The organism is Mesorhizobium album (assembly GCF_033977205.1).
GTDB classification, from domain to species: domain Bacteria; phylum Pseudomonadota; class Alphaproteobacteria; order Rhizobiales; family Rhizobiaceae; genus Mesorhizobium; species Mesorhizobium album.
Genome location: NZ_JAVIIW010000008.1, coordinates 110,765 through 163,433, shown reverse-complemented (window position 1 = coordinate 163,433; position 52,669 = coordinate 110,765). Strand labels below are relative to the sequence as shown.

Here is a 52,669-nt window from a genome sequence, read left to right as displayed (position 1 = left end):
ACGGGTAGGCGAGCAGGATCGAGATCACGGTGACGATCGCCGTGACCTCCAGCGAGTTCACCATCGCCCGCCAGTAGGACGGATCGGTGAAGAACTGGCTGTAATTGGCTAAAGTGAAGCCGCCGCCTTCATGCGCCGTCAGGCTCGACAGCCCCATGGCGATGAAGGGCAGCACGAAGAAGAGCAGCGTCCACGCCAGCGCCGGCGTGACCAGCGCCCAGGGCAGGGCACGCGTGTTTCCCGCAGCGTTCATCGGCCGATCACTGCGCCTGCAGCATCTCGGTCCACATGTCCTGCATCTTCTTGTCGAGATCGGCGTTCGGAGCCGGATAGGCCTGGGCGCGGGCGAGGAAGCCGGGCTGCTCGTCGAAGCGCAGGATCTTCTTCTGCTCGTCGGTCAGCGCCGCCTTTTTGTTCGCCGGCATGCCCCAGTAGCAGGACGAGGTGGCAAGGCGCGCCTGGCCTTCCGGGCTCAGAATGTACTGGATGAACTTCAGCGCCATGTCCTTGTTCTTTGAATCCTTGAACATGGCGAGCGACTGCGACCACAGCACCGCGCCTTCCTTCGGGATCGAGAAGTCGAGCGCCGGGTTTTCCTTGGCGAGACCCGCCGTCACCCACTCGCCGCCGCCGACTAGGACGTCCACCTCGCCGGTGGCCAAAGCGGTCTGGCTGGCGGTGACTTCGCCGACTAGCTTGGCATTGGCCTTCATCTTGAGCAGTTCTTGTTTGAGGGAGGGCAGGTCAGCCTCGGTGAGGTCGGCGGTCTTCTTGCCGATGGCCAAGGCCGCCATGCCGATGACCGGCAGGTAGTAGTCGTAGATGGCGATCTTGCCCTTGTATTTGTCGCTGGTGAGTGACGCCAGCGACTGCATGTCGGCCGGATCGACCTTGGTCTTGTTGAAGCCGATGGTGTTGTAGCCGAATTTTTCGGTGATGCCGTAGCGCTTGCCGTCGACGATGGTCGACTTGTCCATCTTCACTTCCGGGAAGAGGTCGGCGAAGGGGAGCTTGTCCTCGGGCAACGGCTCGAACAGGCCCTTCTCGACGCCACGCGGCACGTCGATGGAATCGATCACCATCACATCCCAGTCGCCCGGCTGCGACTGGTCGACGATGGCCAGCCCCGCGCCTGTGCCCTCGAATTCCTTGACGTTGACCTTGACGTTGTTGGCCTCCTCGAAGGGCTGCAGCAGCGCCGGATCGGAATGGTCGCACCAGATCAGCGCATTGAGATTGGCAGCCTGGGCCCCGCCGGCAGCGAGCAGGACTGCGGCTGTCGCGCAGGCGGCTCCGAGATGGGACTTCAGGGTGGAAAGCGGATTCCGGACATTGACGGTCATCGAGTGTTCTCCCTGCCTTGCTGGCTTGTTAGGGAAAAGTTGAACCAATTCTAAAATTGAGTCAATTATGATTTTGTGGCAGAGAGGCCGATATGAGCGGATTGCGCGAAAGGCAGAAGGCGGACAGGCACCGGCGCATCATCGATGCGGCGACTGCGCTTTTCCGCGATGCCGGCTATGAAGGCGCCAAGATCGAGGCGATCGCCGCGCAGGCGGAAGTCTCGATAGGCACCATCTACAATTACTACCAGAACAAGGGCGACATCCTCGGCGCCATCGTCGCCATGGAGGTCAACGAGGTGCTCAACGCCGGGCGAGGCGTGGTCGCCCGCCCGCCCGCCAATGTCGGTGATGCACTGGATACGCTGATCGGCATCTATATCGAGCACTCGCTCAATTATCTCAGCAAGGAGATGTGGCGGCAGGCGATGGCGATCTCGACGCAATTGCCTGACAGCCCGTTCGGCCAGGCCTACACGGCGCTTGATCGCGCGCTGACCGATCAGATCCGTGCCCTGATCGCCCGCCTGCAGGAGATCGGCCTGGTGCGCGCCGACATCGACGGGCCGGCGGTGGGCGAGCTGATCTTCAACAACATGAACATGATGTTTATCGAGTTCGTAAAGCGCGACGAGGCGATGATATCGGAATTGCGTGCGGCTATCAGGCGGCAGAACCGGATTCTCGTGACGGCGATCGGGGTGTGAGAAAGATCAAGGGCGCGGGGAAGAACGGCTCACTGCAGCCGCAGCATCCCTAACGGTTGATCAGCCATAGGATCGCCGAGAGCACGACGCTGATCAGTATTCCTGTGGTGATTGGAACGTAGAGCCTGAAATTCTCACGCTCGATCACGATATCACCAGGCAGCCTGCCAAGGCCGATCCGGGTCACCCACGGCCACAGCAGGCCCACGGCAACTATGCTGAGACCAATGATGATCAGTGTTCGCGACATGGCGGCGTCCTGCCGGAAATAGCATCCTTCCAGAGATATAGTGACGGCGGTCTTACAGGCTGGCTTTTCCCCGACGTTTCCTATTGAGTTGAAAGTTATATCTTATACAACCTAAAGGAGTATCGAGGGAGAGTCAGTGCAGTTTCCTATCTGGCATTGGGCAATCGTGCTGCCGTTGATCGGCGTGCCTGTTTTCTTCGCCGTTCGCTCCGCGACCAAGCCGTCACAGAATCCGGACGACTTGGTGGGATTTGGAGGCTGGTTGATGCTTTTGGCGATCGGCCAGTGCTTGGCACCGTTCCCTACGCTGGCTGACCTATACTCGTCGAGCGAGGGTTACCAGCAGCTCATGCCGCTGCCAAACGGTCCATTGGCCGTCTGCGGTGAAGTCATGTTGTCGCTGGCATTTACACTGCTGCAGTTGATTGTTCTCGGCGGAGCCCTCGTTTCAAACAGCTATTCCCGTACCAGTGGATCGCGATCCCATTTGCGTTCGCGCTCGCTGTTTGGACCTCCACGATTCTAGGCGCGCCAATCAGCCAAATTCTCTCGGGAGAAGCGCTGGTCGCACCTGTTGGCGGATTTGTTCTGACCGGAATCTGGGTGGCTTATGTCTACAAGTCCGTCAGGGTGAGGAACACCTTCGGCACTGCGGCAACCAGCGAGGTTGCTGCTGCCTAGTAGTGGGCTGTTCCGGCTGTTTGCGGGTAAGCTTGTGCGACCCCGCAGCGCTGAAATCGGACCGTCCTCAAGTGTCGGACAGGTTCATCACTTTCGTTCGCGACACCTACCTCTATTGAAGGAGACGAGGGGACGATCGGAGGTTCGCCTCGGGAGCTACAATGCCGCTCGGGCATTCGCGGTCACCCGAGAGGGAGGAGATTATGAAGTACCTGGTAAATTGGAACGAGCGGCCACAGGGCTCGCCGATTGAATATGAGAACGTCCAAAAGCGTATCCTGAAAATCTTTCAACACTGGGAAATACCCAGCGAAGTCAAGGTGCATGCCTTCGTGGCGCGGGTGGGCGAATGGGGTGGTAGCATGCTGCTCGAGGCGGATGACCCGCTGGTAATCCACAAAATGTGCTCGACCTTCCCGGCGTTCCAATTCGACGTCCATCAGGTCATCGACGTTCCGGACGCGGTCCGCGTCGAGATGGAAGCCATCAAATGGCGGGATGAACTTCCCGCGTGAGCGGCCGCCGACGAAGCAGAGGGCCGAACTTGAATCTGCCGCGATGACCTCGGCGCGAGGCCATGCCGAATGCTCGACCGTTAGTGTGTGGGGCCCTCGAATCCGCCGACCTCGCGTTCGCCGGGGTGCAGTTGGCGAAGCCGCGCGCACAAGCGTTTCCATCTGGACAGATTTGCGCGGTGCATAGGGGGATATATCGTTTTACACAATTCCCAATAGGTGGACTCTTGCGCCGTATCAGCGGTTAACTTCGTCATCGTGATCAAAAGGGAGAGGGACGCACATCGAATCAGGAGGAAACGATGTCGTCTGCACCGAAGGAAGATTATCGAACCAACAAAGCCGACTATGTGATTGCCGCGATGCGAGGCCGGGCGACCGCCGATGACGATCGCGGCGAAGCACAAGAGAAGTCCCTATGGCTGAGAGATTCTCGGCTGGCCAAACTGGCCGCAAATCCGTGTGAAAGCCTGCCAGGACCGAGGAGGCCAAACCGCGCGTTCAGGTAGCGGAGCGAGCGCTGGCAAAAGCGAACGGCGCTACCGATGAGGAACTGATGGCGATCTTCAGTTGGACGACGAAGTCGCAGACCACCGTCTACACCAAGAAAGCCAGCCGGAAGAAGCTCGCCGGGAACGCAGCATACAAGCTGATCCCGGAACAAACGAGCACAGAAAATGTCCCACCGGCCGAAGTGGTGGAGAATAGTGGGACAAAACAGCGGAAAAGATGAGCAATATCGACGGCTGAAAAAGCGGTTGGTGCCCCCGGCAGGGATCGAACCCGCGACCTTCGGTTTACAAAACCGCTGCTCTACCAGCTGAGCTACAAGGGCACGGCGCTCCGGTAGCACATTTCGTGCGCCAGTAAAGACAAAACTCCGTTTTAGGTTGCTAATGGACCGCGCGGCCGTGCCTGGGGCGGCATGCTGAAAATCGCCGATAGGCTTACCATATCGTGTCCAGGTGCAATTGCATCGAACGGGTGTCGCATGATCAGATTCGTCATCATCCTGCCGATCATCGTGGTGACCTGGCTTCTGCTGGTGAAGGCAATCAGCGATTTGAAGAAGGCCAATATCGACTGGACCGGCGTCGCCACCATTATCGGCTTCATCGCGCTCGCCTTCTGGCTTCGCCACATCACCGGCATGGGATGAAGGTTGCGAATAGGGAAGCTGCAATTCGCGGATTGCGACTTGTCACTTTTCGCTATTCGCTAGAAGCCTTCGAACCCTCCGCAGCGCCGCGCGGAATGAAAGCGAATGGTTCGCCTCGATCAAGGGTCCGGCGAGCCATTTCCCGGCTGCTCGAAAAATCTGAAAAAATCTTCGAACCTTTTTGCAGGCCGCCGCGACAGACGATCAAGAGGCGGATGGATCGCCTCGGTCAACGAAACCAAGGAGATCGTCATGTTCAAGCGCACACTCGTTTCCGGCCTGATCGCCACCACCGTCGCTGCCGGCTCTCTCGTCGGCACCGTCCAGCCCTCGGCCGCCTCTGACCATCATCACCGCCGCGAACTCGGCATCGGCATCGCCGCCGGCGTCGGCGGTTTCGTCCTCGGCAGCCTGCTTGCCCAGCAGCAGCCGCAGCCGGTCTATGTCGACGAATATGGCGGTGGCTCGTGGCATGTCCGCCGCTGCATGGCCCGGTACCCCAGCTACGATCCGGACTCCAACACCTTTATCGGCTACGATGGCTATCCGCACTATTGCCGCCTCTAAAAGGGCGACCGTCTCTCAGCACCCGGAAGAGGGGCCTTCGCGGCCCCTTTTTCGTTGAACGTTACGGAGTCCTGGGCTCGATCGGCAATCCGGCGGCGCGGCAGGCGCTGCTAACGACAAGTCCCCCGTTTGGCGTGTCATCGCCCATCGCGACCAGTTCGAAGCTGCTTCCAGCATCCGGGTAAATCTTGGCAAGGAAGGGCTTGTCGCCGCCGTTGGCGCCGGAAGCGTTCCTGCGAGTGACGTAGCCGCAGACAACGATCTCCTGGCGGCCGTTCAGCGTCCGCTCGCCGGCCAGCATCGTCCCGAACTTGGCCGAGGCAGGATTCGGCAGGCGCTGGCGGATACCCGTGGTGACGATCTCCTCCAGGGCGAGCGAGATCGGCATGGGATTGGCGCGCTGGGCGCCAGCGTCAGGTTGAGGTGCCGCCGCCACGCATCCGCAAAGTGAAGCGGCGAGCAAAAGCTGAACCGTTTTCCGCATCCATGTCCTTTTTGTATGCGTCGCCTGTCGTCAGCCCTTGGCGGAGCAACCAACGATGTACAGCAATTTTGTGAGCGTCTAGTCTTACCCCTTGATCGCCGACGGAGGGAGGGTGGCTTGGACAAGCAGGATCCGAAAGAAGACCGGATCGAGCCGGTTTTTCGCAACGGCACCGTCACCATCGTCGGCATCCTGCTGGCGTTTTCGTTGGGCTTCATCACTCATTGGGCGGCCAACCCGATCCCCTGGCAGACCTATCATCTAGTTACCGTCTACCGATCCTGGTCGGCATTGCCCTGCAGATGCGAGCGCTCGCCATTCTGCTCGACATCAAATCCCTGCAGCGCATCATTCATGAGCGCGCCAGCCGGATATTCATCGCCGGCCTCATCTTCACAGCCAGCGGCGTCGGGCTGGCGATCCTGCTCGATTTCTTCGACATCTCGACCAAGAGCGCGCTGCCTGGCGCGTCCTAATCAGTACGCTTTCACGCCGCCGATCATCTTCGTCACCTCCGCCGCGGCGTCACGTACCAGCGGGCCGATCTCGGCAAGGCGCTCCGGAGTCACGCGCACCGTCGGGCCGGATACCGAAACGCCGCCGATCGGCTCGCCGAACTCGTTGAAGATGGCAGCCGCCACGCAGCGCATGCCGGGATGGCGCTCCTCGTCGTCGACCGACCAGCCGCGATGCTTGATGGTCGCGAGATCATGGGCCAGCGCCGAGATATCGGAAAGCGTCCTGTCGGTGTAGCGCTGCAGGCCCGACTTGCGCAGGATGGCCGCGACCCGCTCCGGCTCGAGATGCGCCAGCACCGCCTTGCCGATGCCCGAAGCATGGAAGGAACTGCGCGTTCCCGGGCGGAAGAAGGCGCGGATCGCCTGATGCGTCTCCACCTGGCTGACAAAGACCACGCAGTCGTCCTCGGCGACGCCGAGATTGGCGGTCTCGCCAGTCTTCTCCATCAGTTCCTGCATGACGATGCGGGCGCGGTCGACCAGTTTTCTACGGCGCAGGAAGGCCGCGCCCATACGATAGGTCTCGACGCCGATCGACCAGAGCTGGTCGGTCGAGTCGAATTCGACCATGCCGTGGTTCTCCAGCGTCGTCAGCATGCGGTAGGCGGTGGAGGCCGCAATGTCGCTGCGCGCCGCGATCTCGCTCAAGGACAGGCCGCTGGCGTCGGCGACGATCGCCAGGATGCGCAGCGCCCGGTCGAGCGACTGCACCGAGGCCGCTTCCGACGGGCCATTGAAAGCGCGCGGGCGACCGCGCTGGCGTTTTTCCGTGGTTTCCATGCGCGCATTCTCGCCGACTTCGCGCAGCCTGCAATGAAAAAGTTTTTCACTGATTCCCCGGAGTGATTTTCTGGAAAACGAAAAGTGAAGCAAAATCAGTCGATAAGCGCCGTTTTCTAGAAATGAAAAAATATTCTGAAAAAATTGAAAAATCGAAAGAGCGCTGGCATTCTCAAGTCGACCAACGAAGTGGAGGCTGGAATGGCCAGGATGCGCGCTGTCGACGCCGCGGTTCTCGTTCTCGAAAAGGAAGGCATCACCAATGCCTTCGGCGTGCCGGGCGCCGCGATCAACCCGCTTTATTCGGCGCTGAAGGCACGGGGCAGCATCCGCCACATCCTTGCCCGCCATGTCGAGGGCGCCTCGCACATGGCCGAAGGATTTACCCGCGCCAAGGCCGGCAATATCGGCCTCTGCATCGGCACATCCGGCCCGGCCGGCACCGACATGATCACCGGACTCTACTCAGCCTCGGCCGATTCCATTCCGATCCTCTGCATCACCGGGCAGGCGCCGCGCGCCCGCCTCAACAAGGAGGATTTCCAGGCCGTCGACATTGCCGCGATCGCCTCGCCGGTCGCCAAATGGGCGGTCACCGTCATGGAGCCTTATCTGGTGCCGATGGCGCTGCAGAAGGCGTTCCACCTGATGCGCTCCTCGCGGCCGGGCCCGGTGCTGATCGACCTGCCGATCGACGTGCAGCTTGCCGAGATCGAGTTCGACATCGACGCCTATGAGCCGCTTGCCGTCTTCAAGCCGGCGATGACGCGCGCCCAGGCCGAGAAGGCGATGGCGATGCTCAACCAGGCGGAAAAGCCGCTGATCGTCGCCGGCGGCGGCATCATCAATGCCGATGCTTCCGATTTGCTGATCGAGTTCGCCGAAGTCACCGGCGTGCCGGTCATCCCGACGCTGATGGGCTGGGGCTCGATCCCCGACGACCACCGGCTGATGGCCGGCATGTGCGGCCTGCAGACCTCGCACCGCTATGGCAATGCGACAATGCTTGAAGCCGACTTCGTCTTCGGCATCGGCAACCGCTGGGCCAACCGCCACACCGGCTCGGTCGACGTCTACACCAAGGGCAAGAAATTCATCCATGTCGACATCGAGCCGACGCAGATCGGCCGCGTCTTCGCGCCGGACCTCGGCATCGTCTCGGATGCCGGTGCTGCGCTGAAGATCTTGCTCGACGTCGCCACCGAATGGCGCACGGCCGGCAAGCTGCGCGACTGGTCGGGCTGGGCGAAGGAATGCCAGCAGCGCAAGAAGACCATGAAGCGCAAGACGCATTTCGAGCAGGTGCCGCTGAAGCCGCAGCGCGTCTATGAGGAGATGAACAAGGCTTTCGCCCGCGACACCACCTATGTCACCACGATCGGCCTGTCGCAGATCGCCGGCGCGCAGTTCCTGCATGTCTACAAGCCGCGCAACTGGATCAATTGCGGCCAGGCCGGCCCGCTCGGCTGGACGCTGCCGGCGGCCCTTGGCGTGCGCGCCGCGGACCCCGATCGCGCGATTGTCGCGCTCTCCGGCGATTACGACTTCCAGTTCATGATCGAGGAGCTGGCGGTCGGCGCGCAGCACAAGCTGCCCTACATCCACGTCGTCGTGAACAACGCCTATCTCGGCCTGATCCGGCAATCGCAGCGCGGCTTCGGGATGGACTATGAGGTGAGCCTCGCCTTCGAGAACGTCAACCGGGCGAACGATCCCGAGGCGGGTTACGGCGTCGACCATGTCGCGGTCGCCGAGGCGATGGGCTGCAAGGCGGTGAGGGTGCGCAAGCCCGAAGAGTTCGCCGGCGCCTTCAAGGAGGCCGAGCGGCTGATGAAGGAGCATCAGGTTCCGGTCGTTCTCGAATTCATCCTCGAGCGCGTCACCAACGTTTCCATGGGCACCGAAATCGACAAGATCACCGAATTCGAGGAGCTTGCCGAACGCAATGAGGATGCTCCGACGGCCATCATGATGTTGGATTGAGTTCGGCGGGACAGAAGGAGAAGAAGAATGCCGCGTTTTTCAGCCAATCTCTCGATGCTCTTCGCCGAGCATGACTTCCTCGACCGCTTCGATGCGGCAGCCCGCGCCGGCTTCAAAGGCGTCGAATATATCGGGCCGTACGACCATGCGCCCGATGTCGTCGCCGCGCGGCTCAAGAAGAACGGCCTGACCCAGGTTCTATTCAACCTGCCGGTTGGCGACTGGGCCAAGGGCGAGCGCGGCATCGCCGTGCTGCCCGACCGCGTGCCGGAATTCCGCCAGGGCGTCGCCAAGGCCATCTCTTATGCCCACGCGCTGGGTTGCGAGCAGATCAACTGCCTTGCCGGCATCGCGCCGCAGGGCGCCGATCGCGCGGTGCTGGAGAACGTCTTTGCCGAGAACCTCGCCTTCGCGGCTGAGAAGCTGGAGCAGGCAGGCATCAAGCTTTTGATCGAGCCGATCAACACCCGCGATATTCCAGGCTTCTTCCTGAACTACACTGACCAGGCGCTGGCGCTGATCGACCGCATCGGCTCGAGAAATGTGTTCCTGCAATACGACATCTATCACATGCAGATCATGGAGGGGGATCTCGCCCGTACTATCGAGGCAAACCTCGGCCGCATCGCGCACATCCAGCAGGCGGACAATCCCGGCCGGCACGAGCCGGGGACGGGCGAGATCAACTATCCCTTCCTCTACGAGCTTATCGACCGCCTCGGCTATTCCGGCTGGATCGGCGCCGAATACAAGCCGAAGGGGGGCACAGAGGCAGGGCTCGGCTGGTTTAGGGAATTTGCCGGGCAGGGGAGCGCGGCGGCTTAAGGGGCCGGCGCTGAAGCTGCCGATCTCCCCCCAGGTGGGGGAGATGGCCGCTCGAAGGAACGAGGCCTCGAAAAGATTGTGACGGAGCAAATCATGGAAATCATCGGCTTCATCGGACTGGGCATCATGGGCGCGCCGATGGCGGGACATCTGCTCGATGCCGGCTATACGGTGGTCGCCAGCGACCATCGCTCCAAGCCGCCGGCCGATCTCGTCGCTAAAGGGCTGAAGACCGTCTCCGGCCACAGCGCGGTGGCAGAGGCCGCCGATATCATCATCACCATGGTGCCCGACACGCCTCAGGTGGCCGACGTGCTGTTCGGCGAGAACGGCGCCGCATCCGGCCTGACCAAGGGCAAGCTCGTCATCGACATGAGCTCAATCTCGCCGATCGCCACCAAGGAATTCGCCAGGAAGATCAACGAGCTCGGCTGCGACTATCTCGACGCGCCGGTGTCGGGCGGCGAGGTCGGCGCCAAGGCGGCCTCGCTCACCATCATGGTCGGCGGCGAGGAAAAGGCCTTCGAGCGCGCCAAGCCGGTGTTCGAGAAGATGGGCAAGAACATCACGCTGGTCGGCCCGAACGGCGTCGGCCAGACCACCAAGGTCGCCAACCAGATCGTCGTGGCGCTCACCATCGAGGCCGTGGGCGAAGCGCTGGTCTTCGCCTCGAAGGCCGGCGCCGATCCGGCGAAGGTGAGGCAGGCGTTGATGGGCGGGCTCGCCGCCTCGCGCATCCTCGAAGTGCATGGCGAACGCATGATCAAGCGTACCTTCGCGCCGGGTTTCCGCATCGAGCTGCACCAGAAGGACCTCAACCTGGCGCTGGAGGGAGCGAAGGCGCTCGGTGTGTCCCTGCCGAACACCTCGACCACACAGCAGCTCTTCAACTCCTGCGCGGCCAATGGCGGAGCCAAGGAGGATCATTCGGCGCTGGTCAGGGCGCTGGAGCGGATGGCGGGCCACGAAGTGGCCTAGAAGCGAATAGCGAATAGGGAGTAGCGAATAGAGCTTGCAGGCCAGCAGTCCGCAGTGTTCCGGCTATTCGCTATTCGCTATTCGCTAAATACTTCCTCGCCGCATAAAGGCTCACCGCCGCCGCGTTCGAGACATTGAGCGAGCGGATAGCTCCCGGCATGTCGAGGCGGGCAAGCGCCGTCACAGTCTCGCGCGTCTTCTGGCGCAGGCCCTTGCCTTCGGCGCCCAGCACCAGGGCGATCTTGTCGCCGGCGAATGTTTTCTCCAGCTCGGCCGGCCCCTCGGAGTCCAGGCCGATCGTCTGGAAGCCGGCCTCTTGCAACTGGCCGAGCGCGTCGGCCAGGTTCTTCACTTCGATCTGGTCGATATGCTCTAGCGCGCCGGAGGCGGACTTTGCCAGTACGCCCGATTCCTGCGGGCTGTGGCGCGCCGTGGTGATCAGCGCGCCACAGCCGAAGGCGACCGCCGAACGCAGGATCGCGCCGACATTGTGCGGATCGGTGACCTGGTCGAGCACGAGCACCAGCGTCGTGTCGCCGAGCGCATCGAGGCGCTTGGGCTTCAACGGCTCGGCCTCGATCAGCACGCCCTGGTGGACGGCGTCCGACCCGGTGATCCTGTCGATGTCCTTCGGCTCGACCATCTCCGCCTTGAAGGGCAGGGCGGCAAGATCGGCGATCGCCAGCCGCTCGGCGGCGTTGCGCGTCACCAGCATCTTTCCGATCTTGCGCCGGGGGTTGTCGAGGGCGGCGCGCACCGTGTGCAGGCCGTAAAGCCGCACCAGCCCGTCGGCGGGGCCTTCGCCCGGCGGCACCGGCTGGCGCGGCCGGAAAGCGGGCGCGCCGCCCGCCTTCTGGTCGCGATGCGCGCGCCTAAGCTTGGCGTAGTGAGTATCTTTCGGGGTGCCCGGCTTGTTGCTTTTGTTGTCGCTCATGCCGGCCTCTATAGCCGTCCCGCCCGGCTAAGGATACCGGCTGCGAAAACATCCTCGAAAAACCCTGGCCACGCCGGTTGACACCCACCGGCCTTGCCGCCATAAGGCGCATCGCTGATTTCGGAGAAAATCCTTACTCGGGCTCCGGATCAGCGCGAATGCCTCGTTGCATGGCTCCGGCGGCAGACTGGAGAGGTGCCCGAGTGGTTAAAGGGGACGGACTGTAAATCCGTTGGCTTAGCCTACGTTGGTTCGAATCCAACCCTCTCCACCACTGCCGGCCCGGAAGCCCTGAAACGAAAAGCATCGGAAGTGTTTAGCTGTTTTCCGGATGCTTCCGCCGGCGGGTATAGCTCAGTGGTAGAGCAGCAGCCTTCCAAGCTGAATATGCGGGTTCGATTCCCGCTACCCGCTCCAGCTGGGCCCTAACACCAGAAGGGACAGGGCCATTCCCGCTTTATAAAAACCGTGACAAAGCCCTACGGTGCACCCCCCAACAATTAGGAGCAATCCGATGACTGCCAGCCAGCTGTTAGCTTGCTTTGGCGTCGGGATGGGCGGATACTTCGCCCGTATCTTTAGAATCTCTTCACGCAGTTGTGGATTCAAAGGCAAATCATCGTATTGAATGCGAAACTTCAGTCTCCTCATACCTGCAAGGATCACGGCAAAGGCCAGCCAGCTCAGCCCGGCAAGCCAAAAGCTGATGAAATAGGGTTGCGGGTATAGGACGCGGGGACTGTTTGAGCACGCTTCTGGAAAAGTTGTTCCGCGGTTGAATGAACGCCTACCCAAGTTCGTGAGCCACCATCCATGATCAGTCGTCGCAAGGCCGATTAGGTACCCACCTAAGAGCATTGCGCCGCCGGCAATCCATAGAAATGATTTCCGGTTTTCTTTATCTGCAATCGCTTCGAACAGGCATTTACCTGCAACAGACGTCAGCAGGGCGGCGAAAACGATGGAATAAACCATCTGCGACATCACAATCGCGGAAAATGATGTCGAGCATTTTCCGAGATCGGCCGTGAGTTGGAACGACCGAGAAAACAGCGTTGCGAATTCAGAATTCGCTTGGAGGAAAAACGAGTAGATGAAGGCGTGCAATAACAGGACCGTGCTGCCGGAAATGACGGAAGCTCGATGATTATCTCTGCCTTTTAGCTCCCAAGCCGACTTCATAATTCACCGCCATTTAAGCTGCTCAAATGGGTGGCACATGACAGGTTAACTCAGACTTGCACGACTGGCGGTTGCAGCGGCCAACCCAACCTAGCCGCCGCAGACTAATCCTCCGTATGGTGCTCCTAACTGCCGTCCGTCTCAAACGCGTCGAAGCCCATCTCCAAGCCGGATTTCCGGGTTCGATTCCTACCACTCAGATTACCAGCCTTACGATGATACACACGAAAACGCCGCGCACCGTGGCGCGGCGGTTCGCTATGCCATGCCGCCTAGCTGTTGAAAGCCGAGGCCACCTGATGATGCTGCGGGATCTGGCCGTTCGGCGTCAGCTTGTCGACAATACCGGGCAGCGCCGTGGAGAGTTGCTGCAGCAGCTCCTGTTCGTCGAGCCCGGTTCGTTGCGCGATCTCGCGGATCACCTGCGGCCCGAGCACTGAGCCGAGGTCGTTGGCATTGATCGGCTGGTTCTGGCCAGTGCCGACCCAGGAATCGGCGACATTGCCGTGACCGGCGTCCCTGAGCTTGTCGAGCAGGCCGCCCAGTCCGCCGAGCAGACCGCCGTCAGCTGAGGCTCCGGCGGGAGTAGGGGCAGGGGCTTGAGGTGCGGCCGGCTGTTCCTCGCTCCTGCCGCTCAGCATCTTGCCGACCAGCAGCGCGCCGAGCGCGATCATCAGGGGTTTGGTGATGTTGCCGCCGGGGACGGCGTTGTCAAAAAGGCCCATCGTGGATCTCCATCTCAACCAGGCCCGCCCCGGCACCAGAATGGCCCAACCGGGCGGAATTTCAAGCTGTCTTGAGCTTTTGACAATCATATGAAAATGATTGGCGCGGCGGGGGATCGGAGGGAAAGATGGGCATCATCAGCTGGATCATCCTCGGCGTCATCGCCGGCTTCATCGGCAGCAAGATCGTCAACAAGACCGGCCAGGGCATGATCATGGATATCGTGCTCGGCATCGTCGGCGCCATCGTCGGCGGGGTGATCTTCAGCGCCTTCGGCGCATCGGGCGTCACCGGCCTCAACATCTACAGCCTGATCGTCGCCGTGATCGGCTCGGTCGTCGTGCTCTGGGCCTATCACCAGATTTCCGGCAAGCGGACGCTGTAGGCGGATTGGCTCACAGCCCTTTCGGCTGCGAGCGATCATCACGTTTTGGACCGGTCGCAGCGCGCGATCGTGCGGCGACACTTTGGCAGGTGATCCTGCCCGGCGCTCGCCTGCAGAGCGTGCAGGACAACCAAAGCGCGTGTCGCGGACCGGCCGTCTCAGGCCACCACCGTCAGGCGCCGCCTTCTTTCATCGAGCGAAACGATGGCGAGGCCGCTGCCGATCACCAAGAGGATGCCGCAGACGGCGAGTGCATTCGGGAACTGGCCGAACACAAGCAGGCCGGAAATCACCGCCCATACGGTGAAGCAGTAATAGAAGGGCGCCACCGCGCTCGTCGGTCCGACACGATAGGCCATGAAGATGAAGAAATGGCCGAAGATCAGGAACAGGCCGGCCCCGGCGATCAAAAGCAGATGACGGCCCTCCGGCATCACCCATTCCTCCGAGACGAGATGCGCGATGCCCGAGCCGATCAGCACGACCACGACGGCGGAGATGGCGACGATCATGCCGGGCACCTCGGCGGCCACCTTGCGTCCGGCGAGGTCGCGCGCCGCGGCGAGAGCCGCATTGCCGAGCGCCAGCAGGGCGTAGACGGAAATGCCCTGCATCGTCGGCTGTGCCACCATGAGGGCACCGACAAAGCCGAGGCCGATCAGCGCCATGCGCGCGGCGCCGATCTTTTCGCCGAAGAGGATCGAGGAGCCGACCAGCACGATGAGCGGCGTGATCTGCCCGAGCGCCGTCGAATCGGCGATCTGCATGTTGGCCAAAGCCACGACATAGCAAAGGATCGCCGAGAGCTCGAACAGGTTGCGCCGCAGCACCTTGCGCTCGAACAGCAGCGGGATCTGCCGGCCGTAGCCCAGCATCAGGAGCAGCGGCATGCCCCAGAGCGTCGCGGCTGCGCCGCGCAGCAGAAGCACCTCATAAGGCGGCAGCCCGGCGGTCGCGAGCTTCATCATCGTGTCGTTGACGAGGTAGGATCCCGTCGAGACGATCATGAACAGCGGGCCGCGGATATTTGCCGGAATGAACTGCATTTGCCGAAGAAATCAGAGGCGCGTCGCGGCGGCAATGGGCCAGCTCCGGCCGATTGGGCGTCAGTTCGCGCGAAGCTGTCGATGAGGTCGCGGAGGCGTCAAGCCGTGTCGATTTGATTTCCCCTGTCGCGATCCTATATCCGCGCTACATCCCTGAAATCGGATCGTTGGTTCGGGTCGAGCGCGGGAACGCTCAACCAGAAGGCACTTGTGTTTTTTGGTCGTTATCGCTAATCGCCGCGCATTCGACTGAACTGAAGGTCAAGGCCGCCCAAGGAAAGAGACTATGGCAAAAGGTAAATTCGAGCGCACCAAGCCGCATGTGAACATTGGCACGATCGGTCACGTCGATCATGGCAAGACGTCGCTGACGGCGGCGATCACGAAGTATTTTGGCGAATACAAGCGCTATGACCAGATCGACGCGGCGCCGGAAGAGAAGGCGCGCGGCATCACGATCTCGACGGCGCATGTCGAGTACGAGACGGCCAACCGTCACTATGCCCACGTCGACTGCCCCGGCCACGCCGACTATGTGAAGAACATGATCACCGGTGCCGCCCAGATGGACGGCGCGATCCTGGTGGTTTCGGCCGCCGACGGCCCGATGCCGCAGACGCGCGAGCACATCCTGCTCGCCCGCCAGGTCGGCGTGCCCTCGATCGTGGTGTTCTTGAACAAGGTCGACCAGGTCGACGACGCCGAGCTGCTCGAGCTGGTCGAGCTCGAGGTTCGCGAGTTGCTGACCAAGAACGAGTTCCCCGGCGACGAGATCCCGATCGTCAAGGGTTCGGCGCTGGCCGCGTTGGAAGACTCCAACAAGACCATCGGCGAGGACGCCATCCGCGAGCTGATGGCCCAGGTCGATGCCTACATCCCGACGCCGGTGCGTCCGCTGGACAAGCCGTTCCTGATGCCGATCGAGGACGTGTTCTCGATCTCGGGCCGTGGCACGGTGGTGACCGGCCGCGTCGAGCGCGGCGTGGTCAAGGTCGGCGAGGAGCTGGAGATCGTCGGCATCCGTCCGACGGCCAAGACGACCTGCACGGGCGTTGAGATGTTCCGCAAGCTGCTCGACCAGGGCCAGGCCGGCGACAACATCGGCGCGCTGTTGCGCGGCATCGACCGTGACGGCGTCGAGCGCGGCCAGGTTCTGGCCAAGCCCGGTTCGGTCAAGCCGCACAAGAAGTTCGTGGCCGAGGCCTACATCCTGACCAAGGACGAGGGCGGCCGTCACACGCCGTTCTTCACCAACTACCGTCCGCAGTTCTATTTCCGCACCACCGACGTGACGGGCATCGTGACGCTGCCGGCCGGCACCGAGATGGTGATGCCTGGCGACAACATCACCGTCGATGTCGAGCTGATCGTGCCGATCGCGATGGAAGAGAAGCTGCGCTTCGCCATCCGTGAAGGCGGCCGCACCGTCGGCGCCGGCATCGTCGTCACCATCAAAGAGTAATCGATCCGGCTCTGCCGGTTTGACAAGGAAAGGGCGGTCTTCGGGCCGCCCTTTTTCGATTCCGGCGCCTAAGAACCCCAGGTATTGCGCCACGTCCGTCAAAGCTGTTGCAAGCACCGCCGCCGAAATTAGTATGAGTTGTACCCGAGGGGCTTTGCGAGCTTGGTTCCGAAACGCCGTTCAGACAGCAGTGGGTGGTGGCGCGGGCTGTTCCGCCTCGGACTGGTCGCCGCAATCGGCCTGGTCAGCTTTTCTGCGAATGCCGGAGAAGAGGCGCCCGAACTCGGACCGACGATGCGCTTTGCCGTCGTGCGCGGCAGCGCCCAGGGCTGCGAGCCCAATTGCCCGGAATGGATTTCGGCGGAAGGCACCATCGAGGCCGGCACGCCGACGCTGCTCAAGCGGTTGCTGAAGACGCTTGGCGGCCGGCAGTTGCCGATCGTCGTCAATTCGCCGGGCGGCAATGTCGATGCCGCCTTGCAGCTCGGCCGCCTGATCCGCAAGAACAAGCTCGATATCGCCGTCGGCGTCACGGAGTTTTCCGGCTGCGCGCCGGGGATGAAGAACTGCCGCGACGATGACGGCAAGGGCGCGCTCTATTTCGGCATCGCCTATGACAACGGCGCCATGTGCAACTCGGCCTGCCCGCTGATGTTTGCCGGGGGTATCCGCCGCGTGGTCGGCGAATGGGCCTTTCTCGGCGTTCATCAGATCACCACGACATACCACAGGGAAAAGCTGCTCTACCGCACGACCTACCAGATCGTGAACGGCAAGAAGAGGGTCATCAGCACCAGGATCGTCAGCCGCAAGAATGCCGGCAGCTACAAGACCTACGAGATGAGCAAGGCGGTCGAGAAGCGGCTTTCGGCCTATCTGAACGAGATGGGCGTCGAACAGGGCGTTCTGGAAGCGATCAAGGCGACGCCGGCGAGCGACATCCGGCAGATCGAACCCGACGACATGCTGGAGATGAAGCTCGTCACCAGCCTCGATTCCCTTGACCTGCTGACCGGGAAAAGCATCTGCCGCCAAAATCCCTCGCCGGCGAATTGCCGCGAGATACCGACGAACGCCAAGCCGGCCGAAGTTGCAGCCGTCGAGGTGAAGCCTGCTTCACCTCAATCCGCGGAGGCAGCGCCGCCGCAAAAGCAGGAACAGGAGATGCGCTTCGTCCTGGTTCGCGGCAGCAATCCACTCTGCAATCCCGATTGCCCGGAATGGATTTCGGCGCAAGGCACCATTGTCGCCGGCACGCCAGACCGGCTGCGCGAGCTGCTAGACACGGTCGGCGGGCGCAGGCTGCCCATCGTGGTCAGTTCGCCGGGCGGCGATGTGCAGGGCGCGCTAGCCGCCGGCCGGCTCATCCGCGAGCGCAGATTGGATGTCGCCGTCGCCCGCACGGATTTTCTCGATTGCGATCCAGGCGCCGCAGGATGCGTCGCCAAGGACGGCCTTTATGCCGGCCTCACCGTCGACGCCGGCGCCGAATGCAACTCGGCTTGCGCGGTATTGATCGCAGGCGGCGCCAGGCGCCTTGTCGGCGCCAGCGCGCATCTCAGCCTGCACTCCCTGGGGATGGCGGACAAGGTCAAGGCATATCTCGACGAGATGGCCGTCGGCCCAGGCCTGTTCCCGGCGATGCAGTCGGTGCCCTATGCCAGCCATAGAGATCTCAGCCAGGACGAGATGGAGAAATTCGGGCTGACGACCGGACGCCAGTCCGTGGATGAACTGACCGGCGCCACCATCTGCAAATCCTCGCCCAGGCCCGACAACTGCCGGGTTCTGCCGTCCGCCAACGCCGAGGTGGAGACGCCGGCGAAGCTTTAGCGCCATTTCCGGCACTGGCCATGGGGGCAGGTTGAGCCGGGGAGGGCTTGCGTTATCCTCTGCGGCCTGCCGAAGGAGGGTCGGCCGAGAGGCTCGGCTCAAGGAGAACCGCCCAAGGAGGATCGGCGATGAGCGAGGATATCCCGACTTTGTTCGAATGGGCCGGCGGTGCCGAGGCGCTCAACTGGCTGACGCGGACCTTCTACGACAAGGTGGCCCTGGATCCGATCGTTGGTCCGGTGTTCAGGCACATGTCGCCGGACCATCCGGCGCATGTCGCCGCCTTCATCGGCGAGGTTTTTGGCGGACCGAAGATCTACAGCGAAAAACATGGCGGCCACCGCGAGATGGTCATGCACCATCTCGGCAAGCATCTGACCGAGGAGCAGCGCCGGCGCTGGATCAATCTTCTCGCCGACGCAGCGGACGAGGTGGGCGTGCCCGACGATCCCGAGTTCCGTTCCGCCTTCATGGGCTATGTCGAATGGGGATCGCGGCTGGCGAAGATGAATTCCAATCTCGGCGAGACCTGCGACCCGGAGACCGAGCCGATGCCAGCGTGGGGCTGGGGCGTGCCGGGCGGACCGTACAAGCCAAAAGCCGGGAAATCGTGAGCGTAGCAGACCGGCCCGCAGGCGCGATCCAATGCCCAACTGGCCAATGGAATCCGGATTTTAGGCAAAGCATGCGAAACTGCATATGACCGCTCTTTACAGAGCGCGCGGAAGCTTTTAGGAAGCGCCTGCGCTGAAGCGCGTATACGGGCATAGCTCAGTTGGTAGAGCGGCGGTCTCCAAAACCGCAGGTCGTAGGTTCGAGCCCTGCTGCCCGTGCCATTCCTTCAAGGGATCAGGCATCTAGCGATCACCTTGATCGCCGAGTTGCCGAAATCAGCCTCACACATCTCTTGCACAAGCCGCGCGCATTGCCGCCCTTGATGTTATCCACCTGCCAACCCGTGTCGCAGGCTTGAACCCTGTGCCGCCTGCCCAGCGAATTCGCGCTCGCGGGGCGCCTCACGCCAAAGCAGGCCTTTAGCCTTTGGAAAGGAGATGCGAGGTTTGCTCCGAAGCCAAGCGCGGGCTGAGCGCCGGCGAAAGACAGGCGATAGAGGCGGGCGAATGGATATTTTCGGCATCAGGGTGCTGTTGATCTGCGCGCTGATCTTCGTTCCCTTCGAGCATCTGTTTGCCGAGCGGTCTCAAAAAGATTTTCCGCAAGGGGTTGGTTGTCGATCTCAACAACTCCATCATGTGGGCGGCGGGAAGCTAGCCGCACGCCGAGTTTGTTCGCGTCCGGTTGCCGGCGAACGGCGATTCAAGCGACCCGTTGCGGTAGCAGTGTGAACGGCACCCACGAGCACGTCATGATTTTTGCATGAGTGGTTCATGTGTGAGTGGGTTGCGGCGATAGTACCCAATCGTTGCCGGTTCACGTCGACTTGAATCGCATCAGACTCCCTTGCCACACCCTCAGCGGCCCAACGCGCGAAGGCGTCGATGGCTGACAGCACGTTTCTCAGCCCGAAGTAGTTTCGGCCCGGCTGGCACTGTCCATTGCGCACACTTGAGAATTGAATATACGCTATGGCATATTCGAAACTGATTTATGGCAGCTAAACATATAAGTACGATGGATATCAAGGGAATCGACCTCAACCTCCTCGTATCGCTTGACGTATTGCTGAAAGAGCGAAATGTCACCCATGCGGCCGCACGGCTTAATTTGAGCCAGCCAGCGCTATCCGCCCAACTCAGCCGGCTCCGACAGGCATTCGAGGATCCGCTTCTTATCCCTGCAGATAACGGACGCGGAATGGATCCGACAGCTCTAGCGCTCGAACTAGTCGAGCCTCTCCACGCCGCCCTTAAGGACCTGGAGGTTTTGGTCCGGCGTCGGCCTCGCTTCGACGCGCTAAATGATATCCGCGATTTTCGGATCGCAACGACAGACAATGGCGTCGTGGTAATCGGCTTGCCGCTGTTGCGGCGACTACAAACCGAGGCTGGCTCAGGGATTCGGCTGGCCTTTCGCCTGCTTGATAGCACCGGATCGACGGAACAGGTCGACCGAGACGAGATCGATCTCCTCATCGCACCTCCGAGCATGGTTCCATCGATGCTGAAAAGCCGTCGCCTTTATGACGAAACCTATTCGATGGTGCAGCGCAAATTCCATCCTCGAGGTGATCGGCGGCCGGACCTCGATGCCTACTGTGCGTTGGATCATATTCTAGTTTCCCTGGATGGAGGCGGGTTCGAGGGGAGAGTCGATAAAGTTCTGGCTGAAACCGATCGTAGCCGGCGTGTCGTCTTATCTATGCCCAGTTTTACCCTAGTGCCGCCCGTGCTTCGCACCACGGATTATGTCTGCACAATGCCGACCCGGTTCGTCCGCACTCTCGACGACGACTGTGAATGCTTTGAGCTACCGTTTCTTGTTCCGGGTTTCGCCATGCATATGGCTTGGCACGCGCGGCATCACCACGACCCGGCCAATCTCTGGCTCCGCCAACAAGTGCTGGGAACGGCACAACGCGCTGAAGCATCCTAAGAGACCGTTCGAAGCCATTGCGGAGAGCGGGCGATCTGCGGTTCTCGACGAAACGCTGGCACATTTAAATGTGTCAGCGTTATTAAGACCGGGACTTGGGGCAAGGAAGCGACGGATGTGATGTCGAGCACGGCGCTTCAACGAAGGTGCTGCTTGAGATGCAATCGCCGTCGCGCAGACGGGTCGGGGCGTAAACGGTCCCCCCTTTCCTCTCGCGATCGTTGCCGGCTAAAATCGCTGCGACCGGCAACAATCATTACGAATAGTCCTCACTTCACACGCGTTTGCGCAAGAGCCGTGATCTCCGAAGCGCGAGGTGCAAAGGCATTGAGAAGCGGGGTTACCGTCACGGTCGTCTCTCGCTGCAACCCCAACGCCTGCGCTGAGGGAAGCATACGTTCTTGGATAAAGGACTCGAAGCCGTCCTTGCTGCTCCACAGTTCGATGACGCGAAGGCCTGCTCCGCCGTCGAGAGGGGCTGCAATGTGCAAGTAGATGTCCGGTGCCGGCGTGTGTTCCACACCCATCTTGCGAAGGATGGCGTCGTATTCTTCCGGGGTTAAGGCGATTATGTCAAGGACTGCGACCCAGGTCTGCGTGTTGATACTCATACGTGTCCCCTTGGCTGAGTGCGGATTGCTGAGTTTAATTTACAGATGATTTAGCGCTTGAGTTGGAGTCGAGTGCAGCACACCGACCATGCCTGCAGGGACCGTTTTGGCCAGTTGATGTCGCTCCGATTAATTCGGCGACCAATCCTCGGGCGCGGTGCTGCTACCCAAGAACGCTTCAATAATGTGGTACAGGGCTTCGGGCCGTTCGTCGGGGATGAAGTGACCCGTATTCTCCATCAAAACCGGCGCTACCGAGCGCGCCACTTGTCGCATGCTTTCCGCCACCATAGATCCCAGTCCATACTTGGCTCCAATGGCTAAAACTGGAATAGTTAGCGGCGTTCGCGACAATTCGGTGTTGTCAGCGATATCGCGATCAATCGTCCGATAGAGTTGAAGACTTGTCGCCAGCCGGCCGGGCCGTGCGTAGCTGTTTTCATAATAGGTGATGACTGCTTCTGAGAAGCTGCCAGGAACGATGTGGAATCCTCTATTGCGGTAGAACCATTCTAAGAATTCTTTCTCGTGTCCCACGAGAACCTTTTCAGCAAAGTCGGGGATCTCAAAGAAACCAAAGAACCACAATGGGTTGTGAAGAAGGGGAGCGAACTGTTTCGTGGTCCAGGGGCCGTCGGGCGCACCCTCCACGATTATAAGTTTGTCAACAGCATCGCGGTGGATAGCGGCGTAGGCATAGGCTACGGGACCACCCCAATCATGGCCGACTACAGTTGCTCGTAAATAGTCAAGCCTCGTCATCAACTGGAAAAGATCTTCGGCAAGCGTCTTGCGGTCATATCCCGATGATGCGATTTGTGATTCTCCGAATCCGCGTAAGTCGACGGCAATAACGGTGTGCTTCGTTGCAAGGAGAGGCATCATTTTACGCCACTCGTGCCAATCCTCCGGCCACCCATGGATGAGCAGAATCGGCGATCCTTTCCCGCCGATCACGTAGTGAATGCGCACGCCATTAACGTCAGCGAATTGGGATTGAAAGCCGGCGGGGATACCGATCATACCGTCAGCTTGAATTGAGCCTTGGCCCTTGCCTTGGACGCCAGCGTTCGTTGGTCCCGCAAGAAATAGCATCGCGGTTGCAGTTGCCGAGAGAATGAGAGTTTGCATCGCGCGCATTACGTCGCCCTTCCGGAAGTTTTTCGGGGCAACATTCAGTACCGCCCCGCTTGCAAACGGATATGCAGCTCCTACTCATCAGCAAAATCGATTGTCGCTATACGACCTATAACGGGAATGGATAGACGCCCGTGCCCGGCGATTGAGCGGCTAGTTCAAGAGCGACTGTTCCTCCATAGGACAGCCGACGATATGTGCGTTTTCTATGCGAAGCGCATCAAGCAGGCAGAGCGCCCGTTCAATATCGCGGATGAGAGCGTTTAGCCTCGAGCAATGCCGAGCACCGGAGCCCGACGTCCGCTATCGACGGATTTGACATCGGGGCGCTCGTCAACTCGGGAACCCGGGAGCGCGGAGGCGCTGCGCTCGTCACCATGAGCTGCCGTCGCAGGTCGTAGGTTCGAGCCCTGCTGCCCGTGCCATCTCCTAAGTGGCGGACTGAAAACGAGGGTGCTCTGCCGTTGAAAACCGGCGGGTGGCTTGCCATATGGGACAAATTGGGGCATAAGGCCCCGCATAGCCGGGACGGAACGACTGGATGGTTCCGATGCGGCGCTCGAACATAAAGCGGAACACTTGCCACTTGCGTGGACCAAGAATCGGTTTTATGTAGACTGAACAGACACGCGACGCGTGGAGCTGGGAAGCCGGCTTTACGCGTCTGATTTGCGTGGGCGAAATGGAGGCGCTGATTCGGCGCCCGCACGAAGCCCAGGCGGCACGTCCCGGCCAGCGGGATCATCCAGGAGGCCCGGCCAACGGGTCTCGAAGACAGGCGGCACATGGCTTCGAAAACCACTAATCCTTTCACCTTTCTCCAGCAGGTTCGCGGGGAAACGGCCAAGGTGACATGGCCCTCGCGCCGCGAGACCATGATCTCGACGGTGATGGTCCTGGTGTTCGCGGTGATCGCGATGATCTTCTTTTTCGCCGCCGACATAGCCATGGGCTATGCGATCGAGTGGATTCTGGGCCTCGGACACTAACTTCGGCGATTACGGAGACGTCGTGAAATGACTGCGCGGTGGTACATCGTCCACGCCTATTCGAACTTCGAGAAGAAGGTCGCCGAGGACATCGAGAACAAGGCCAAGCAGAAGGGCCTGTCCGGCGATATCGAGCAGATCGTGGTGCCGACCGAGAAGGTCGTCGAGATCCGGCGCGGCCGCAAAGTCGATGCCGAGCGCAAGTTCTTTCCGGGCTACGTGCTCTTGAAGGCCAACCTGACGGACGCCGTCTTCTCGCTGGTCAAGAACACGCCGAAGGTCACTGGCTTCCTCGGCGACTCCAAGCCGGTGCCGATCACGGAAGCCGAGGCGCAGCGCATCCTGAACCAGGTGCAGGAAGGCGTGGAGCGTCCGAAGCCGTCGGTCACCTTCGAGATCGGTGAGGCGATCCGCGTTTCGGACGGTCCGTTCGCCTCGTTCAACGGCTTCGTCCAGGAGGTGGACGAGGAGCGGGCGCGGCTCAAGGTGGAAGTTTCGATCTTCGGGCGCGCAGTGCCCGTCGATCTCGAATTCGGACAGGTCGAGAAGGGCTGATCCGAAGATCCCTCAGTCGACAGGCGAGAGGGGTCGGCGGCGCGAAGGATCGCGCGGCTATGAACGGGTGGGAGGCGAAAGCGGCTTAGCCGGCCGCTGGAACCGCACCACCAGACTGCAACCGCCGGTATTTCCCCGATAGTGGGGCCGGCATGAGAAAAGGCAGGAATAGAGATGGCTAAGAAAGTTGCAGGCCAGCTCAAGCTCCAGGTTGCCGCGGGCTCGGCCACGCCGTCGCCCCCGATCGGCCCGGCGCTTGGTCAGCGCGGCATCAACATCATGGAGTTCTGCAAGGCTTTCAACGCGCAGACCCAGGAGCTGGAGAAGGGATCGCCGATTCCGGTCGTCATCACCTACTACCAGGACAAGTCGTTCACCTTCGTCATGAAGACGCCGCCGGTGAGCTACTTCCTGAAGAAGGCCGCCAACCTGAAGTCGGGCTCGAAGGAGCCGGGCAAGAGCAAGGTCGGCACGATCTCGCGCGACAAGGTGCGCCAGATCGCTGAGCAGAAGATGAAGGACCTGAACGCAAACGACGTCGAGGCGGCCATGCGCATGGTCGAGGGCTCCGCCCGCTCGATGGGCCTGGAAGTGGTGGGCTAAGATCATGGCAAAGATTGCAAAGCGAATTGCCAAGAGCCGTGAAGGCATCGATCCGAACAAGGCCTATGCGCTCGCCGAGGCGCTGCAACTGCTCAAGGATCGGTCTTCGGTGAAGTTCGACGAGACGGTCGAGATCGCCATGAACCTTGGCGTTGATCCGCGCCATGCCGACCAGATGGTCCGCGGCGTGGTCAACCTGCCGAACGGCACCGGCCGCTCGGTTCGCGTCGCCGTGTTCGCGCGTGGCGACAAGGCCGAGGAAGCCAAGGCCGCCGGCGCCGATGTCGTTGGCGCCGAGGACCTTGTCGACATCGTCCAGAAGGGCACGATCGATTTCGATCGCTGCATCGCTACCCCGGACATGATGCCGCTGGTCGGCCGCCTGGGTAAGGTGCTCGGCCCGCGCGGCATGATGCCGAACCCGAAGGTCGGCACCGTGACCACCGATGTCGCGGCCGCCGTCAAGGCTTCGAAGGGCGGCGCCGTCGAGTTCCGCGTCGAGAAGGCCGGCATCGTCCAGGCCGGCGTCGGCAAGGTCTCGTTCGACGTCAAGGCGCTGGAAGAGAATGTGCGAGCCTTCGCCGATGCGGTGAACAAGGCCAAGCCAGCCGGCGCCAAGGGCAACTACGTCAAGAAGGTGTCGGTCACCTCGACGATGGGCCCCGGCCTCAAGCTCGACATCGCGACGCTCGCCGCGTCGTGATTGTCGCCTGACCGGCTTCGGCCGGTCGTTAAGAAGAATTCCGGACCTCCGATCCGTCGGCGGCCCGGTAACCCGGAGGCCGAAAGGCTTCCGGATATCCTGTCCGAGATTGCAGGCGGCCCAAAAGCCTTAATTCGCATGGGCCTGCATGAGACGGGTGAAGACCCGACAAAGGAGCGGAAGCTCCAATGAAAGGTTCGAACCGTGTTTGCCTTTTGTCAGCGCGCTCGCCGGCCAGTCCGTCGGGTGTGGCGAAAGGGGGCAGGATCCTCGAGCGCCGTTCGGGAGATCCGTTAGTGGATGTCCCGGCCGGCAAAAGGCAACCCGACCTCTGACCTCGTTAATGGGGCAGGGGTCAACTGGAGATAGGCAGTGGACAGAGCGGAAAAACGCGAACTCGTCACGGGCCTGAACGAAGCGTTCACGAGCGCGGGTTCAGTCGTCGTGGCCCACTACGCCGGTATCACCGTCGCGCAAATGAACGACCTGAGGTCGAAGATGCGCGCCGCCGGTGGCACCGTCAAAGTCGCGAAGAACCGTCTCGCCAAGATCGCTCTTCAGGGCACGGACTCCGCATCGATCGTCGATCTGTTCAAGGGACAGACGCTGATCGCTTATTCGGAGGATCCGGTTGCGGCGCCGAAGGTCGCGTCCGAATTCGCCAAGGGGAATGACAAGTTGATCATTCTCGGCGGCGCCATGGGCTCGACCTCGCTCAACGCCGACGGTGTGAAGGCACTCGCCACACTGCCGTCGCTCGACGAGCTGCGCGCCAAGCTGGTTGGCATGATCGCCACGCCGGCAACCCGGATCGCCCAGATCGTCAATGCGCCTGCGGCTTCGGTCGCGCGCGTCATCGGCGCTTACGCCCGGAAGGACGAGGCGGCATGAGGCCGTTCCTCGCTGTCAACAACACACGTTCGAACCTAGTGAAGGAATACACAAATGGCTGATCTCGCGAAGATCGTAGACGACCTTTCGAAGCTGACCGTCCTCGAGGCGGCCGAGCTCTCGAAGCTCCTGGAAGAAAAGTGGGGCGTTTCGGCCGCTGCTCCGGTGGCAGTTGCCGCTGCCGCTGGCGGCGCTGCCGCTGCTGCCGCCCCGGCTGAAGAGAAGACGGAATTCGACGTCGTTCTCGCAGACGCCGGCGCCCAGAAGATCAACGTCATCAAGGAAGTCCGCGCCATCACCGGCCTTGGCCTCAAGGAAGCCAAGGACCTGGTCGAGGCGGCTCCGAAGACCGTCAAGGAAGGCGTTTCCAAGGCCGACGCCGACAAGTTCAAGGCTCAGCTGGAAGCAGCTGGCGCCAAGGTCGACCTGAAGTAAGCCTCATGGCTGAGGGCGGGCGGCCTCGCGCCGTCCGCCCCCTCCCTTGACGAAGGGAGGCTTCGTAAGCGCGAGACGTTTGAAAACCTCTTTCCTGAGGGCCGGAAGCGGCTTTCAGGAAACGGGTTTTCTCCCGTTTTAGCCGGTAGCCGCCAAGCAATTGGAAGGACGGCCGGAGAACAGAATTGGGGCAGCCCGCCAAGGCGGCCCGTAGGTGCAAGGCGAACCGCGGCGAGGTTCGCCCCGAGTTTAGAGCTAAGGAGCGACGATGGCCCAGACCCAGACTTTCAATGGCCGCAGACGCGTACGCAAGTTCTTCGGAAAGATCCCGGAAGTTGCGGAGATGCCGAACCTGATCGAGGTTCAGAAGGCATCCTATGACCAGTTCCTGATGGTGGACGAGCCCAAGGGCGGGCGTCCGGACGAGGGACTGCAGGCCGTTTTCAAGTCGGTCTTCCCGATCTCCGATTTTTCCGGCTCTTCGATGCTGGAATTCGTGAAGTATGAGTTCGAAGGACCGAAATTCGACGTTGACGAATGCCGTCAGCGCGACCTGACCTATGCCGCGCCGCTGAAGGTGACGCTGCGCCTCATCGTGTTCGATATCGACGAGGATACCGGCGCGAAGTCGATCAAGGACATCAAGGAGCAGGACGTCTACATGGGCGACATGCCGCTCATGACGTCGAACGGCACCTTCATCGTCAACGGCACCGAGCGCGTCATCGTCTCGCAGATGCACCGTTCGCCGGGCGTCTTCTTCGACCACGACAAGGGCAAGTCGCATTCGTCGGGCAAGCTTCTGTTTGCCGCGCGCGTCATCCCCTATCGCGGTTCCTGGCTCGATATCGAGTTCGACTCCAAGGACATCGTGCACGCCCGCATCGACCGCCGCCGCAAGATTCCGGTGACGTCGCTCCTGATGGCGCTCGGCATGGACGGCGAGGAGATCCTGTCGACCTTCTACAACAAGATCGCCTACAAGCGCGCCGGCGACCACTGGCGCATCCCGTTCAACGTCGAGCGTTTCCGCGGCCTCAAGGCCGTCAGCGACATGGTCGATGCGGACACCGGCGAGATCGTGGTCGAGGCCGGCAAGAAGATCACCGCCCGCCAGGCCCGCCAGCTCGCCGAAAAGGGCCTCAAGGCCATTAAGGCGACCGACGAGGACTTGCTCGGCAATTATCTGGCCGAGGATATCGTCAACTACGCAACCGGCGAGATCTTCCTCGAGGCCGGCGACGAGATCGACGACAAGACGCTGAAGGTGCTGCTCGGCACCGGCGAGGATGAGATCCAGATCCTCGACATCGACCACGTCAATGTCGGCGCCTACATCCGCAACACGCTCGCGGTCGACAAGAACGAGAGCCGCCAAGACGCGCTGTTCGACATCTACCGCGTCATGCGTCCGGGCGAGCCGCCGACGCTCGAGACCGCCGAAGCCATGTTCAACTCGCTGTTCTTCGACAGCGAGCGCTATGACCTGTCGGCCGTCGGCCGCGTCAAGATGAACATGCGCCTCGAGCTCAAGGCCGAGGATACCGTGCGCGTGCTGCGCAAGGAAGACATCCTTGCCGTGGTCAAGACGCTGGTTGAGCTGCGCGACGGCAAGGGCGAGATCGACGACATCGACAATCTCGGCAACCGCCGCGTGCGTTCGGTCGGCGAGCTGATGGAGAACCAGTACCGTGTCGGCCTCCTGCGCATGGAGCGCGCGATCAAGGAGCGCATGTCCTCGATCGAGATCGACACGGTCATGCCGCAGGACCTGATCAACGCCAAGCCGGCGGCCGCCGCCGTGCGTGAGTTCTTCGGCTCCTCGCAGCTGTCGCAGTTCATGGACCAGACCAACCCGCTGTCCGAAATCACCCATAAGCGCCGCCTGTCGGCGCTCGGACCGGGCGGTCTGACCCGCGAGCGCGCCGGCTTCGAGGTGCGCGACGTGCACCCGACCCATTACGGCCGCATCTGCCCGATCGAGACGCCGGAAGGCCCGAATATCGGCCTGATCAACTCGCTCGCCACCTTCGCGCGGGTCAACAAGTACGGCTTCATCGAGAGCCCGTACCGCAAGATCGTCAACGGCAAGCTGACCAATGAAGTCGTCTATCTGTCGGCGATGGAAGAGGCCAAGCACCATGTCGCGCAGGCCAACGCCGAGCTCGACAAGAACGGCAGCTTCGTTGACGAGTTCGTCATCTGCCGCAACGCCGGCGAGGTGATGATGGCGCCGCGCGAGAACGTCGACCTGATGGACGTGTCGCCGAAGCAGATGGTGTCGGTGGCGGCCGCCCTCATTCCGTTCCTCGAGAACGACGACGCCAACCGCGCGCTGATGGGTTCGAACATGCAGCGTCAGGCCGTGCCGCTGGTGCGCGCCGAGGCGCCGTTCGTCGGCACCGGCATGGAGCCGGTGGTCGCCCGTGACTCGGGCGCCGCCATCGGCGCCCGCCGCGGCGGCGTGGTCGACCAGGTGGACGCCACCCGTATCGTCATCCGCGCCACGGAAGAGCTCGATCCGGCCAAGTCCGGCGTCGACATCTACCGGCTGATGAAGTTCCAACGTTCGAACCAGAACACCTGCATCAACCAGCGTCCGCTGGTGCGTGTGGGCGACCGGGTGAACAAGGGCGACATCATTGCCGACGGCCCGTCGACCGAGCTCGGCGATCTGGCGCTCGGCCGCAACGTGCTGGTCGCGTTCATGCCGTGGAACGGCTACAACTACGAGGACTCGATCCTGCTCTCCGAGCGCATCGTGGCCGACGACGTCTTCACCTCGATCCACATCGAGGAGTTCGAGGTCATGGCCCGCGACACCAAGCTTGGTCCGGAGGAAATCACGCGCGACATTCCGAACGTCTCGGAAGAAGCGCTGAAGAACCTCGACGAGGCCGGCATCGTTTATATCGGCGCGGAAGTGCAGCCGGGTGACATCCTGGTCGGCAAGATCACGCCGAAGGGCGAAAGCCCGATGACGCCGGAAGAAAAGCTGCTGCGCGCCATCTTCGGCGAGAAGGCCTCGGACGTTCGCGACACCTCAATGCGCATGCCTCCGGGCACCTTCGGCACGGTTGTCGAAGTGCGCGTCTTCAACCGCCACGGCGTGGAGAAGGACGAGCGCGCCATGGCGATCGAGCGCGAGGAGATCGAGCGCCTGGCCAAGGACCGCGACGACGAGCAGGCGATCCTCGACCGCAACGTCTACGCACGCCTTTCCGACGTGCTGGTCGGCAAGGATGCGATCGCCGGACCGAAGGGCTTCAAAAAGGGCTCGAAGCTGTCGAAGGACACGCTCGACGAGTATCCGCGCTCGCAGTGGTGGCAGTTCGCGGTGGAGAACGAAAAGCTCCAGAGCGAGCTCGAAGCCCTGCGCGGCCAATACGACGACTCCAAGAAGGCGCTCGAGCAGCGCTTCATGGACAAGGTCGAGAAGGTGCAGCGCGGCGACGAGATGCCTCCGGGCGTCATGAAGATGGTCAAGGTCTTCGTGGCGGTGAAGCGCAAGATGCAGCCGGGCGACAAGATGGCCGGCCGTCACGGCAACAAGGGTGTCGTGTCGCGCATCGTTCCGGTCGAGGACATGCCTTTCCTCGAGGACGGCACGCATGCCGATATCGTGCTCAACCCGCTGGGTGTGCCGAGCCGCATGAATGTCGGCCAGATCCTGGAGACGCATCTGGGCTGGGCCTGCGCCGGCATGGGCAGGAAGATCGGCGAGCTGATCGATGCGTACAAGGCGGGCGGCGACATCAAGCCGCTGCGCAAGACGCTGGAAAGCTTCATGCCTTCCAACGACCGCAACGAGCCGATCCGCGACTATGACGACGAGAGCATCATTCGCCTGAGCGAACAGATGCGGCGCGGCGTCTCGATCGCGACCCCGGTGTTCGACGGCGCGCACGAGGCCGACATCAACACCATGCTGGAGCAGGCTGGCCTGCACACCAGCGGTCAGTCGCAGCTCTATGACGGCCGCACTGGCGAGCCGTTCGATCGCAAGGTGACGATGGGCTACATCTATATGCTCAAGCTGCATCACCTGGTGGACGACAAGATCCACGCGCGCTCGATCGGTCCGTACTCGCTCGTCACCCAGCAGCCGCTGGGCGGCAAGGCGCAGTTCGGCGGCCAGCGCTTCGGCGAAATGGAGGTCTGGGCGCTCGAAGCCTACGGCGCCGCCTACACGCTGCAGGAAATGCTGACGGTGAAGTCCGACGACGTTGCCGGCCGCACCAAGGTCTACGAGGCGATCGTGCGCGGCGACGATACGTTCGAGGCGGGCATCCCCGAGAGCTTCAACGTTCTCGTCAAGGAAATGCGCTCGCTCGGCCTCAATGTCGAACTGGAGAACACCAAGTTCGACGAGGGACCCGTGCGGCTGCCGGACGCGGCCGAATAAGCGCGGCCGGATAAGGCCATGGCGCGCCGCAGCCCAAGACGCGGCGCGCCCCTCAAATTCTTCGGCCGGCAAGGCCGGCCAGTCTGCGGGCATTTGGCCCGCGCTCGATGCAAGGGGTTTTCGAGGACCCCGAAAAGGAGAACGGCATGAACCAAGAGGTCATGAATCTCTTCAACCCCCAGGCGCCTGCGCAGGTGTTCGATTCCATCCGGATCTCGCTTGCCAGCCCTGAGAAGATTCTGTCCTGGTCGTTCGGCGAGATCAAAAAGCCGGAGACCATCAACTACCGCACCTTCAAGCCGGAGCGTGACGGTCTGTTCTGTGCGCGTATTTTCGGCCCGATCAAGGACTACGAGTGCCTGTGCGGCAAGTACAAGCGCATGAAGTACAAGGGCGTCATCTGCGAGAAGTGCGGCGTCGAAGTCACGCTGTCGCGCGTCCGCCGCGAGCGCATGGGCCACATCGAGCTCGCCGCGCCCGTCGCCCACATCTGGTTCCTGAAGTCGCTCCCTTCGCGCATCGGCACGCTGCTCGACATGACGCTGAAGGACATCGAGCGCGTCCTCTACTTCGAGAACTACATCGTCACCGAGCCCGGCCTCACCGCGCTGAAGGAGCACCAGCTGCTCAGCGAGGAAGAGTACATGCTGGCCGTCGACGAGTATGGCGAGGACAGCTTCACCGCCATGATCGGCGCGGAGGCCATCCATGACCTGCTCGCCGGCATGGATCTGGAGAAGATCGCCGGCGACCTGCGCTCGGAGCTGGCCTCGACCACGTCCGAGCTCAAGCAGAAGAAGCTCTTGAAGCGGCTCAAGGTCGTCGAGAACTTCATGGAATCCGGCAACCGTCCGGAATGGATGATCATGAAGGTGGTTCCGGTGATCCCGCCGGATCTGCGCCCGCTCGTCCCGCTGGACGGCGGCCGTTTCGCCACCTCCGATCTCAACGACCTCTATCGCCGCGTCATCAACCGCAACAACCGCCTGAAGCGGCTGATCGAGCTGCGCGCGCCGGGCATCATCGTGCGCAACGAGAAGCGCATGCTGCAGGAGGCCGTCGACGCGCTGTTCGACAACGGCCGCCGCGGCCGCGTCATCACCGGCGCCAACAAGCGTCCGCTGAAGTCGCTGTCCGACATGCTGAAGGGCAAGCAGGGCCGGTTCCGCCAGAACCTGCTCGGCAAGCGCGTCGACTATTCCGGCCGCTCGGTCATCGTGACCGGTCCGGAGCTCAAGCTGCATCAGTGCGGCCTGCCGAAGAAGATGGCGCTCGAGCTGTTCAAGCCCTTCATCTACGCCCGCCTCGACGCCAAGGGCTTCTCCTCGACCGTCAAGCAGGCGAAGAAGCTGGTCGAGAAGGAGCGTCCGGAAGTGTGGGACATCCTCGATGAGGTGATCCGCGAGCATCCGGTGCTCTTGAACCGCGCGCCGACGCTGCACCGCCTCGGCATCCAGGCGTTCGAGCCGATACTGATCGAGGGCAAGGCGATCCAGCTCCATCCGCTGGTCTGCACGGCCTTCAACGCCGACTTCGACGGCGACCAGATGGCGGTCCACGTGCCGCTGTCGCTGGAAGCGCAGCTCGAAGCCCGCGTGCTGATGATGTCGACCAACAACATCCTGCACCCGGCCTCCGGCGCGCCGATCATCGTGCCGTCGCAGGACATGGTTCTCGGTCTCTACTATCTGTCGATCGTCAACCAGAACGAGCCGGGCGAAGGCATGGTGTTCGCCGACATGGGCGAGCTCCAGCATGCGCTGGAGACCAAGGCGGTCACGCTGCACGCCAAGATCAAGGGTCGCTTCCGCACCGTCGATGCCGAAGGCAAGACGGTGTCGAAGATCTACGACACCACGCCCGGCCGCATGATCATCGGCGAGCTTCTGCCGAAGAACGCCAACGTGCCGTACGACATCGCCAACCAGGAGATGACCAAGAAGAACATCTCCAAGATGATCGACACCGTCTACCGCCACTGCGGCCAGAAGGAGACGGTCATCTTCTGCGACCGGATCATGGCCCTCGGCTTCGCCCATGCCTGCCGCGCCGGCATTTCGTTCGGCAAGGACGACATGGTGATCCCGGACACCAAGCTGAAGCTGGTCTCCGACACCGAGGCTTTGGCCAAGGAGTACGAGCAGCAGTACAATGACGGCCTGATCACGCAGGGCGAGAAGTACAACAAGGTGGTCGACGCCTGGGCGAAGTGCTCCGAAAAGGTCGCCGACGAGATGATGGCCCGCATAAAGGCGGTCGAGTTCGAGGAAAATGGCCGCCAGAAGCCGATGAACTCGATCTACATGATGTCGCATTCGGGTGCGCGCGGTTCGCCGACCCAGATGCGCCAGCTTGCCGGCATGCGCGGCCTGATGGCCAAGCCTTCGGGCGAGATCATCGAGACGCCGATCATCTCGAACTTCAAGGAAGGCCTCACCGTGCTCGAGTACTTCAACTCGACCCACGGCGCCCGCAAGGGTCTGGCCGACACTGCGTTGAAGACGGCCAACTCGGGTTACCTCACCCGCCGTCTGGTCGACGTGGCGCAGGACTGCATCGTCAATTCGCTGGATTGCGGCACCGACAAGGGCCTCACCATGCAGCCGATCGTCGATGCCGGCCAGATCGTCGCCTCGGTCGGTCAGCGCGTGCTCGGCCGCACGGCGCTCGACGACATCAGCCACCCGGCCACCGGCGAGCTGCTGGTCAAGGCCGGCAAGCTGATGGACGAGCGCGATGTGGAGCAGATCGAGAAGGCCGGCGTGCAGTCGGTGCGCATCCGCTCGGCGCTGACCTGCGAGGTCAGGACCGGCGTCTGCGCGGTCTGCTACGGTCGCGATCTTGCCCGCGGCACGCCCGTCAACCAGGGCGAGGCCGTCGGCGTCATCGCGGCGCAGTCGATCGGCGAGCCGGGCACCCAGCTCACCATGCGCACCTTCCACATGGGCGGCACCGCGCAGGTGGTGGACTCCTCGTTCCTTGAGGCCTCCTATGAGGGCAAGGTCCAGATCCGCAACCGCAACGTGGTGCGCAACTCCGAAGGCCAGCAGATGGTCATGGGCCGCAACATGGCGGTCCTGATCCTCGACGAGGCCGGCAAGGAGCGCGCCACGCACCGCGTCGCCTACGGCTCGCGCATCTTCGTGGACGATGGCGACAAGGTGAAGCGCGGCCAGCGTATCGCCGAGTGGGATCCTTACACCCGCCCGATCCTCACCGAGATCGAGGGCAAGGTGGCGTTCGAGGATCTGGTCGACGGCATCTCGGTCCAGGAAACGGCCGACGAGTCGACCGGCATCACAAAGCGTGAGGTCATCGACTGGCGTTCGACACCGCGCGGCAGCGACCTGAAGCCGGCGATCGTCGTTCAGGACGCCAAGGGCAAGGTCGGCAAGCTGTCGAAGGGCGCCGATGCACGCTTCCTGCTCTCGGTCGAGGCCATCCTCTCGGTCGAGCCGGGCGCGCATGTCCGTCCGGGCGACGTGCTGGCGCGTATCCCGATGGAAAGCGCCAAGACCAAGGACATCACCGGCGGTCTGCCGCGCGTGGCCGAACTGTTCGAGGCTCGCCGTCCGAAGGATCACGCCATCATCGCCGAGATCGATGGCACGATCCGCTTCGGCCGCGACTACAAGAACAAGCGCCGCATCATCATCGAGCCGCATGACTCGACGCTGGAGCCGGTGGAGTACCTGATCCCGAAGGGCAAGCCGTTCCATCTCCAGGACGGCGACGTCATCGAGAAGGGTGACTACATCCTCGACGGCAATCCGGCGCCGCACGACATCCTGGCGATCAAGGGCGTGGAGGCGCTTGCGTCCTACCTCGTCAACGAGATCCAGGAGGTCTACCGCCTGCAGGGCGTGTCGATCAACGACAAGCACATCGAGGTGATCGTTCGCCAGATGCTGCAGAAGGTCGAGATCACCACGCAGGGCGACTCGACCTACATTCCTGGCGACCACGTCGACGTGATCGAGCTGGAAGAGGTCAACGAGCGCCTGATCGAGGACGGCAAGAAGCCGGCCGAAGGCCAGCCGGTGCTGCTCGGCATCACCAAGGCTTCGCTGCAGACGCCGTCCTTCATCTCGGCCGCCTCCTTCCAGGAGACGACCAGGGTGCTGACGGAGGCTGCGGTTGCCGGCAAGACCGACATGCTGCAGGGTCTGAAGGAAAACGTCATCGTCGGCCGTCTGATCCCGGCCGGCACCGGCGGCACGATGAGCCAGATCCGGCGCATCGCCACCTCGCGCGACGAGCTCATCATCGACGAGCGCCGCAAGGCGTCCGGCGTCGAGGTCGCCGAGCCGATGCTGACCAACATGGTCAACGCCGCGCAGTAAGCGCGGCATGGACTGAGATAAAGAAAAGGGGCCCCGGCGTGGGCCCCTTTTTGCATTCCGGCCACCAACGAGGGCGAACCATGAGCGGCAAGACCTGGACAGCTGTCGACGACTATATCGTTTCTTCTCTTTTCGAGCCGGATCCCGTGCTTGACGCGGTGCTTGCGGCCAACCGCCAGCAGGGTCTGCCGGCGATCGATGTTTCCGCAGCGCAGGGCAAATTGCTTTCGCTGCTGGTGCGGATTCGCGGTGCGAAAGAAGTGCTCGAGATCGGTACGCTCGGCGGCTACTCGACCATCTGGATGGCAAGGGGCCTGCCTGACGACGGCAAGGTCGTGACGCTGGAGCTCGAGCCGCACCACGCCAGGGTCGCGCGCTCGAACTTTGAGCGGGCAGGGGTTTCAGACAAGGTGGATCTGCGTCTCGGTCCGGCGCTTCAGTCGCTGGCCGCGCTGGAGAGCGAAAATGCCGGTCCGTTCGACCTGATCTTCATCGACGCCGACAAGCCGAACAACCCGAACTATCTCTCCTGGGCCATGCGGCTAGCACGCTCGGGGACGGTCATCGTCTGCGACAATGTCATCCGCGACGGTGCCGTTCTGAACGAGGACGGCGCAGACGCGAACGTCGTTGGCGCCCGCGCGGCGTTTTCCTTCATCGGCGGCGAGAAACGGCTGGACGGCACCGCCATCCAGACCGTCGGCGTGAAGGGCTATGACGGCTTCGCCATCGCGATCGTGGACTGACGCGGGCGCTGCGCCAGTCCTATCAGTTCAATCGAAGAACGGCTCGACCACGTTGCGCTTGCCGAGCATGAAGGCGTCGGCGACGTGCTGGAGCGGCGCGAGGTCGACGTCGGAAATGCCGGCCCGCACGATCTCGGCGAAGCGCCTGTAGAGCATCGGGTATTCGGCCTCCGGCTCGTCATGGATGACCTTGCCGTCGACGGCGAGCTTTGCGCCGCCGCCTGAAAGCACCATCTTGCCCTTGTCGGTCTCGGCCAGGATGTCCCAGCTCTGCGGACCGGTCTGCAGCCAGTCGAGCTCCATCGTCACCGGCAGCCCATTCGAAGTGCGGAAGGTGACATGCGCTGCGACCGGCGAGGCGCGGTTCTCGGGGAAGTCGAGCACCGCCGAGGTGATGAACATCGGTGGCAGGATGTGGGTGGCGATGGACAGCGCGTTGATGCCGGGATCGAACACGCCGAAGCCGCCCGGCGCCCAGATCCATTCCTGGTTCGGGTGCCAGCGGCGCACGTCCTCCTTCCAGTTGATGGCGGCCGAGCTGATCGTGGCGGAGGCGAGGAAGGCGCGCGCGGCCTCGACCGCCGGCGCATAGCGCGAATGCCAGCTGGCGAAGAGCGAAACCCCTTTTTTCGCGGCAAGCGCCTTCAGGTCCTCGACCTCGCTGACGGTTGCGCCCGGCGGCTTCTCCAGGAAGACGTGCTTCCTCGCTTCGAGCGCGGTGCGCGCGGCGTCGTAGCGGAACTGCGGCGGCATGCAGAGCGAGACGGCTTCCAGGCCAGGTTCAGCGTCGAGCATCGCCTCGATCGTCGGATAGTTCGGGATACCGTCGACCTTGCCGTGGCGGCTGGCTGCGGCGGCTAGCTGATAGTTGCCGTCCTTGGCGAGCGCAGGAAGGTGCTGGTCGCGGACAATCTTTCCCACGCCGACGATACCGAGCCTGATGGGGTTGCTGGTCATGGGAACTCCGAGGGGTTGGAAGGAAGAGGAAGGTGTTTTTAGGCAGGACAACGATGCCCGGCAAGCCGGGATGATATCGTGATCTCGCAATTGCCTTCCTGGATCAGCTCGGCGCGTCGAAGGTGACGATTGAGACTTCGCCTTCCAGCGCGCCCTGATAGGCCGACAGATGCGGCTCCTCGTCGGGCACGCCTTCCATGTCGCCGATCTGGTCGAGCTCGGCTTCGGCGAATCCTTCCGCCGCCAGCGATTCGAGCGCGCGGCGCACGGCAGAATCATCGTCGGGCGCGACCAGCATCACATGCACGCCTTCCGGCTTGCCGCCCTTGCGCCGCCAAACCCGGCCGGTGATGATGGTGACCGGACGCTCTTCATTGTCGTTCACGGGCTGATTCCTCCGGAAGCGGGGAGTGTTGCCTTTCATACAGCCCTTTTTGCACGAAGCCGGCAGGGAAGACAGCCGAAAGCCGGTCACTTTCTTCCTCGCGCTTGAAAAAAGGCGCAATAAAATTACGTGCGTTTTCCGCATGGCTGCCAAGCTCCGGATCGGGCGCAATATTTGCCGTTCCGGGGTTGACGGACAGAGGCCTTGCGAGTAGAAGCCGCCACGTCAGAACCGATGTGAGACTTGCCTTTCCGAGGCGACACGCCTTGGAGTACGCCTCAAACAGGGTTCGTTTTACGAGCGAAAAGACATTTTCCGGCGCGCATGAAGCGGCTTCCGCTTCCTCTGCAATTTGTTCGGGCAGGACCGCGAGCCGCGGTGTGTTGCCCGAATTTGCGTTTGGAAAGCACGCTTTGAGCGGCCCTGACAGGGCAGACACGGAATTGAGAGACAAGAGGGTTTAATGCCTACCGTCAACCAGCTGATCCGCAAGCCGCGCCTGGCGCCGGTGAAGCGCAACAAGGTCCCGGCCATGCAGCAGAACCCGCAGAAGCGGGGCGTTTGCACGCGCGTCTACACCACGACGCCGAAGAAGCCGAACTCGGCGCTGCGCAAGGTGGCCAAGATCCGCCTGACCAACGGTTTCGAAGTGATCGGCTATATCCCGGGCGAAGGCCATAACCTTCAGGAGCACTCGGTGGTCATGATCCGTGGCGGTCGCGTCAAGGATCTGCCGGGCGTTCGCTATCACATCATCCGTGGCGTGCTCGACACGCAGGGTGTGAAGAACCGCAAGCAGCGCCGTTCGAAATACGGTGCGAAGCGTCCGAAGTAAGGGTTTCCGGCTTCGGCGCTTTTTTGACTGCGCCGTGCCACGAGATTGAGAGACAAAAGCCATGTCCCGTCGTCACAGTGCAGAAAAGCGTGAGATCAACCCGGACCCCAAGTTCGGCGACCTGGTCGTCACCAAGTTCATGAACGCCGTCATGTATGACGGCAAGAAGTCGGTTGCCGAGACCATCGTCTATGGCGCGCTGGACCAGGTCCAGGCCAAGACCAAGCAGGAGCCAGTCACCGTCTTCCATCAGGCGCTCGACAATGTCGCGCCGCATGTGGAAGTGCGCTCGCGCCGCGTCGGCGGCGCCACCTACCAGGTTCCGGTCGACGTGCGCCCCGAGCGCCGTCAGGCTCTGGCCATCCGCTGGCTGATCGCTGCCGCGCGCAACCGCAACGAGACCACCATGATCGATCGCCTCTCGGGCGAGCTGATGGACGCGGCCAACAACCGCGGCACGGCCGTTAAGAAGCGTGAAGACACCCACAAGATGGCAGAAGCCAACCGCGCCTTCGCGCACTACCGCTGGTAAAGCGCGAACGAGACTGAGAGGCACCTTCCATGGCCCGCGAATACAAAATCGAAGACTACCGCAATTTCGGTATCATGGCGCATATCGACGCCGGCAAGACGACGACGACCGAGCGCGTCCTGTACTACACGGGCAAGTCGCACAAGATCGGCGAAGTCCATGACGGCGCCGCCACCATGGACTGGATGGAGCAGGAGCAGGAACGCGGCATCACGATCACCTCGGCCGCGACCACGACCTTCTGGAAGGGTCGCGACGGCAAGATGCGCCGCTTCAACATCATCGACACCCCCGGACACGTCGACTTCACCATCGAGGTCGAGCGTTCGCTGCGCGTGCTCGACGGCGCCATCGCGCTGCTCGACGCTAACGCCGGTGTCGAGCCGCAGACCGAGACTGTGTGGCGCCAGGCCGACAAGTACCACGTGCCGCGCATGATCTTCTGCAACAAGATGGACAAGATCGGCGCCGACTTCTATCGCTCGGTGGAAATGATCGGCTCGCGCCTCGGCGCGCAGGCCGTCGTCATGCAGCTGCCGATCGGCGCCGAGACCGAGTTCAAGGGCGTCGTCGACCTCATCGAGATGAAAGCGCTCGTCTGGCGTGACGAGACCCTCGGCGCTGCCTGGGACGTCGTCGAGATCCCGGCCGACCTCAAGGAGAAGGCCGAGCAGTATCGCGAGAAGATGATCGAGGCGGCCGTCGAGATGGACGAGACCGCGCTCGAGAACTACCTCGAAGGCAATATGCCGTCGAACGACGAGATCCGCGCGCTGGTCCGCAAGGGCACCATCGCGGTCAAGTTCTTCCCGATGTTCTGCGGCTCGGCCTTCAAGAACAAGGGTGTGCAGCCGCTGCTCGACGCCGTCGTGGACTTCCTTCCGTCACCGATCGACGTGCCGTCCATCAAGGGCGTGGACGCCAAGACGGATGCCGAGATCGAGCGTCATCCCGACGACAACGAACCGCTGTCGATGCTGGCGTTCAAGATCATGAACGACCCGTTCGTCGGCTCGCTGACCTTCGCCCGTATCTATTCGGGCAAGCTCGCCAAGGGTGTGTCGCTCGACAACACCGTGAAGGGCAAGAAGGAGCGCATCGGCCGCATGCTGCAGATGCATGCGAACTCGCGCGCCGATATCGAGGAAGCCTATGCCGGCGACATCGTCGCGCTGGCTGGCCTCAAGGACACGACCACCGGCGACACGCTGTGCGATCCGCTGCACCCGGTCATCCTCGAGCGCATGGAGTTCCCCGATCCGGTCATCCAGATCGCCATCGAGCCGAAGACCAAGAACGACCAGGAAAAGATGGGCCTGGCGCTGCATCGCCTGGCGGCTGAGGATCCGTCCTTCCGCGTCAAGACCGACGAGGAAAGCGGCCAGACCATCATCGCCGGCATGGGCGAGCTGCATCTCGACATCATCGTCGACCGCATGCGCCGCGAGTTCAAGGTCGAGGCCAATGTCGGTGCTCCGCAGGTGGCCTATCGCGAGACGATCACCCGCACCCACGAGCAGGACTACACGCACAAGAAGCAGACCGGCGGTACCGGCCAGTTCGCCCGCGTCAAGATCGTGTTCGAGCCGAACACCGAGAGCGAAGAGTTCGTCTTCGAGTCCAAGATCGTCGGCGGCGCCGTGCCGAAGGAATACATCCCCGGCGTCGAGAAGGGCATCCAGAGCGTGATGGGCTCCGGCCCGTTCGCCGGCTTCCCGATGATCGGCGTCAAGGCGACGCTGATCGACGGCGCCTTCCACGACGTCGACTCCTCGGTGCTGGCCTTCGAAATCGCTTCCCGCGCCTGCTTCAAGGAAGCAGCGCCCAGGCTCGGCGTTCAGCTGCTCGAGCCGATCATGAAGGTCGAGGTCGTGACGCCGGAAGACTATGTCGGCGGCGTCATCGGCGACCTCAACGGCCGTCGCGGCCAGATCCAGGGCCAGGAAGCGCGTGGCGTGGCGGTTGTCATCAACGCCATGGTGCCGCTCGCCAACATGTTCAAATACGTCGACAATCTGCGTTCGATGTCGCAGGGCCGCGCCCAGTACACGATGCAGTTCGACCACTACGAGCCGGTCCCGACCGCGGTCGCCCAGGAAGTCCAGAAGAAATACGCGTGAGAATGCCTGTGCCGCCGGAACCGCGCCTCTTGCGCGTTTCCGGTTCGGCTGGAGCGAACATCAATTTCCCCGAGCGGGATGAGTAAAGACGGAGAACTACAGTGGCAAAAGGTAAATTCGAGCGCACCAAGCCGCATGTGAACATTGGCACGATCGGTCACGTCGATCATGGCAAGACGTCGCTGACGGCGGCGATCACGAAGTATTTTGGCGAATACAAGCGCTATGACCAGATCGACGCGGCGCCGGAAGAGAAGGCGCGCGGCATCACGATCTCGACGGCGCATGTCGAGTACGAGACGGCCAACCGTCACTATGCCCACGTCGACTGCCCCGGCCACGCCGACTATGTGAAGAACATGATCACCGGTGCCGCCCAGATGGACGGCGCGATCCTGGTGGTTTCGGCCGCCGACGGCCCGATGCCGCAGACGCGCGAGCACATCCTGCTCGCCCGCCAGGTCGGCGTGCCCTCGATCGTGGTGTTCTTGAACAAGGTCGACCAGGTCGACGACGCCGAGCTGCTCGAGCTGGTCGAGCTCGAGGTTCGCGAGTTGCTGACCAAGAACGAGTTCCCCGGCGACGAGATCCCGATCGTCAAGGGTTCGGCGCTGGCCGCGTTGGAAGACTCCAACAAGACCATCGGCGAGGACGCCATCCGCGAGCTGATGGCCCAGGTCGATGCCTACATCCCGACGCCGGTGCGTCCGCTGGACAAGCCGTTCCTGATGCCGATCGAGGACGTGTTCTCGATCTCGGGCCGTGGCACGGTGGTGACCGGCCGCGTCGAGCGCGGCGTGGTCAAGGTCGGCGAGGAGCTGGAGATCGTCGGCATCCGTCCGACGGCCAAGACGACCTGCACGGGCGTTGAGATGTTCCGCAAGCTGCTCGACCAGGGCCAGGCCGGCGACAACATCGGCGCGCTGTTGCGCGGCATCGACCGTGACGGCGTCGAGCGCGGCCAGGTTCTGGCCAAGCCCGGTTCGGTCAAGCCGCACAAGAAGTTCGTGGCCGAGGCCTACATCCTGACCAAGGACGAGGGCGGCCGTCACACGCCGTTCTTCACCAACTACCGTCCGCAGTTCTATTTCCGCACCACCGACGTGACGGGCATCGTGACGCTGCCGGCCGGCACCGAGATGGTGATGCCTGGCGACAACATCACCGTCGATGTCGAGCTGATCGTGCCGATCGCGATGGAAGAGAAGCTGCGCTTCGCCATCCGTGAAGGCGGCCGCACCGTCGGCGCCGGCATCGTCGTCACCATCAAAGAGTAATCGGACTAAAACGGATCTGTCGCGGGCGCGGGGGCTGCCCGCGCCGCGCCAGAACAAGGAATTGACGCATGAACGGACAGAATATCCGCATCCGCCTTAAGGCGTTTGATCACCGGGTGCTCGACGCCTCGACGCGCGAAATCGTGTCGACCGCCAAGCGCACCGGCGCCAACGTCCGCGGCCCCATTCCGCTGCCGACGCGGATCGAAAAGTTCACGGTCAACCGGTCGCCTCACGTCGACAAGAAGAGCCGCGAGCAGTTCGAGATGCGCACCCACAAGCGGCTGCTCGACATCGTCGATCCGACCCCGCAGACGGTCGATGCTCTGATGAAGCTCGATCTGGCCGCCGGTGTCGACGTCGAGATCAAGCTCTAAGGAACAAGAGGGCGGGGCGACCCGGAACTCTGAAGGAACAAGAGGCGTGGAGGGGCGAAAGCCCCGACAGGGAACTCTAAAGGAATTGAACCGATGCGTTCAGGTGTGATTGCAAAGAAGGTGGGAATGACCCGCATCTACAACGATGCCGGGGAACACGTTCCCGTCACCGTTCTCCAGATGGAGAACTGCCAGGTCGTGGCGCAGCGCACGCAGGAGAAGAACGGCTACACCGCCGTCCAGCTCGGCGTTGGCCTTGCCAAGGTGAAGAACACGTCGAAGGCGATGCGCGGCCATTTTGCTGCCGCCTCGGTCGAGCCGAAGGCGAAGCTCGCCGAGTTCCGCGTCTCCGCCGACAACATGATCGACGTTGGCGCCGAGCTCACCGTCGAGCACTTCGTCGCCGGCCAGAAGGTCGACGTGACGGGTACCTCGACCGGTAAGGGTTTCCAGGGCGTGATCAAGCGGCACAACATGGGTGGCGGCCGCGCCACGCACGGTAACTCGGTCTCGCACCGCACGCACGGCTCGACCGGCCAGCGCCAGGACCCCGGCAAGGTGTTCAAGGGCAAGAAGATGGCCGGCCACATGGGTGACGTTCGCGTCACCACGCAGAATGTTGAGGTCGTGTCGACCGATGCCAACCGCGGCCTGATCCTGATCCGTGGCGCCGTTCCTGGCGTCAAGGGCGCCTGGATCCTGGTCCGCGACGCGGCCAAGGTCGCGCTGCCGGCCAACGCACCGAAGCCCGCCGCCATCCGTGCGGCCAAGAACGATGCCCCGGCCAAAGAGGGAGCGGAATAATGGACCTCAAGATCACAACGCTCGGCGGCAAGGACGCCGGCAAGGTGAAACTCTCCGAGGAGATTTTCGGCCTTGACCCGCGCGAGGACATCCTGCAGCGCGTCGTGCGCTGGCAGCTCGCCAAGAAGCAGCAGGGCACGCACAAGGCCAAGGGTCGCGCCGAGATCGCGCGCACCGGCGCCAAGATGTACAAGCAGAAGGGTACGGGCCGCGCCCGTCACCATTCGGCTCGCGCTCCGCAGTTCCGCGGCGGCGGCAAGGCGCACGGCCCGGTCGTGCGCAGCCATGAGCACGATCTGCCGAAGAAAGTGCGCGCGCTGGGCTTGAAGCATGCTCTCTCGGCAAAGGCCAAGAGCGCTTCGCTGATCATCGTCGACGAGCTGAAGCTGGCCGAGGCCAAGACCAAGGCTCTGGCTGCGAGCCTCGAGACGCTGGGGCTGACCAACGCCCTGGTGATCGGCGGCGCCGAGCTCGACCAGAACTTCAAGCTGGCGGCGACCAACATTCCGAACATCGACGTGCTGCCGATCCAGGGCATCAACGTCTACGACATTCTGCGCCGCGGCACGCTGGTCCTTTCGAAGGCCGCCGTCGAGGCTCTCGAGGAGCGCTTCAAATGACCGACCTTCGTCACTACGACGTGATCGTCTCGCCGGCGATCACTGAAAAGTCGACCATGGCTTCCGAGCAGAACCAGGTCATCTTCAACGTCGCCAAGAAGGCGTCGAAGCCGGAAATCAAGGCTGCCGTCGAAGCGCTCTTCGGCGTCAAGGTGATGGCCGTGAACACGCTCGTCCGCAAGGGCAAGATCAAGCGCTTCCGCGGCACGGTTGGCCGCCAGGGCGACGTCAAGAAGGCGGTTGTGACGCTGGCCGAGGGCCAGTCTATCGACGTCGCGACGGGTCTCTGAGCAAGGCCGCGAGGACAGGACAATGGCACTCAAGAAATTCAACCCGGTAACGCCGAGCACCCGCCAGCTGGTCATCGTCGACCGCTCGGGCCTCTACAAGGGCAAGCCCGTCAAGGGCCTGACCGAAGGCCTGACCAAGTCGGGCGGCCGCAACAATTACGGCCGCATCACGGCCCGCTTCATCGGCGGCGGCCACAAGCGTTCGTACCGCATCATCGACTTCAAGCGTAAGAAGTACGACGTGGTCGGCACGGTGGAGCGTATCGAATACGATCCGAACCGCACCGCCTTCATCGCGCTGATCAAGTATGATGACGGCGAGCTGTCCTACATCCTGGCGCCGCAGCGTTTGGCTGCCGGCGACAAGATCGTGGCCGGCGAAGCGGTCGACGTGAAGCCGGGCAACGCGATGCCGCTGGCTTCCATGCCGGTCGGCACGATCGTCCACAACATTGAGCTGAAGCCGGGCAAGGGCGGCCAGGTCGCCCGTTCGGCGGGCGGTTACGCCCAGCTCGTCGGCCGCGACCAGGGCATGGCGATCCTGCGCCTGAACTCGGGCGAGCAGCGCGTCGTGCACGGCTCCTGCATGGCCACCGTCGGCGCCGTGTCGAACCCCGACCACGGCAACATCAACGACGGCAAGGCCGGCCGCACGGTGTGGCGCGGCAAGCGCCCGCACAATCGCGGCGTGGCCATGAACCCGGTCGACCATCCGCACGGCGGCGGTGAAGGCCGCACCTCGGGTGGCCGTCATCCGGTTTCGCCCTGGGGCAAGCCGACCAAGGGCAAGAAGACGCGGTCCAACAAGGCGACCGACAAGTTCATCGTGCGCTCGCGCCATCAGCGCAAGAGCTAAGAAGAGGTAACGCCAAGTGACTCGTTCGATTTGGAAAGGCCCCTTCATCGACGGCTACCTTCTGAAGAAGGTGGACAAGGTTCGTGAAGGCGGTCGCAATGAGGTGATCAAGATGTGGAGCCGTCGCTCCACCATCCTGCCGCAGTTCGTCGGCTTCACCTTCGGTGTCTACAACGGCCAGAAGCATGTCCCGGTCTCGGTGAACGAGGACATGGTCGGTCACAAGTTCGGTGAATTCGCTCCGACCCGGACCTATTACGGTCACGGCGCGGATAAGAAGGCGAAGAGGAAGTAATCATGGGCAAGGCCAAAGCTCCGCGCAGGCTTGCTGACAACGAAGCGCGCGCCGTTCTGCGCACGATCCGTATCAGCCCGCAGAAGCTGAACCTGGTTGCCGCGCTGATCCGCGGCAAGAAGGTCGCGACAGCGCTTTCCGACCTCGAATTCTCGGCCAAGCGGATTTCCGGCACGGTCAAGAAGACGCTGGAATCGGCGATCGCCAACGCGGAAAACAATCACGACCTTGATGTCGATTCGCTGATCGTGTCGGAAGCCTATGTCGGCAAGTCGATCGTCATGAAGCGGTTCCACGCTCGTGGCCGCGGTCGCGCCAGCCGTATCGAGAAGCCGTTCTCGCACCTCACGATCGTCGTTCGTGAAGTCGAGGAAACAGGGGAGGCCGCATAATGGGCCAGAAAGTCAATCCGATCGGGCTGCGTCTCGGCATCAACCGCACCTGGGATTCGCGCTGGTTCGCGAACACCGGCGAGTACGGCCAGCTGCTGCACGAGGACATCAAGATCCGCAAGTATCTTGAGAAGGAACTCAAGCAGGCCGCGATCTCGAAAGTCGTGATCGAGCGTCCGCACAAGAAGTGCCGCGTCACCATCCATGCCGCGCGCCCGGGCCTCATCATCGGCAAGAAGGGCGCCGACATCGAGAAGCTTCGCAGGAAGCTGATGGAGATGACGAAGTCTGAGACGCACCTCAACATCGTTGAAGTGCGCAAGCCGGAAATCGACGCCACGCTGATCGCCCAGTCGATCGCCCAGCAGCTCGAGCGCCGCATCGCGTTCCGCCGCGCCATGAAGCGTGCCGTTCAGTCGGCCATGCGTCTCGGCGCCGAAGGCATCCGCATCAACTGCTCCGGCCGTCTCGGCGGCGCCGAAATCGCGCGCATGGAGTGGTACCGCGAAGGCCGCGTGCCGCTGCACACGCTGCGCGCCGACGTCGACTACGGCGTTGCCGAGGCGAACACGGCTTACGGCATCTGCGGCGTCAAGGTGTGGGTGTTCAAGGGCGAGATCCTCGAGCATGACCCGATGGCCTCCGAGCGTCGCGCCACCGAGGGCGATCATGCAGGTGCCGCCGGCGAGCGCGAGCGCGGTCGTCGTCGCGAGAACGCCTGAGACATTTGAGAATTTGGAGTTAGAACGATGCTGCAGCCAAAGCGCACAAAGTTCCGCAAGCAGTTCAAGGGCCGTATCCACGGTACCGCCAAGGGCGGCACCAACCTGGATTTCGGCGGTTTCGGACTGAAGGCGCTTGAGCCGAACCGCGTCACCGCACGCGAGATCGAGGCGGCCCGCCGCGCGATCACCCGCGAGATGAAGCGCGCCGGCCGCGTCTGGATCCGGGTGTTCCCGGATCTGCCGGTCACCTCGAAGCCGACCGAAGTGCGCATGGGTAAGGGCAAGGGCGCCGTCGACTACTGGGCGGCGCGCGTGAAGCCTGGCCGCATCATGTTCGAGATCGACGGCGTCAGCGAGGAGACGGCGCGTGAGGCGCTGCGCCTCGGCGCCGCCAAGCTCTCGGTCAAGACGCGCTTCGTACAGCGCATCGCAGAATAAGGACGGGCTGAACCATGAAAGCCGAAGACATCCGGACCAAGACCCAGGATCAGCTGACCGACGACCTGGCCAGCCTGAAGAAGGAGCAGTTCAATCTGCGCTTCCAGAAGGCCACCGGCCAGCTCGAGAAGACCGCGCGCGTGAAGCAGGTCCGCAGGGACATCGCGCGCATCAAGACCATCGCCGCGGAAAAAGCCGCGGCCAAGAAGGGTTAAGACCATGCCAAAGCGCATTCTGCAGGGCACCGTCGTCAGCGACAAGAACGAGAAGACGGTCGTCGTCAAGGTCGAGCGGCGCTTCACGCATCCCGTGATGAAGAAGACCGTGCGCATGACCAAGAAGTACAAGGCGCATGACGAGAACAACGCCCACAAGGTCGGCGACCAGGTGTTCATCCAGGAATCGAAGCCGATCTCCAAGGACAAGCGCTGGGTCGTCATCACCTCGGACCAGGCTTGATCCGGGCGAACGAAACGAATTTTGGACAGACCGGGGAAGGGTGAATAACCCGTCCCGTTAGAAAAGAAGAAGGCGGCCAGTCATGATTCAGATGCAAACAAACCTCGACGTCGCGGACAATTCCGGCGCTCGTCGTGTCATGTGCATCAAGGTGCTGGGCGGCTCGAAGCGGAAGTATGCCTCCGTCGGCGACATCATCGTGGTGTCGATCAAGGAAGCCATTCCGCGCGGCCGCGTGAAGAAGGGCGATGTGATGAAGGCGGTCGTGGTTCGCACGGCCAAGGACATCCGCCGTCCTGACGGCAGCGTGATCCGTTTCGACAAGAACGCGGCCGTTCTCGTCGACAACAAGAAAGAGCCGATCGGCACGCGTATCTTCGGGCCGGTTCCGCGCGAGCTTCGCGCCAAGAACCACATGAAGATCATCTCGCTCGCGCCTGAAGTGCTGTAAGGAGCCGGACCAATGCAGAAGATCAAAAAAGGCGACAAGGTTGTCGTGCTTGCCGGCAAGGACAAGGGCCGTTCTGGCGAAGTCCTGTCGGTGCAGCCGAAGGAAGACACCGCGGTTGTCCGCGGCGTGAACCTCATTCGCCGTCACCAGAAGCAGACCCAGTCCCAAGAGGGCGGGATCATCACCAAGGAAGCGCCGATCCACCTGTCGAACATCGCGCTGGCTGACCCCAAGGACGGCAAGCCGACCCGCGTCGGTTTCGCCATCCAGAAGGACGGCAAGAAGGTGCGCGTCGCCAAGCGTTCGGGAGAAGTCATCAATGGCTAAGGCTGAAACCAAGCAGGCGGCTGCCAAGAACGAGCCGCGCCTCAAGAAGGTCTATCAGGAGACCATTCGCAAGGCGCTGCAGGAGCAGTTCGGCTACGAGAACGACATGCAGGTTCCGCGCATCGACAAGATCGTGCTGAACATGGGCGTCGGCGAGGCGACTGCCGATTCCAAGAAGCCCTCGGTCGCGGCCGAGGACCTCGCGCTGATCGCCGGCCAGAAGGCCGTCGTCACCCGCTCGCGCAAGTCGATCGCGGGCTTCAAGGTGCGCGAGAACATGCCGATCGGCGCCAAGGTCACGCTGCGCAAGGAACGCATGTACGAGTTCCTCGACCGCCTCGTGAACATCGCTCTGCCGCGCGTCCGCGACTTCCGCGGGCTGAACCCGAAGAGCTTTGACGGCCGTGGCAACTACGCCATGGGCATCAAGGAGCACATCGTGTTCCCGGAGATCAACTACGACAAGGTTGATCAGGTCTGGGGCATGGACGTCATCGTTTGTACGACGGCGAAGACGGACGACGAGGCCAGGGCGCTGCTCAAGGCCTTCAACTTCCCCTTCCGCCAGTAACGGCAGCGAAAAAGGAAAAATCTGAAATGGCAAAGACCAGCTCAGTCGAGAAGAACAACCGGCGCCGCAAGCTTGCCGGCCAGTACGCCGCCAAGCGCAAGGCGCTCAAGGACATCGTCATGGATCAGTCCAAGCCGATGGAAGAGCGTTTCCGTGCCCAGTTGAAGCTTTCGGCGCTGCCGCGCAACTCGGCCAAGATCCGTATCCGCAACCGCTGCGAAGTCACCGGCCGTCCGCGTGCCTTCTATCGCAAGCTGAAGCTTTCGCGTATCGCGCTTCGCGATCTGGGCAACAACGGCCAGATCCCGGGCCTGGTCAAGTCGAGCTGGTAAGGAGGGCATTGAGATGTCATTGAGCGATCCTCTCGGCGATATGCTGACCCGCATCCGCAACGCCTATGGCCGCAAGAAGTCGAGCGTTTCGACCCCGGCCTCGCGTCTGCGCGCCCGCGTTCTCGACGTGCTGAAGTCGGAAGGCTATATCCGCGACTACAGCCAGACCGACTTCGAGAACGGCAAGTCGGAAATCGAGATCGAGCTGAAGTATTTCGACGGTGCGCCGGTTGTGCGCGAGATCGAGCGCGTCTCGAAGCCCGGCCGCCGCGTCTATGTCTCGGCCAAGTCGATCCCGCACGTGGCCAACGGCCTCGGTATCGCCATCCTTTCGACGCCGAAGGGCGTCATGGCCGATCACGAAGCGCGCGAGCAGAATGTCGGCGGCGAGATCCTCTGCCAGATCTTCTGATCCGGCACGAGATTGATGAATGGGGCATCGGTTCTCGGGATCGCGCCCGGGAACTGGAACCTGAAACGAAAGAAGTGACGAGGACAACAAAATGTCTCGTATCGGAAAGAAACCCGTTTCGCTGCCGCAGGGCGTGACCGCGACCGTCAACGGCCAGACCGTGACGGCGAAGGGCCCGAAGGGTGAGCTGAAGTTCGTGGTGAACGACGAAGTGCTGGTCAAGATGGAAGGCAGCGAGATCGCTGTCGAGCCTCGCGACCAGACCAAGACCGCCCGTTCCAAGTGGGGCATGTCGCGCACGCAGATCGTCAACATCCTGCAGGGCGTGAAGGACGGTTTCGAGAAGAAGCTCGAGATCACCGGCGTCGGCTATCGCGCCGCGATGCAGGGCAAGAACCTGCAGCTCGCGCTCGGCTTCAGCCACGACGTGGTCTATGAGACGCCGCAGGGCATCACGATCTCGGTGCCGAAGCCGACCGAAATCACGGTCTCGGGCATCGACAAGCAGCAGGTCGGCCAGGTTGCCGCCGAGATCCGCGAATATCGCGGCCCCGAGCCTTATAAGGGCAAGGGCGTGCGCTATGCCGACGAGCGGATCGTCCGCAAGGAAGGCAAGAAGAAGTAATAGGCTTGGCCCCGAAAAGTTGCAGACTTTTCGGAAAGGACCAAGCCAGAGAAGTGTAACGCCGCGGGGCGCGACCGCGGGAGGCTTGGCCTACCGCACAGGGTCGTCCCCGTTTTCTGAAGGCAAGGAACAGACATTATGGCTAGCCCCAAAGAAACCACTCAGCGCCGCGCGCAGCGCGTGCGCCGCCAGCTGAAGAAGGTCGCCGGCGAGCGTCCGCGGCTTTCAGTGCACCGCACCTCGAAGCACATCTACGTCCAGGTCATCGACGACGCCAAGGGCCACACGCTGGCCGCCGCTTCGACGCTTGAGAAGGACCTCAAGGGTTCGCTCAAGACCGGCGCCGACACCGCGGCGGCTGCCGCCGTCGGCAAGCTGATCGCCGAGCGCGCTTCGAAGGCCGGCGTCAAGGAAGTCGTCTTCGACCGTGGCCCGTACATCTATCATGGTCGCGTCAAGGCCCTGGCCGAGGCTGCCCGCGAGGGCGGTCTGAGCTTCTGATTTTCAACCGCCGGCGACCCAAAAGCGGCGCCGGCATTTCAGCAACCCGTGCTTCCGGAAAAGAACAAGGACTAGGATATGGCACAGGAACGTAGGGAAGGCGGCCGCGGCCGCGAGCGTGAACGCGAAGAGCGTGACGACGGCATGGTGGACAAGCTCGTCCACATCAACCGCGTCGCCAAGGTGGTGAAGGGCGGCCGTCGCTTCGGCTTTGCCGCACTCGTCGTCGTCGGCGACCAGAAGGGCCGCGTCGGCTTCGGCCATGGCAAGGCGCGCGAGGTGCCGGAGGCGATCCGCAAGGCGACCGAATCGGCCAAGCGCGACATGATCTTCGTGCCGCTACGCTCGGGCCGCACGCTGCATCACGACGTCGAGGGCCGCTGGGGCGCCGGACGCGTTCTGCTGCGCGCCGCCAAGCAGGGTACCGGCATCATCGCGGGCGGCCCGATGCGCGCCGTCTTCGAGACGCTCGGCATGCATGACGTGGTCGCCAAGTCGATGGGTTCGTCGAACCCCTACAACATGGTCCGCGCCACCTTCGACGCGCTGAAGAGCCAGATGCATCCGAAGGATGTGGCTGCCGCGCGCGGCATCAAGTATTCGACCCTTCAGGCCCGCCGCGGCACCGCCGTTGCGGCTGAAGAATAGTCGACGCTGACCAGGGATTTCGACCATGGCCAAGAAAGCTACCAAGACCATCACCGTCGAGCAGATCGGCTCGCCGATCCGCCGGCCGAAGGAGCAGCGCGCGACGCTGGTCGGCCTCGGCCTCAACAAGTTGCACAAGCGGCGCACGCTGGAAGACACTCCTTCCGTGCGCGGCATGATCGCTGCTGTCCAGCATCTCGTCCGCGTCGTGGACGTGGCCTGAACGGAAGCGCAGGAGAAGAACGATGAAACTCAACGATCTGCGTGACAAGGACGGCGCCACGCATTCCAGGAAGCGCCTCGGTCGCGGCATCGGCTCCGGCTCGGGCAAGACCGCCGGTCGCGGCGTCAAGGGCCAGAAGGCGCGCTCCGGCGTCGCCATCAACGGCTTCGAGGGTGGCCAGATGCCGCTCTACCGGCGCCTGCCGAAGCGCGGCTTCAACAACCTGTTCGGCAAGAGCTTCACCGTCGTGTCGCTCGCCCGCATCCAGGCTGCAATCGATGCCAAGAAGCTCGACGCCAAGGAGACCGTGACCGCCGAGACCCTGATTGCCGCCGGCGTCATCCGCCGCGCCAAGGATGGCGTGCGCGTGCTCTCCGACGGCGAGCTCAAGGCCAAGCTCACCTTCGACGTCGCCGGCGCCTCCAAGGCGGCGATCGAGAAGATCGAGAAGGCCGGCGGTTCGGTGAAGCTGCCGGAAACGGCCGTCGCCGAGTAACGGCGATTTGAAGCGTGGCCGGCGGGAATGGTTTCGTTTTTTCCGCCCATCCGCGCTTTGATCTGATCAATTAGGCGGCCGCGTCAACGCGGCCGCTTGCATGTTGACGGTCCGGAGCTTATCTCGTGAGCTTCGGTGACACGCGCCGCCTGAGCTGCGGGCATCGAGCGCGACCTAGCGGAGAAAATCAGGCATGGCTTCGGCTGCTGAACAACTAGCCTCCAATCTGAATTTTGCGGCCTTCGCTAAGGCCGAGGACCTGAAGAAGCGCATCTGGTTCACCATCGGCGCGCTGCTCGTCTACCGCCTCGGCACCTATATCCCGCTTCCCGGCATCAATCCCGACGCTTTCGCTCAGGCCTTCTCCTCGCAGAGCAAGGGCGTGCTCGGCA

66 protein-coding genes and 4 tRNA genes (2 of these 70 cut by a window edge) are annotated in these 52,669 nt (G+C 62.4%); 54 read left to right on the top strand and 16 right to left on the bottom strand.

What is annotated here, in order from left to right:
• Both RFN28_RS09680 and RFN28_RS09675 read right to left on the bottom strand, forming a co-directional pair.
• Positions 1-253, bottom strand: partial view of an ABC transporter permease gene (locus tag RFN28_RS09680; RefSeq protein ID WP_320287126.1) — the 5' portion only. Its footprint begins 590 nt before the window's first position; only the first 253 of its 843 coding nucleotides appear in the window; its start codon is at positions 251-253; the stop codon falls past the left edge of the window.
• Positions 254-260: 7 nt separating this feature from the next.
• Complete coding sequence (locus RFN28_RS09675) at positions 261-1,343, bottom strand: polyamine ABC transporter substrate-binding protein (protein ID WP_320287125.1); 1,083 nt, start codon at positions 1,341-1,343, stop codon at positions 261-263.
• A 92-nt stretch (positions 1,344-1,435) separates the two neighbouring features.
• Between RFN28_RS09675 and RFN28_RS09670 the strand changes: the two genes are divergently transcribed.
• On the top strand, positions 1,436-2,050 hold the full coding sequence (locus RFN28_RS09670; RefSeq protein WP_320287124.1) for a TetR/AcrR family transcriptional regulator: 615 nt from the start codon (positions 1,436-1,438) through the stop codon (positions 2,048-2,050).
• A 49-nt stretch (positions 2,051-2,099) separates the two neighbouring features.
• Here RFN28_RS09670 and RFN28_RS09665 read toward each other — a convergent pair whose 3' ends face one another.
• Positions 2,100-2,300 (bottom strand): DUF2905 domain-containing protein, encoded by a 201-nt coding sequence (locus tag RFN28_RS09665; RefSeq protein ID WP_320287123.1) that lies wholly within the window; start codon positions 2,298-2,300, stop codon positions 2,100-2,102.
• A 136-nt stretch (positions 2,301-2,436) separates the two neighbouring features.
• On the opposite strand from RFN28_RS09665, the gene RFN28_RS09660 reads away from it, so the two are divergent.
• The 3 genes from RFN28_RS09660 (at position 2,437) to RFN28_RS09650 (ending at position 4,229) form a co-directional block, all read left to right on the top strand.
• On the top strand, positions 2,437-2,826 hold the full coding sequence (locus RFN28_RS09660; RefSeq protein WP_320287122.1) for a hypothetical protein: 390 nt from the start codon (positions 2,437-2,439) through the stop codon (positions 2,824-2,826).
• 358 nt (positions 2,827-3,184) lie between these two features.
• Entirely contained in the window at positions 3,185-3,496 is a 312-nt protein-coding gene (locus tag RFN28_RS09655) for a DUF3303 domain-containing protein (RefSeq protein ID WP_320287121.1), read from the top strand.
• A 556-nt stretch (positions 3,497-4,052) separates the two neighbouring features.
• A complete protein-coding gene (locus RFN28_RS09650) occupies positions 4,053-4,229 on the top strand; it encodes a hypothetical protein (RefSeq protein WP_320287120.1) in 177 nt (58 codons plus the stop codon).
• A gap of 26 nt (positions 4,230-4,255) precedes the next feature.
• Here RFN28_RS09650 and RFN28_RS09645 read toward each other — a convergent pair.
• Positions 4,256-4,331: transfer RNA gene (locus tag RFN28_RS09645), tRNA-Thr, on the bottom strand.
• Positions 4,332-4,487: 156 nt separating this feature from the next.
• Here RFN28_RS09645 and RFN28_RS09640 point away from each other — a divergent pair.
• Complete coding sequence (locus RFN28_RS09640; RefSeq protein WP_320287119.1) at positions 4,488-4,655, top strand: hypothetical protein; 168 nt, start codon at positions 4,488-4,490, stop codon at positions 4,653-4,655.
• 252 nt (positions 4,656-4,907) lie between these two features.
• A complete protein-coding gene (locus tag RFN28_RS09635) occupies positions 4,908-5,222 on the top strand; it encodes a BA14K family protein (protein WP_320287118.1) in 315 nt (104 codons plus the stop codon).
• A gap of 61 nt (positions 5,223-5,283) precedes the next feature.
• Here RFN28_RS09635 and RFN28_RS09630 read toward each other — a convergent pair whose 3' ends face one another.
• Entirely contained in the window at positions 5,284-5,706 is a 423-nt protein-coding gene (locus RFN28_RS09630) for a hypothetical protein (protein WP_320287117.1), read from the bottom strand.
• A gap of 84 nt (positions 5,707-5,790) precedes the next feature.
• On the bottom strand, positions 5,791-5,931 hold the full coding sequence (locus RFN28_RS09625; protein WP_320287116.1) for a hypothetical protein: 141 nt from the start codon (positions 5,929-5,931) through the stop codon (positions 5,791-5,793).
• Positions 5,932-6,008: 77 nt separating this feature from the next.
• On the opposite strand from RFN28_RS09625, the gene RFN28_RS09620 reads away from it, so the two are divergent.
• Entirely contained in the window at positions 6,009-6,182 is a 174-nt protein-coding gene (locus RFN28_RS09620) for a hypothetical protein (protein WP_320287115.1), read from the top strand.
• On the opposite strand, the gene bhcR is transcribed toward RFN28_RS09620, so the two are convergent.
• Positions 6,183-7,004 carry an HTH-type transcriptional regulator BhcR gene (gene bhcR, locus RFN28_RS09615; RefSeq protein WP_320287114.1) on the bottom strand — a complete coding sequence of 274 codons (822 nt, stop codon included), beginning with the start codon at positions 7,002-7,004 and terminating at the stop codon, positions 6,183-6,185.
• 201 nt (positions 7,005-7,205) lie between these two features.
• Here bhcR and gcl point away from each other — a divergent pair, with 201 nt between their 5' ends.
• The 3 genes from gcl to RFN28_RS09600 all read left to right on the top strand — a co-directional run bounded on the left by gcl (position 7,206) and on the right by RFN28_RS09600 (position 10,790).
• Entirely contained in the window at positions 7,206-8,987 is a 1,782-nt protein-coding gene (gene gcl, locus RFN28_RS09610) for a glyoxylate carboligase (protein ID WP_320287113.1), read from the top strand.
• Between the two features lie 27 nt (positions 8,988-9,014).
• Positions 9,015-9,812, top strand: a complete 798-nt coding sequence (gene otnI / locus RFN28_RS09605) for a 2-oxo-tetronate isomerase (RefSeq protein WP_320287112.1) — start codon at positions 9,015-9,017, stop codon at positions 9,810-9,812.
• A gap of 93 nt (positions 9,813-9,905) precedes the next feature.
• Positions 9,906-10,790: a 2-hydroxy-3-oxopropionate reductase gene (locus RFN28_RS09600; protein WP_320287111.1), complete on the top strand. Its 885-nt coding sequence runs from the start codon at positions 9,906-9,908 to the stop codon at positions 10,788-10,790.
• A 70-nt stretch (positions 10,791-10,860) separates the two neighbouring features.
• Here the strand turns inward: RFN28_RS09600 and RFN28_RS09595 are convergent, their stop codons facing one another.
• Complete coding sequence (locus RFN28_RS09595; protein WP_320287110.1) at positions 10,861-11,724, bottom strand: TrmH family RNA methyltransferase; 864 nt, start codon at positions 11,722-11,724, stop codon at positions 10,861-10,863.
• A 189-nt stretch (positions 11,725-11,913) separates the two neighbouring features.
• Here RFN28_RS09595 and RFN28_RS09590 point away from each other — a divergent pair.
• Positions 11,914-11,998: transfer RNA gene (locus tag RFN28_RS09590), tRNA-Tyr, on the top strand.
• A gap of 69 nt (positions 11,999-12,067) precedes the next feature.
• Positions 12,068-12,141: transfer RNA gene (locus RFN28_RS09585), tRNA-Gly, on the top strand.
• On the opposite strand, the gene RFN28_RS09580 is transcribed toward RFN28_RS09585, so the two are convergent.
• Entirely contained in the window at positions 12,130-12,906 is a 777-nt protein-coding gene (locus RFN28_RS09580; RefSeq protein ID WP_320287109.1) for a hypothetical protein, read from the bottom strand. The genes RFN28_RS09585 and RFN28_RS09580 overlap by 12 nt on opposite strands.
• Positions 12,907-13,178: 272 nt before the next feature.
• The gene (locus RFN28_RS09575) at positions 13,179-13,631 is read right to left on the bottom strand and encodes a YidB family protein (RefSeq protein WP_320287108.1); all 453 of its coding nucleotides are present in this window, start codon (positions 13,629-13,631) and stop codon (positions 13,179-13,181) included.
• A 128-nt stretch (positions 13,632-13,759) separates the two neighbouring features.
• On the opposite strand from RFN28_RS09575, the gene RFN28_RS09570 reads away from it, so the two are divergent.
• Positions 13,760-14,017 (top strand): GlsB/YeaQ/YmgE family stress response membrane protein, encoded by a 258-nt coding sequence (locus RFN28_RS09570; RefSeq protein ID WP_040969302.1) that lies wholly within the window; start codon positions 13,760-13,762, stop codon positions 14,015-14,017.
• A gap of 158 nt (positions 14,018-14,175) precedes the next feature.
• Here the strand turns inward: RFN28_RS09570 and RFN28_RS09565 are convergent, their stop codons facing one another.
• Positions 14,176-15,063, bottom strand: coding sequence for a DMT family transporter (locus RFN28_RS09565; protein ID WP_320287107.1), 888 nt, complete (start codon positions 15,061-15,063; stop codon positions 14,176-14,178).
• Positions 15,064-15,349: 286 nt separating this feature from the next.
• Here RFN28_RS09565 and tuf (RFN28_RS09560) point away from each other — a divergent pair, with 286 nt between their 5' ends.
• The 6 genes from tuf (RFN28_RS09560) (at position 15,350) to RFN28_RS09535 (ending at position 20,911) form a co-directional block, all read left to right on the top strand.
• Positions 15,350-16,525, top strand: coding sequence for an elongation factor Tu (gene tuf / locus RFN28_RS09560; RefSeq protein WP_320287088.1), 1,176 nt, complete (start codon positions 15,350-15,352; stop codon positions 16,523-16,525).
• 162 nt (positions 16,526-16,687) lie between these two features.
• Positions 16,688-18,358 carry a COG3904 family protein gene (locus RFN28_RS09555; protein WP_320287106.1) on the top strand — a complete coding sequence of 557 codons (1,671 nt, stop codon included), beginning with the start codon at positions 16,688-16,690 and terminating at the stop codon, positions 18,356-18,358.
• Positions 18,359-18,486: 128 nt separating this feature from the next.
• On the top strand, positions 18,487-18,972 hold the full coding sequence (locus RFN28_RS09550; protein ID WP_320287105.1) for a group II truncated hemoglobin: 486 nt from the start codon (positions 18,487-18,489) through the stop codon (positions 18,970-18,972).
• A gap of 146 nt (positions 18,973-19,118) precedes the next feature.
• Positions 19,119-19,194, top strand: a tRNA-Trp gene (locus RFN28_RS09545).
• 285 nt (positions 19,195-19,479) lie between these two features.
• Positions 19,480-19,704 (top strand): hypothetical protein, encoded by a 225-nt coding sequence (locus RFN28_RS09540; RefSeq protein WP_320287104.1) that lies wholly within the window; start codon positions 19,480-19,482, stop codon positions 19,702-19,704.
• A 286-nt stretch (positions 19,705-19,990) separates the two neighbouring features.
• Positions 19,991-20,911: a LysR family transcriptional regulator gene (locus RFN28_RS09535; RefSeq protein ID WP_320287103.1), complete on the top strand. Its 921-nt coding sequence runs from the start codon at positions 19,991-19,993 to the stop codon at positions 20,909-20,911.
• 269 nt (positions 20,912-21,180) lie between these two features.
• On the opposite strand, the gene RFN28_RS09530 is transcribed toward RFN28_RS09535, so the two are convergent.
• Positions 21,181-21,522: a hypothetical protein gene (locus RFN28_RS09530; RefSeq protein ID WP_320287102.1), complete on the bottom strand. Its 342-nt coding sequence runs from the start codon at positions 21,520-21,522 to the stop codon at positions 21,181-21,183.
• Between the two features lie 129 nt (positions 21,523-21,651).
• Positions 21,652-22,662 (bottom strand): alpha/beta fold hydrolase, encoded by a 1,011-nt coding sequence (locus tag RFN28_RS09525; RefSeq protein WP_320287101.1) that lies wholly within the window; start codon positions 22,660-22,662, stop codon positions 21,652-21,654.
• A 782-nt stretch (positions 22,663-23,444) separates the two neighbouring features.
• On the opposite strand from RFN28_RS09525, the gene secE reads away from it, so the two are divergent.
• The 9 genes from secE (at position 23,445) to RFN28_RS09480 (ending at position 36,329) form a co-directional block, all read left to right on the top strand.
• Positions 23,445-23,648, top strand: a complete 204-nt coding sequence (secE, locus tag RFN28_RS09520) for a preprotein translocase subunit SecE (RefSeq protein ID WP_320287100.1) — start codon at positions 23,445-23,447, stop codon at positions 23,646-23,648.
• 27 nt (positions 23,649-23,675) lie between these two features.
• Positions 23,676-24,203 (top strand): transcription termination/antitermination protein NusG, encoded by a 528-nt coding sequence (gene nusG / locus RFN28_RS09515; protein WP_125006877.1) that lies wholly within the window; start codon positions 23,676-23,678, stop codon positions 24,201-24,203.
• Positions 24,204-24,377: 174 nt separating this feature from the next.
• Entirely contained in the window at positions 24,378-24,806 is a 429-nt protein-coding gene (gene rplK, locus RFN28_RS09510; RefSeq protein WP_320287099.1) for a 50S ribosomal protein L11, read from the top strand.
• Positions 24,807-24,810: 4 nt separating this feature from the next.
• Positions 24,811-25,509 carry a 50S ribosomal protein L1 gene (gene rplA, locus RFN28_RS09505; RefSeq protein WP_320287098.1) on the top strand — a complete coding sequence of 233 codons (699 nt, stop codon included), beginning with the start codon at positions 24,811-24,813 and terminating at the stop codon, positions 25,507-25,509.
• A gap of 372 nt (positions 25,510-25,881) precedes the next feature.
• A complete protein-coding gene (rplJ, locus tag RFN28_RS09500) occupies positions 25,882-26,400 on the top strand; it encodes a 50S ribosomal protein L10 (RefSeq protein ID WP_320287097.1) in 519 nt (172 codons plus the stop codon).
• Between the two features lie 54 nt (positions 26,401-26,454).
• On the top strand, positions 26,455-26,835 hold the full coding sequence (gene rplL, locus RFN28_RS09495) for a 50S ribosomal protein L7/L12 (RefSeq protein ID WP_040974133.1): 381 nt from the start codon (positions 26,455-26,457) through the stop codon (positions 26,833-26,835).
• A 268-nt stretch (positions 26,836-27,103) separates the two neighbouring features.
• Positions 27,104-31,240 carry a DNA-directed RNA polymerase subunit beta gene (gene rpoB, locus RFN28_RS09490; protein ID WP_320287096.1) on the top strand — a complete coding sequence of 1,379 codons (4,137 nt, stop codon included), beginning with the start codon at positions 27,104-27,106 and terminating at the stop codon, positions 31,238-31,240.
• 146 nt (positions 31,241-31,386) lie between these two features.
• Positions 31,387-35,583 carry a DNA-directed RNA polymerase subunit beta' gene (gene rpoC, locus RFN28_RS09485; protein WP_320287095.1) on the top strand — a complete coding sequence of 1,399 codons (4,197 nt, stop codon included), beginning with the start codon at positions 31,387-31,389 and terminating at the stop codon, positions 35,581-35,583.
• A gap of 80 nt (positions 35,584-35,663) precedes the next feature.
• Positions 35,664-36,329: an O-methyltransferase gene (locus RFN28_RS09480; protein ID WP_320287094.1), complete on the top strand. Its 666-nt coding sequence runs from the start codon at positions 35,664-35,666 to the stop codon at positions 36,327-36,329.
• A 27-nt stretch (positions 36,330-36,356) separates the two neighbouring features.
• Here RFN28_RS09480 and RFN28_RS09475 read toward each other — a convergent pair whose 3' ends face one another.
• From RFN28_RS09475 to RFN28_RS09465, 3 genes are all read right to left on the bottom strand, one after another.
• Entirely contained in the window at positions 36,357-37,286 is a 930-nt protein-coding gene (locus tag RFN28_RS09475; RefSeq protein ID WP_320287093.1) for a Gfo/Idh/MocA family protein, read from the bottom strand.
• Between the two features lie 103 nt (positions 37,287-37,389).
• A complete protein-coding gene (locus tag RFN28_RS09470; RefSeq protein WP_320287092.1) occupies positions 37,390-37,671 on the bottom strand; it encodes a transcriptional regulator in 282 nt (93 codons plus the stop codon).
• Complete coding sequence (locus RFN28_RS09465; RefSeq protein ID WP_320287091.1) at positions 37,658-38,125, bottom strand: hypothetical protein; 468 nt, start codon at positions 38,123-38,125, stop codon at positions 37,658-37,660. Before RFN28_RS09465 ends, RFN28_RS09470 begins: the two co-directional genes overlap by 14 nt.
• A gap of 9 nt (positions 38,126-38,134) precedes the next feature.
• Here RFN28_RS09465 and rpsL point away from each other — a divergent pair, with 9 nt between their 5' ends.
• From rpsL to secY, 26 genes are all read left to right on the top strand, one after another.
• Complete coding sequence (gene rpsL, locus RFN28_RS09460; protein ID WP_006202128.1) at positions 38,135-38,506, top strand: 30S ribosomal protein S12; 372 nt, start codon at positions 38,135-38,137, stop codon at positions 38,504-38,506.
• Positions 38,507-38,567: 61 nt separating this feature from the next.
• Positions 38,568-39,038, top strand: a complete 471-nt coding sequence (gene rpsG / locus RFN28_RS09455; protein WP_320287090.1) for a 30S ribosomal protein S7 — start codon at positions 38,568-38,570, stop codon at positions 39,036-39,038.
• A 29-nt stretch (positions 39,039-39,067) separates the two neighbouring features.
• The gene (gene fusA / locus RFN28_RS09450; protein ID WP_320287089.1) at positions 39,068-41,158 is read left to right on the top strand and encodes an elongation factor G; all 2,091 of its coding nucleotides are present in this window, start codon (positions 39,068-39,070) and stop codon (positions 41,156-41,158) included.
• 101 nt (positions 41,159-41,259) lie between these two features.
• Positions 41,260-42,435, top strand: a complete 1,176-nt coding sequence (gene tuf, locus RFN28_RS09445) for an elongation factor Tu (RefSeq protein WP_320287088.1) — start codon at positions 41,260-41,262, stop codon at positions 42,433-42,435.
• A gap of 68 nt (positions 42,436-42,503) precedes the next feature.
• On the top strand, positions 42,504-42,812 hold the full coding sequence (gene rpsJ, locus RFN28_RS09440) for a 30S ribosomal protein S10 (RefSeq protein ID WP_006205468.1): 309 nt from the start codon (positions 42,504-42,506) through the stop codon (positions 42,810-42,812).
• A gap of 93 nt (positions 42,813-42,905) precedes the next feature.
• Entirely contained in the window at positions 42,906-43,616 is a 711-nt protein-coding gene (gene rplC / locus RFN28_RS09435; RefSeq protein ID WP_320287087.1) for a 50S ribosomal protein L3, read from the top strand.
• A complete protein-coding gene (gene rplD, locus RFN28_RS09430; protein WP_040970373.1) occupies positions 43,616-44,236 on the top strand; it encodes a 50S ribosomal protein L4 in 621 nt (206 codons plus the stop codon). The genes rplC and rplD overlap by 1 nt, the downstream gene beginning before the upstream one ends.
• Positions 44,233-44,526: a 50S ribosomal protein L23 gene (locus RFN28_RS09425; protein ID WP_320287086.1), complete on the top strand. Its 294-nt coding sequence runs from the start codon at positions 44,233-44,235 to the stop codon at positions 44,524-44,526. The genes rplD and RFN28_RS09425 overlap by 4 nt, the downstream gene beginning before the upstream one ends.
• 22 nt (positions 44,527-44,548) lie before the next feature.
• A complete protein-coding gene (gene rplB / locus RFN28_RS09420; RefSeq protein WP_040970375.1) occupies positions 44,549-45,382 on the top strand; it encodes a 50S ribosomal protein L2 in 834 nt (277 codons plus the stop codon).
• A 16-nt stretch (positions 45,383-45,398) separates the two neighbouring features.
• Positions 45,399-45,677: a 30S ribosomal protein S19 gene (rpsS, locus tag RFN28_RS09415; protein ID WP_006205463.1), complete on the top strand. Its 279-nt coding sequence runs from the start codon at positions 45,399-45,401 to the stop codon at positions 45,675-45,677.
• 2 nt (positions 45,678-45,679) lie between these two features.
• Entirely contained in the window at positions 45,680-46,069 is a 390-nt protein-coding gene (gene rplV / locus RFN28_RS09410) for a 50S ribosomal protein L22 (RefSeq protein WP_040970376.1), read from the top strand.
• Positions 46,069-46,791, top strand: coding sequence for a 30S ribosomal protein S3 (gene rpsC / locus RFN28_RS09405; protein WP_040970377.1), 723 nt, complete (start codon positions 46,069-46,071; stop codon positions 46,789-46,791). Before rplV ends, rpsC begins: the two co-directional genes overlap by 1 nt.
• A 27-nt stretch (positions 46,792-46,818) precedes the next feature.
• Positions 46,819-47,232 (top strand): 50S ribosomal protein L16, encoded by a 414-nt coding sequence (rplP, locus tag RFN28_RS09400; protein WP_027170364.1) that lies wholly within the window; start codon positions 46,819-46,821, stop codon positions 47,230-47,232.
• Between the two features lie 14 nt (positions 47,233-47,246).
• Positions 47,247-47,447: a 50S ribosomal protein L29 gene (rpmC, locus tag RFN28_RS09395; RefSeq protein WP_095807484.1), complete on the top strand. Its 201-nt coding sequence runs from the start codon at positions 47,247-47,249 to the stop codon at positions 47,445-47,447.
• 4 nt (positions 47,448-47,451) lie between these two features.
• Complete coding sequence (gene rpsQ / locus RFN28_RS09390) at positions 47,452-47,691, top strand: 30S ribosomal protein S17 (RefSeq protein ID WP_320287085.1); 240 nt, start codon at positions 47,452-47,454, stop codon at positions 47,689-47,691.
• An 82-nt stretch (positions 47,692-47,773) separates the two neighbouring features.
• Entirely contained in the window at positions 47,774-48,142 is a 369-nt protein-coding gene (rplN, locus tag RFN28_RS09385) for a 50S ribosomal protein L14 (protein ID WP_006205457.1), read from the top strand.
• Positions 48,143-48,154: 12 nt separating this feature from the next.
• The gene (gene rplX / locus RFN28_RS09380) at positions 48,155-48,469 is read left to right on the top strand and encodes a 50S ribosomal protein L24 (protein WP_040970381.1); all 315 of its coding nucleotides are present in this window, start codon (positions 48,155-48,157) and stop codon (positions 48,467-48,469) included.
• Positions 48,462-49,040, top strand: coding sequence for a 50S ribosomal protein L5 (rplE, locus tag RFN28_RS09375; RefSeq protein ID WP_052457750.1), 579 nt, complete (start codon positions 48,462-48,464; stop codon positions 49,038-49,040). The genes rplX and rplE overlap by 8 nt, the downstream gene beginning before the upstream one ends.
• 26 nt (positions 49,041-49,066) lie before the next feature.
• Positions 49,067-49,372, top strand: coding sequence for a 30S ribosomal protein S14 (gene rpsN, locus RFN28_RS09370; RefSeq protein WP_040970382.1), 306 nt, complete (start codon positions 49,067-49,069; stop codon positions 49,370-49,372).
• 13 nt (positions 49,373-49,385) lie between these two features.
• The gene (rpsH, locus tag RFN28_RS09365; RefSeq protein ID WP_040970383.1) at positions 49,386-49,784 is read left to right on the top strand and encodes a 30S ribosomal protein S8; all 399 of its coding nucleotides are present in this window, start codon (positions 49,386-49,388) and stop codon (positions 49,782-49,784) included.
• Positions 49,785-49,875: 91 nt separating this feature from the next.
• Entirely contained in the window at positions 49,876-50,409 is a 534-nt protein-coding gene (gene rplF / locus RFN28_RS09360; RefSeq protein WP_320287084.1) for a 50S ribosomal protein L6, read from the top strand.
• Between the two features lie 138 nt (positions 50,410-50,547).
• Positions 50,548-50,910, top strand: a complete 363-nt coding sequence (gene rplR, locus RFN28_RS09355; RefSeq protein WP_278077413.1) for a 50S ribosomal protein L18 — start codon at positions 50,548-50,550, stop codon at positions 50,908-50,910.
• 78 nt (positions 50,911-50,988) lie between these two features.
• Positions 50,989-51,558, top strand: coding sequence for a 30S ribosomal protein S5 (rpsE, locus tag RFN28_RS09350; protein ID WP_027046810.1), 570 nt, complete (start codon positions 50,989-50,991; stop codon positions 51,556-51,558).
• Between the two features lie 25 nt (positions 51,559-51,583).
• A complete protein-coding gene (rpmD, locus tag RFN28_RS09345) occupies positions 51,584-51,781 on the top strand; it encodes a 50S ribosomal protein L30 (RefSeq protein ID WP_320287083.1) in 198 nt (65 codons plus the stop codon).
• Positions 51,782-51,803: 22 nt separating this feature from the next.
• Positions 51,804-52,277: a 50S ribosomal protein L15 gene (rplO, locus tag RFN28_RS09340; protein ID WP_320287082.1), complete on the top strand. Its 474-nt coding sequence runs from the start codon at positions 51,804-51,806 to the stop codon at positions 52,275-52,277.
• A gap of 193 nt (positions 52,278-52,470) precedes the next feature.
• Positions 52,471-52,669 carry the start of a preprotein translocase subunit SecY gene (secY, locus tag RFN28_RS09335; RefSeq protein ID WP_320287081.1) on the top strand. It continues 1,142 nt past the right edge of the window, so 199 of the gene's 1,341 nt are visible here — the first part of the coding sequence; the start codon lies at positions 52,471-52,473; its stop codon lies off the right edge, out of view.

What these genes read in the sequence shown, in the direction of transcription:
- rpsE (WP_027046810.1), top strand. Translation starts at nt 50,989, where the DNA reads ATGGCACAGGAACGTAGGGAAGGCGGCCGCGGCCGCGAGCGTGAACGC.
- RFN28_RS09570 (WP_040969302.1), top strand. Translation starts at nt 13,760, where the DNA reads ATGGGCATCATCAGCTGGATCATCCTCGGCGTCATCGCCGGCTTCATC.
- rplX (WP_040970381.1), top strand. Translation starts at nt 48,155, where the DNA reads ATGCAGAAGATCAAAAAAGGCGACAAGGTTGTCGTGCTTGCCGGCAAG.
- RFN28_RS09635 (WP_320287118.1), top strand. Translation starts at nt 4,908, where the DNA reads ATGTTCAAGCGCACACTCGTTTCCGGCCTGATCGCCACCACCGTCGCT.
- RFN28_RS09575 (WP_320287108.1), bottom strand. Translation starts at nt 13,631, where the DNA reads ATGGGCCTTTTTGACAACGCCGTCCCCGGCGGCAACATCACCAAACCC.
- RFN28_RS09630 (WP_320287117.1), bottom strand. Translation starts at nt 5,706, where the DNA reads ATGCGGAAAACGGTTCAGCTTTTGCTCGCCGCTTCACTTTGCGGATGC.
- RFN28_RS09665 (WP_320287123.1), bottom strand. Translation starts at nt 2,300, where the DNA reads ATGTCGCGAACACTGATCATCATTGGTCTCAGCATAGTTGCCGTGGGC.
- rplL (WP_040974133.1), top strand. Translation starts at nt 26,455, where the DNA reads ATGGCTGATCTCGCGAAGATCGTAGACGACCTTTCGAAGCTGACCGTC.
- rplD (WP_040970373.1), top strand. Translation starts at nt 43,616, where the DNA reads ATGGACCTCAAGATCACAACGCTCGGCGGCAAGGACGCCGGCAAGGTG.
- nusG (WP_125006877.1), top strand. Translation starts at nt 23,676, where the DNA reads ATGACTGCGCGGTGGTACATCGTCCACGCCTATTCGAACTTCGAGAAG.
- RFN28_RS09550 (WP_320287105.1), top strand. Translation starts at nt 18,487, where the DNA reads ATGAGCGAGGATATCCCGACTTTGTTCGAATGGGCCGGCGGTGCCGAG.
- rpsG (WP_320287090.1), top strand. Translation starts at nt 38,568, where the DNA reads ATGTCCCGTCGTCACAGTGCAGAAAAGCGTGAGATCAACCCGGACCCC.
- RFN28_RS09675 (WP_320287125.1), bottom strand. Translation starts at nt 1,343, where the DNA reads ATGACCGTCAATGTCCGGAATCCGCTTTCCACCCTGAAGTCCCATCTC.
- rpsC (WP_040970377.1), top strand. Translation starts at nt 46,069, where the DNA reads ATGGGCCAGAAAGTCAATCCGATCGGGCTGCGTCTCGGCATCAACCGC.
- rpmC (WP_095807484.1), top strand. Translation starts at nt 47,247, where the DNA reads ATGAAAGCCGAAGACATCCGGACCAAGACCCAGGATCAGCTGACCGAC.
- RFN28_RS09525 (WP_320287101.1), bottom strand. Translation starts at nt 22,662, where the DNA reads ATGCGCGCGATGCAAACTCTCATTCTCTCGGCAACTGCAACCGCGATG.
- bhcR (WP_320287114.1), bottom strand. Translation starts at nt 7,004, where the DNA reads ATGGAAACCACGGAAAAACGCCAGCGCGGTCGCCCGCGCGCTTTCAAT.
- RFN28_RS09600 (WP_320287111.1), top strand. Translation starts at nt 9,906, where the DNA reads ATGGAAATCATCGGCTTCATCGGACTGGGCATCATGGGCGCGCCGATG.
- rplO (WP_320287082.1), top strand. Translation starts at nt 51,804, where the DNA reads ATGAAACTCAACGATCTGCGTGACAAGGACGGCGCCACGCATTCCAGG.
- RFN28_RS09540 (WP_320287104.1), top strand. Translation starts at nt 19,480, where the DNA reads ATGGATATTTTCGGCATCAGGGTGCTGTTGATCTGCGCGCTGATCTTC.
- tuf (WP_320287088.1), top strand. Translation starts at nt 15,350, where the DNA reads ATGGCAAAAGGTAAATTCGAGCGCACCAAGCCGCATGTGAACATTGGC.
- rplF (WP_320287084.1), top strand. Translation starts at nt 49,876, where the DNA reads ATGTCTCGTATCGGAAAGAAACCCGTTTCGCTGCCGCAGGGCGTGACC.
- rplP (WP_027170364.1), top strand. Translation starts at nt 46,819, where the DNA reads ATGCTGCAGCCAAAGCGCACAAAGTTCCGCAAGCAGTTCAAGGGCCGT.
- RFN28_RS09640 (WP_320287119.1), top strand. Translation starts at nt 4,488, where the DNA reads ATGATCAGATTCGTCATCATCCTGCCGATCATCGTGGTGACCTGGCTT.
- rpsJ (WP_006205468.1), top strand. Translation starts at nt 42,504, where the DNA reads ATGAACGGACAGAATATCCGCATCCGCCTTAAGGCGTTTGATCACCGG.
- RFN28_RS09475 (WP_320287093.1), bottom strand. Translation starts at nt 37,286, where the DNA reads ATGACCAGCAACCCCATCAGGCTCGGTATCGTCGGCGTGGGAAAGATT.
- rplE (WP_052457750.1), top strand. Translation starts at nt 48,462, where the DNA reads ATGGCTAAGGCTGAAACCAAGCAGGCGGCTGCCAAGAACGAGCCGCGC.
- otnI (WP_320287112.1), top strand. Translation starts at nt 9,015, where the DNA reads ATGCCGCGTTTTTCAGCCAATCTCTCGATGCTCTTCGCCGAGCATGAC.
- fusA (WP_320287089.1), top strand. Translation starts at nt 39,068, where the DNA reads ATGGCCCGCGAATACAAAATCGAAGACTACCGCAATTTCGGTATCATG.
- rplR (WP_278077413.1), top strand. Translation starts at nt 50,548, where the DNA reads ATGGCTAGCCCCAAAGAAACCACTCAGCGCCGCGCGCAGCGCGTGCGC.
- RFN28_RS09620 (WP_320287115.1), top strand. Translation starts at nt 6,009, where the DNA reads ATGCGAGCGCTCGCCATTCTGCTCGACATCAAATCCCTGCAGCGCATC.
- gcl (WP_320287113.1), top strand. Translation starts at nt 7,206, where the DNA reads ATGGCCAGGATGCGCGCTGTCGACGCCGCGGTTCTCGTTCTCGAAAAG.
- RFN28_RS09595 (WP_320287110.1), bottom strand. Translation starts at nt 11,724, where the DNA reads ATGAGCGACAACAAAAGCAACAAGCCGGGCACCCCGAAAGATACTCAC.
- rpsH (WP_040970383.1), top strand. Translation starts at nt 49,386, where the DNA reads ATGTCATTGAGCGATCCTCTCGGCGATATGCTGACCCGCATCCGCAAC.
- RFN28_RS09425 (WP_320287086.1), top strand. Translation starts at nt 44,233, where the DNA reads ATGACCGACCTTCGTCACTACGACGTGATCGTCTCGCCGGCGATCACT.
- RFN28_RS09565 (WP_320287107.1), bottom strand. Translation starts at nt 15,063, where the DNA reads ATGCAGTTCATTCCGGCAAATATCCGCGGCCCGCTGTTCATGATCGTC.
- RFN28_RS09530 (WP_320287102.1), bottom strand. Translation starts at nt 21,522, where the DNA reads ATGAGTATCAACACGCAGACCTGGGTCGCAGTCCTTGACATAATCGCC.
- rpmD (WP_320287083.1), top strand. Translation starts at nt 51,584, where the DNA reads ATGGCCAAGAAAGCTACCAAGACCATCACCGTCGAGCAGATCGGCTCG.
- rplK (WP_320287099.1), top strand. Translation starts at nt 24,378, where the DNA reads ATGGCTAAGAAAGTTGCAGGCCAGCTCAAGCTCCAGGTTGCCGCGGGC.
- rplV (WP_040970376.1), top strand. Translation starts at nt 45,680, where the DNA reads ATGGGCAAGGCCAAAGCTCCGCGCAGGCTTGCTGACAACGAAGCGCGC.
- rpsL (WP_006202128.1), top strand. Translation starts at nt 38,135, where the DNA reads ATGCCTACCGTCAACCAGCTGATCCGCAAGCCGCGCCTGGCGCCGGTG.
- rplB (WP_040970375.1), top strand. Translation starts at nt 44,549, where the DNA reads ATGGCACTCAAGAAATTCAACCCGGTAACGCCGAGCACCCGCCAGCTG.
- rpsQ (WP_320287085.1), top strand. Translation starts at nt 47,452, where the DNA reads ATGCCAAAGCGCATTCTGCAGGGCACCGTCGTCAGCGACAAGAACGAG.
- RFN28_RS09480 (WP_320287094.1), top strand. Translation starts at nt 35,664, where the DNA reads ATGAGCGGCAAGACCTGGACAGCTGTCGACGACTATATCGTTTCTTCT.
- RFN28_RS09670 (WP_320287124.1), top strand. Translation starts at nt 1,436, where the DNA reads ATGAGCGGATTGCGCGAAAGGCAGAAGGCGGACAGGCACCGGCGCATC.
- rplA (WP_320287098.1), top strand. Translation starts at nt 24,811, where the DNA reads ATGGCAAAGATTGCAAAGCGAATTGCCAAGAGCCGTGAAGGCATCGAT.
- RFN28_RS09580 (WP_320287109.1), bottom strand. Translation starts at nt 12,906, where the DNA reads ATGAAGTCGGCTTGGGAGCTAAAAGGCAGAGATAATCATCGAGCTTCC.
- rpoC (WP_320287095.1), top strand. Translation starts at nt 31,387, where the DNA reads ATGAACCAAGAGGTCATGAATCTCTTCAACCCCCAGGCGCCTGCGCAG.
- rpsN (WP_040970382.1), top strand. Translation starts at nt 49,067, where the DNA reads ATGGCAAAGACCAGCTCAGTCGAGAAGAACAACCGGCGCCGCAAGCTT.
- RFN28_RS09650 (WP_320287120.1), top strand. Translation starts at nt 4,053, where the DNA reads ATGGCGATCTTCAGTTGGACGACGAAGTCGCAGACCACCGTCTACACC.
- rplC (WP_320287087.1), top strand. Translation starts at nt 42,906, where the DNA reads ATGCGTTCAGGTGTGATTGCAAAGAAGGTGGGAATGACCCGCATCTAC.
- RFN28_RS09625 (WP_320287116.1), bottom strand. Translation starts at nt 5,931, where the DNA reads ATGAGTGATGAAGCCCAACGAAAACGCCAGCAGGATGCCGACGATGGT.
- RFN28_RS09535 (WP_320287103.1), top strand. Translation starts at nt 19,991, where the DNA reads ATGGATATCAAGGGAATCGACCTCAACCTCCTCGTATCGCTTGACGTA.
- rplN (WP_006205457.1), top strand. Translation starts at nt 47,774, where the DNA reads ATGATTCAGATGCAAACAAACCTCGACGTCGCGGACAATTCCGGCGCT.
- RFN28_RS09655 (WP_320287121.1), top strand. Translation starts at nt 3,185, where the DNA reads ATGAAGTACCTGGTAAATTGGAACGAGCGGCCACAGGGCTCGCCGATT.
- secE (WP_320287100.1), top strand. Translation starts at nt 23,445, where the DNA reads ATGGCTTCGAAAACCACTAATCCTTTCACCTTTCTCCAGCAGGTTCGC.
- rpoB (WP_320287096.1), top strand. Translation starts at nt 27,104, where the DNA reads ATGGCCCAGACCCAGACTTTCAATGGCCGCAGACGCGTACGCAAGTTC.